We start from the raw sequence: 57,671 nt of genomic DNA on the forward strand, positions 1-57,671 counted from the left end.
GCATGATTGGTTCAGAGGTAGCTGCCGCTCTATTCTCTCCCATCTATCCACCAAAATAAAGTTGACAGCCTACTAGGCTATGTCTTCAGTTCTTCGCTAATCTTTAAGTTGCCGAATGGAGCAAATCGATCGCCCGATGTTGCCTGGATTTGCAAAGACCGCTGGGAAGCACTGTCTCCGGAGCAGCGACGCAAAATTCCACCCATCGCCCCCGATTTTGTGATTGAACTGCGTGCAACCGATAGCCTGACAGAACTACAAGCCAAAATGCAGGAATATTTAGAGAATGGCGTTCGCTTAGGTTGGCTGATCAATCCCCAGAATCAATGGGTTGAAATTTATCGGATTGGACACACCGTCGATATCCAAAAGATGCCAGCCAATTTGACTGGTGAAGCGGTTTTACTAAATTTTAGTCTGCGGCTTTAGCCCTCTGGCGATCGCATTTGGCGAATCTTGGCAAGCAGAGAAGTGGAGAGTTTATTGGCAACCTTTGCAGTCATCAATCCAGAAATGGTGGCAACGAAAACTGTGGCAAAGCAAGTGAGCTTGGCTGATTGTGGTCCACCGATCCCCAGCACCATTGCCATAGCGGTAAACGGGAGTCGATAGCCGCCAGCAATACCGGCTGCTGCACCTGCCGCACCTGCCAGATCCGGCGGCACCCCGAAAGTGTCTGCAAACACCCGACCACTCAGGTCGCCGATCGCCAGAAAAGGTACAAATACTCCGCCACAGCCACCTGCCACGACAGCCGCAACAGTAGAGGCGGCACAGAGTAAGGCTACGGCTAGCAGGTGATAGGGAGTCGTTTGAACGGTTTCAGCCCAGATGATAGCTGCTCCTCCCGGACCAAATGCCGCTGCGGGTGAAGCAACCACCGCTGTCACTGCCGCGAAAGCTAGCATAGCCAAGGCACCAACCAGAAGCCGAATGACGGGTCTAGCCTTCCAGCCCCGCGCCCAGTAGATCGCCTCACCGGAAAACGACGTAACAGCACCCGAGATCGCCCCGATGAACAGCGCCGCGCCCACCGCATCCCAAATGTCACTAGGGGGAACTTTCGGCACAACAAGCCGGATCAGATCGAGCCTAAAAGCAATGTTGAGTCCCCATCCAACCAGCCCACCCACCAACACCGCAGTGACCCGTTCTAGGGTAATCGGCACCTTTCGTCGTTGGCTTAGCTCAAGCATGAAGAAACTGCCCACTAGCGGGATTCCCATCAGGGCAGCTACCCCAGCGGCACCCCCTCCGATCGCAGCAGGTTGTACTAAGCGGCGTAACGCTGGATGCATGCTGCCCAGCCAAGATCCCGCCGCAACACCCAGATGGGCTGCTGGGGCTTCTGTGCCCATCGCCGCACCCAGCCCGACCGTAGACAAAATGGCAAGGGCACGCACCGGTGCCAGATGCCAGGGGAAGCGCTCTTCGGCTCCAGCCGTAGCCACTACGTCGGCGGTCAGGTCTGCGCGGGCAACGTCGCGGGGGAAGGAGTACCAAGTGGGTGGAGAAAGCGATCGCTTGGGGAGAGCGACTCTGCGGGGGACTAATGCCTGAACAGCTTTGCCATCGTCCAGTCCATGCAATATCAGCACAGCTAGCGTCACGCCAAGCAATGGCAGCAGCAGCAGCCAGACGGTGCTTAATCCCGAAACCGTAGCAAGGAGACTTTTAATCGACTCGGTCAACAGCACCGCAGCTAGAGAGCCAACCAACCCTCCGAGCAGTCCGCCCACCGCCCACACGCCTATGCTAGTCAACAGAGATAGTAGTTTGCCGTTTGCCATTGCAGCGAAATTTTATTGAAATTAAAACTGACGCCAGCAAAATACAGAAGGGTGTCTGAGTTGCTAAATCAGATAACTTGATCGCATCGGCTGCTTCACTTGCTTCACTCTATAAATCATTTGATGCGTTTAGTTAGCAAAGCGCTGGTTCGCTATGGAGTTAACCAGGTTGCTGAGCAAGTATTAATGGGGGTCTAACTGTATGAAACTCATGCGATCGCCTCTTGATTGCTTCTACCCATTGTCGCATGACACGGTGTTGCCTCTTATGCCCTTTTGGTGAGGCAAAGGCAAGCTAGAGCATAGATCGAATCGATCGCTAGGAGCCAACTGATACCGTTTTGAGTTTTGAGTTGTAGAAGCTTTACTCAGTCAGGGTCTTAACCTCAGATCTATCGCATCCTCTATGTTAAATTGACCATGAAATGTTGATTCCGCTCAACATCAAAGAGAATCGGTTGAGCGGAACAACTGAATACAGCTTTTATTTAATTTTAACGGTTTCTACGCCAATCACGCCTGGAAAGACTCGACTGGGTAAACCGACTACTACATAGCGAGTCTTGGTATTGCGATCCACAAAGATTGTCTCGCGATCGTCTTTAAATTCATTCTTATCATCTGAATTAGAATCAGATTCTCCTATCTTTGCGTCGTCATTTTGGTTAGAAGAATCAGGCTTACTACGGCTAGGACCATAAACCGAGTAGATACTGGTTACAGAATTGAAAGCCCCCACGGAAGTTGAAGAAACTACTGTAAAACTGCCATTACTACCATTATTGCTGGCGCTGCTTCCAGGAGGAGATGAATTGACTCCACCGAAAGAGTTGGCTAGAGGGGCACTGATTGTGCCGCTCGTAATCGTCGCCGCAATATCTGCTGGATAGTTAACTCCAGGAGTGACAGAAGCAATCCCAAAATTGACTAGGCTGGAGGACGGGATGTCACCAAACTCAACAAATACGACGGGTGTCGTTCTTTGGACTCCGCCAAAAGAGGACGCATTGACGGCTACGCCGGTTTCAGTGAGTAAAACTGGAAAGGATTCAAATCGATCAATCGCTGTCTCTATTCCAGTGGGAGCGAGTCCGGTAACGGTGAAATTTAGCTCGGCGGGAATGTTGGCAAATAAGGTCGGCTCACCCGCTGATGAGCGTCCAACGAAGGTGAGAGTCGTCAGCCAAGTTCCGGTATCGCTCACTTGAGGTGCTGAGCAGGGGCAGGTGTTAAGCGTTGGCAAGATACCGCCTCTGAGCAACACGGTGTTGTTGATTGAGGGAATGGCAGAGGTGCGGACGAGAACTCCTGCCGTGCCATTGTAGATAACAGCGCCAAGGTTGGAGTTAATATCGGGCACATAAATTTGGCTGCCCTTGAAAGAAATAGTGCCACCTGTTACTGCAATTTGAGCGTTCACCTTGGATGATGGCGCGATCGCTAAACCTCCAACAATTCCCACAAACAATGCAGATTGAACCAATCGTCTCAGCATAGTAATAATCCTCAATGGGTTAAGAATGGGGTAATTTAGACAGGCAATGCAGCCCTAAAACGTAAACGTGGTTCGGATAGCACCAATGACGATCGAGTCGCTCGTAGACGTATTCCGGGGATTGAGAATCACAATGACTCCCGGTGTAATCGCAATATTGTCAGAGACTCTAAAGAGGTAAAACCCCTCAATATGAGTCGTTGAACTAGGTTGCCCCCCAGCAGCACCGATGCCCCCGTTGAATAGATCCGGTATATTTGCCCCTGCTGGGAGGTTGCTATTAAAAATGCGGGGAGGTTGCCCCACATAGATACCGCCCAAATTTCCCCTGCCAAATAGATCGGGAAAATTCAGGAATGCCATCCAATTAATCGATTCGGCAGTGCCGGAAAACCCTGAAATCGACGTGCTGGTATAGCCCGCCCAACCCCCTAGCGTGAATTTGCGACTGATTCGCCAGGAAATCGTTCCTCCAACCGCATTCGTTTGAATGGGACCGCCTAGGCTAACTTGGTCATCTCCTACCCCGGTGCCCAAAAATCCTAGAAAACCGCCTGGTGAGTAGGAATGGAGATAATTTAAAGCAATATCAAGGGTTCTCGTTGGCGCAACTGTTAACTGGGCACCGACAGTATTCCGTCCATTAAATAAGCCTTGTTTCGCTTCAGGAGAATTGGGGTTGCCTCCGGCTGAATAGAGTGCTTGTAAGCTCACTCGTGAGGCAATTTGCCAGTCAAACCCAACACCAGCACGACCTGCCCCCAGGTTAATAATCGGGTTGCGTTGAGCAAAAGCGGATAAGGGACCAAATCCTGCGCTTTCGACTCGGTTGGCACCCCGAAAAACGTTGACGGCGTTAACTCCTTCGGCTCCAACAATCACAGCAAAGCGATCGCCAATAAGCTGACGGTAAGTCAAATCGCTAACTAACACAGAACTACCCGTATCCCCTTCAAAGCCCAACTGAATATTGTTGGTTAAGGAAGGACGGGTGCTGCCACTGCCTGCCTGAAGCCCGGTGAGCAAAATGCTGCGCGGGGTAAATTGGGTCAATAAACTGAGTTGAACGTTGGAAATGGTGTTGATTTGGGTGCCGGGGTCGCGTGCATCTTTAACGCCATCTCTCGGAAAAAGATCGGCTGTATTCGCCGTTCGCCCCTGCGCGCCAAACACGACCTGACCAAATAGTTTAGTTGTGGTCGAGAACTGTTGCTTTTCTAAGGTCGCCGTCCGAACTTCCAAGCCCTCGACCCGTCCTCGGAGGGCTGCCAGTTCTGCGGCAAATTCTTCTTGCAACTTTTTGACTATTTCCAAATCTTCTTTCTTGACAAAATCTGCTGTAGCCGCAGCAATCAATTCTTGGATTTTGTCTAAACAGGCATTCAAACCAGCGGCAAACTCGTAGCGGGTTAGCGCCCGATTGCCTCGGAAGGTTTTGTCAGGGTAGCCGACGATGCATCCGTAGCGCTCGACTAACGATTGCAGTGCCTGAAATGCCCAGTCCGTTGGCTTGACATCGGTTAATTGCGAGACAGAGGTGACTTGTTCTAAATCTGAGTTTTCTTCTAATAACGGATCTGCTAGAGGCAGCGATAAGTCGATCTCTCGGACGCTATCGATGGGCTGCTTCAGGTCTGCCTTGACTATTTCAGGAAAGACTATACTGCCGACGAAGCTAAGCGATGCTATCCCGATGGCGATCGCGGGTTTTATGGTTTTATGTCTCATTTGATCATGCCTCACTCCAAATCAACTGATTGATTGACATCAAGCTATTGACATTTTTTGGGAGCCATCCGCTCAGTACAAAAAGCGGATGGCTCCCGTTAAAACGCCTGTGATCATCTATCGCTGTTTATTTCATCAGTTATGCAAAAAGTATGCAAAAAGAATTATTTGATAGGATACCTATCAAATAATTCTCTATTGATCAAAAATTTTACTCAACGTAATTATGCGGATTTTGCGGATTTTAAGGGGAGCGATCGCCCTCACCTGCCAACCCTATGTTGTGTGATTGATTGCATTTTTGGGGCAAAACCTGACAATAGAGAAACGGGCTTTTTAAGAGAGCGATCGCGATGACAGAAATCCAGTCTGATGCTGTTCTAGAGTCGGTAAAAGCTGAACTAGCTCACACTCCTGCACAAGTGGTAGAGGAAATTGTTCGGCAGGCTGAGGCAACGGATCAACTTGAGAAAGCGCTTAAGGATGTGTACTTTGTCAGCGGATTAGGCACCGATGAGCGGGTGTTTCGACTGTTGAAATGTGAGGGCTATCGACCTATTCATATTCATTGGGTGCAACCACAACGAGGGGAGCCGATTCAAGCGTATGCGAAGCGCCTGACTGCCCAAATCCAGTGCGATCGCCCGATTATTGTGGGCTTATCCTTTGGTGGCATTATGGCGGTTGAAATTGCCAAACAGATTGAAACCGAAAAAGTAGTCTTAATTTCTAGCACTAAAACCTGCTGTGAAGTTCCTTTTTACTTCAAGATGTTTCGCTGGTTTCCTATCCATCGCGTCTTCCCTTTTAAAAGTTTGCTTTGGGCGGGATATTGGCTTGCCTATTGGTTTTTCAGCTTGAATACGGTGGATGAACGGCAGATGCTCAAAGCAATTTTGCTGGATATTGATCCCCATTTTCTGAAATGGTCATTCCATAAAGTGGTGACCTGGAAAAATGATGTGATTCCTGAAAATCTCCAGCATATTCATGGAGCGAGCGATCGCATTTTTTTACTGCGCTTTGTTAATCCGGATTACATCCTGGCAAAAGGCGGACATCTGATGGTGATGAATCACGCTGCCGAAGTTTCCAATTTGCTAGAAAAACTCTTGATCGATGATGCGCTCAATCTGCCTGCGGATCAGTAAGGGCGTGGCATTTGGTAGCAAGATTGGGAGGGGGTTCCATAGAAAATCACCCAGATGCCGCGCCCCTACTTTGCTTCAATAGGATTGAGGAACTTCGCTCCAGGTTCCATGGTGATTCGATTGATGGGTGAGATCCATCAGCAGTTGAGAATACACGCCTTCTTGCAATGACGGTGCTAGGGATTTGCCCTGATCGATGCCTTGCACCCAGCGATCGATAATGCGAACAAAGGGCGCAATCCGTCCATCGTCCCAGGTGCGCGGGAACGCGAGGCGATCGGGAATTTCAAGGGGTGTAAGCGGTTCTCCGGCTTGGCTGCCCAAAAGTTTGAAGCCGTGGACATAATCTTTTTGGTTGTCGCTACCCAGGATTAATGTGCCGCGATCGCCATACACCTCCAGCCAATGTCCCCGTCCCTGATAGGTTGCCGCACTCAGCGTGATTTGACAAGGTGTTCCATCAGTCAACTCCAGCATGATCTGACACACATCATCCGCATCGACGGGTTTCAGCACACCGCTGAGCGGATCGGGGCGCTGGGTTACTGCCACGCTTAATCGAGCATTCAGCCGCTGCACTGAGCCGAACAGCCAAGCAATATAATCAAACGTGTGGGAGCCGATCGCCCCCAAAGCGCCACCACCCAAATCTTTCTGGGCATACCAATTCCAAGGACGCGCAGCATCGGCTCGACCGGAAACCAGCCAATCTACTTTAATCAGTCGGGGTTGACCGACATAGCCTTCAGCCAATAATTCTTGCAAACGCTGCCACGCCGGAATGCAGCGAAACTCAAAATTCATTGTGGTGACGAGGTTCTTGGCGATCGCCATCTGATGCAATTCCTCTGCCTCTGCCAGATTCAGCGTCGTCGGTTTTTCCAGCAGCAAATGTTTTCCTGCATTCAACACCGTTTTTGCCATTTTGTAATGCAGAAACGGCGGGGTCGAAATGCTGACTGCCTCAACCTCTGGCAACGCTACGATCGCCTCCAAGTTTTGACAGGCATGAGGAATAGCGTGAGTTTGAGCGATCGCCTCAGCCTTTGCCAACTCTCGATGATAGACCGCCACAATCCGAGTCCGGTGGTGTGCCTGAAATCCAGGAATATGGACTTTTTGACCAAAGCCCGTGCCGACAATCGCAACGCCAATTTCAGACTGAGCCATAGGAACTGTTTTAACGGTGTGGATGCTCTTGCATCGTACCGTAAGAGTTTTGAGTTTTGAATTTTGAGTTTTAAGTTCAACCTTTGGCATTCGCCACTTGCCATTCGCCATTCCCTATTTCCTAACTAATCGCTTCTGAAATATAGTCGGCGGTGGCTTCTACTAGGGCGATCGCGTTTTCATACACCATGCGTGTGGGTCCCAACATGCCAACGCTGCCCACGGGGGTTTTGCCTTTGCAGTAGGTGGATGAAATCAGGGTGCAAGCGCGAATCGGTTCTAGAGAATTTTCCGATCCGATCCGAATTGAGACGCGCTTGCCAAAGGGAGAAGGTTCAAAAATCAGGGGAATGATTTGATCTTGCTCATCTTCTAGCAAATGCACAATGGTTTGAACTTGATGGACTTCAGAAAATTCGGGTTGCCGCATTACTTCCGATAATCCACTCATCATCAGTTGGGTGGGCGCGGGAGACTGAGAGCGGCGAGTGAGTTCGGTCAAAATATTTTTAAGAAAATCGCCGTAGCGTTGAAATTCGCGATCGAGTTCAGTCCAGTCCATTTGGGTTAGCTCCGCGATCGCCCGTCCGCGCAGGTGACTATTCAAAAAGTTGGATAAAATCTGCAATTCACGTTCCAAGAGTTCCGCTTCGGCTGGTGTATTGTCTTCACCCGTTGCTAGATCCAGTAGAGCCGACTGGGTTTCATAGGAATCGGTGACAAAGATCAGCATGACCCGATTTGGATCAACTAGCACCAGTTGAATGTGATGCAGCCGCGCTGTATAGGTTTGAGGCATGGTAATCAGGGCAATGTAGCCGCTGACGGTTGCCAAAATGTGGGCGGCTCCCCGCAGCATCGCTTCCAGGTTCCAATCTTCACGGGTGAGGCGATCGCTCAATAAATGCTCTATCTCAAGTGCAAAGTCACTAGAGGGAGTCAGCAACTTATCTACATAAATTCGATAGCCCGAATCGGAAGGAACTCGTCCCGCTGAAATGTGAGGTTGATACAGTAGTCCAACTTTTTCCAGCATCCCCATCGAGTTACGAATCGTCGCAGAACTGACGCTTAGGTTATATTCCTTGAGCAATGCTTCAGAACCGACGGGTTCGGCGGTGGCAATATAGTGGCGAACGGTTGCCCAAAGCACTTGCTGCTGACGATTTGTAAGTTTAATCGGTAAGGACATGAGGGTAAGCGCGAATTCTAAAGGGACGACATTCGGAGCGATCGCACGGCTTATCGCTTATGGATAAAAACTCAGTATTAGTCAAATGCTGAATGAAAGGCGTTCTCAGCGAACGATTGCGTAGATGACTGCTCTATTCACTATAAAGGGGAACGTTGTTGCACTGCCACTGCATTGATCCTAACAGCGACCTAATCCTAATATCGGGGAACGGCAGCATCAACCACACAGGAATACGCATCAATGCCGCCCGTCACGTTTTTGACGTTCTCAAAACCTTGAGTCATGAGCCACTGGCACATTTGGGCAGAGCGCATCCCGTGATGGCAAAGCACCAAGGTTTCCTTCGTGACATCTAAGCGGCTGTGAATATCGGTTGACCATTCGCCATGCTGACTCAGGGGCAAGTTGACAAAGCCCTCTAGCTGAGCCAATTCCAGTTCTTGAGGTTCGCGCACATCCACAAACTGGAGATCGCCCTTTGCCGCTAGCAAAGTCGCCAATTCCTCAACCGTAATTTCTGGCAGTGATGTAAACATAAAATTTCTGTTAGTAATGTAACCATCATAGTAATGTCCTCAAGAGGTAACGATACCTTCACACGGCGATCGCCCCTAAGATTTTGAGGTTTGCTTTTTATCCTTCATACTTAGAGCAACCGGGTAAAGCCTGCTTGGTCAAAATGCTTATCGGATGTGAAAGCTTGAGTAATTTGCTCGCGGGACATGACCACAAAACTGATGCAATCTGTTAAGCCCCAACCTTTGTCCAATCGCTGCTTATATAAATTCCAACCATCCAGCAGGAGAGTGCGCTCTACTGGGAGAATCTGTAGCGCTGGAGATGGTGGCAATTGCAGCAAACTATCTACAAAATCTATGGTTTGAGTACGAATCGGAGGATCAGAGAGAGCGTCCGCAACCTCAAGTAAGACAAAATCTGTTGTCACTAGAGTCGCCTTGTGTTGATAAAGATCTTGCATCACTTGTTTAGCCAAGGCATGTAACTGATCTCGACTATTGAGCAGTGCAATCCAAGCGGCTGTATCGACAAAAATTTTGGTCATGCATTACTCTTGCTGGGATTTGCCATAAAGGTAATGATCATGCTGATGTGCCAGATCATCAATGCCAGTATCCACCGTACAGCGGTCAACAATTTGCATCAACTTATTCCATCCTGAGTCATCTTGAGATGAAATTTTTTCCGCCTCTAAAAACGTAATAATTACAGGCTGACCATCATGCCCGGATACAGGTTCTAGAGGTTGAGCAACTCCGCCTTGAAATTTGCCTTTAATGGACAACATACGATTTCCCTTCATGTGAGTTAGCTTTTAGCGATGTAACCATAATTTTGCAGTAAAGACTCTCAGGATAGATTAACAGAGCGGCGGCTCATGGCGCTGTGGGGCAAAACGCGCAGCACTTCTTGAATCGTGGTGATACCATGAGTGACTTTGGCGATCGCAGCCATCCGAAACGACTCAAACCCCGACTCTGCCAGATAGCGATACATCTGAGTCATCGTGCCTTCATAAATAATCTGCCGCAGCGTATCATCCACATCCAGCAGTTCGATAATTGCTTCTCGCCCTGAATAGCCAGAGTGGAAACACCGAGCGCAGCCCTTGCCCACCCGCCATTCCTCTGGTTTTGCCTGGTCTGGATGAATGCCTAACAGCTTCAAATCAAACTCCGTAGGCGTGTAGGGTACAGCACAATGGGGGCACACTTTGCGAACGAGCCGCTGTGCCACAATGCCCAACAACGCATCGCTAATCAAACCGGGATCAGGACCAATATCTTTGAGCCGGGGAATCGCACTAGCCGCATCGTTGGTATGGAGCGTGGTTAGGACTAAATGCCCAGTCAGCGCGGCTCTGAAAGCGGTTTCAGCGGTTTCATGATCGCGAATTTCGCCGAGCATAATGATGTCGGGGTCTTGCCGTAAGATGGCACGCAGCCCTGCGGCAAAGGTCATTCCCGCCAGTTCATGTACTTGGGTTTGGGTAATGCGCGGCAAAATATATTCCACCGGGTCTTCCACAGTCACCACATTGACATATTCGGTGGCAACGGTTTGGAGGCTGGTGTATAGGGTGCTGGTTTTGCCGGAGCCAGTGGGTCCTGTGAAAATAATCATGCCTTGGGGTTGCTTCAGCCAGCCTTTATAAATGGTGAGAGTGCGATCGCTAAAGCCTAATTCATCCATGCCAGCAAAGGGATTTTCGCGGGGCAGCAGCCGAATCACCGCTTTCTCACCGCCAACACAGGGCAAGGTGCTAACCCGCATATCCAGCCCCAAATCTGATTCCGATCCGCTGGTATATTTGTCTCCAATTCGGGCATCTTGGGGGCGGCGACTTTCAGCAATATCCATATCTGCCATGACTTTGAGTGCCACGATCGCCCGTCGGCTAATCTCTGGCGGTAGCAGGGTAATGTCTCGCAAAATGCCGTCGATTCGATAGCGGATTCGCAAGCCGTCAGTCGTCGGTTCCAGGTGAATATCACTAGCACGGTTCCGCAATGCTCCCGAAATGATGGTTTTGATTCGCCCAATTTGATCGACGGCTTTTGCCAGTAGTTCACGGGTAATCTCGCTAATGTTTTCCTGCTCATGCTCCCCCGTCAGCGGATTGATGAACGGCTGAGAACTGAGGCGATTCGCATCAATGTTTTGAGTGCGATACCAAGTGGTGTAGCTTTTGTCGGTAACCGGAATGATTTTGATGTTAGTGAAGGTGCGATCGCTCAATCGCCGAATCGTATCCAACGAAACAGGCACCGGACAGCCGAGATAAAAGCAGTTTTGCCAAAGTAACAGCGGCAACAATGGCGGCAATGTCGAGCGATCGGGAAACTCCCGCAGAAATCGATAGCTAACCTCCACATCCAACAAGCTGAGGGTCACGGTTCCCTCTTCATCCACAAGCCATCGCAACGCTTCCTCACAAGTGATCTCGCGATTTTTAAGCTGTTGCCAAACGGAAAGAGTCGATGTAGAGTTCATTGCGAATTACGAGGGACGAATTACGAATTACGAGTTGTGAATGCCGAGTTACGAGGGACAAATGACAAGTGGCAAATGATGGGAGACAAAGCAAAAGTTCGATGTTTATCATCAGTTGCCCCCTTCGACATTCGACATTCATCATTCGTTACTCCCCTTTTTTCCTTCTCTTTTCTGTTGAATCACAAATTGTTTAAGCGCTGTTTGACGATTTTCCATAAAGCGGCTCCAAAACCCAGGAATTAGGTTGTCCATGGTGCGGGCGATCGACCAAACTTCGAGCGCCATTGAGTTATAAAGAGCGCGATCGCTGTGGCGCAGGCGTTCAAGCCATTGATCAATGTCCATATGGGGAGCCGATTCAAGCAAATACTTTTCAGAAACTAAATTTTCGGGCGGAAGATGTGACATGGAATATGGAATAGGGATTCCCCTATCTGCTTTCAGGATATTGAGCGACGATGCTACTTCCAGAGTAGCGATTCTGCATTCAAGATTCCCTAATTGCCGCCAAAAATGCTAGTGGGTTCGCTAAGAAATATTTTTTAACCTATACAGAAAAGAGGATTAAGTTTGGAAAGACTCAATCCTCTCGTTATATTACTTAGCACTCACAAATAGCACTCACAAATAGAGCGGTTGAAAAAACACTCTAGGCTGGTTCAAGATTTACCTTGACTACTTTTGGGCGATCGGCTTCTAGCTTAGGTAAAGTTAGAGTCAAAATGCCATCTTTGAATTCGGCTTGAACTTGATCATTTTGAACCGCATTGGGCAATGAAATCACTCGCTTGAAACTGCCGTAGCGAAACTCAGAACGAATCACTTGATGATCTTCTGTTTTGGTTTCAGATTTGTACTCACCAGAGATAGAAACGGTGTCGCGGCTGACTTGAACATCCAGATCTTTTGCTTCGATTCCGGGTAATTCAGCCCGAAGAACTACGTCTGTTTCTGTGCTTTTGAGTTCGATCGCGGGAGCCCAATTTGCTCCGTTTGTTCGTAAACTATTGCCACGATTCACAGGAGATAACTCATCAAAGAGTTGATCAAGTTGATGACGAAGGGTATCTACTTCTTGCCAGGGTTGCCAACGAATTAGGGTCATAATTTACTCACCTTAAGAAATTACAAGCGTCAATAAAACATCCTGTAGAATTCTTCAAAACTTGACTCATTGAAAGTGCAGCCAATGGGATTAAAGAACTCTAGATGGAGGCACAAAGGCAATCATTTTTGATGTCAACCAGTGCGTTTGTTGATCCATGTTTTTAATTTAAAGCGAGCTTGACTGAACGACATTGAGGGAAACCGTCATCTTGCAGTTGGGTTTGCCGAAAATTTTGATTAGAAAATCTTGGTTCATTGAAGGAATCCGCTAAAAGTTATTTAGAATACATTTTCTAGGTTGAGCGATCGCCTTAATTAGAACAAAACCCTTTGTGTTTTCCCAAAGTTGGCAGTACGCTACTTCCCGTTCTTTCTAGAATCTTCTACTCTGCTAATAAAACCTAACTATTCTCAGTTCTGAGTGTGAAAGTGAATGAAACCCAAAAAAATGAATTGTTTTAGCGTATTTTTTCCCCGCCTAGCTCCTTCAATACAGATTATTCAGCGCTTTTGGCACATTGCATCGCTAGCAGCCTTCTTAAGTGCGTGTAGTAGCCCCACGCCCACCACCCAAACTACTTCTCCCGCTCCCACCGCAAGCGCCCAAGATTTTACAGTGGGGCTGGTAATTGTGGGTCCTAAAAATGATGGCGGTTGGAACCAAGCGCACTATGAAGGCATGGAACAAGTTGCCAAAAATTTGAGGATTAAGCTGGAATATGTGGATAAGGTGAATCCGGGCGATCGCCCCAACGTTACAGGCGCTCAGGTGGCTGACGATTTGATTTCTAAAGGGGCAAAACTGATTATCTTCAGTTCCGATGACTTTAAAGACGATGCCCTCGCAACCGCAAAAAAATATGCTGACCTACCGATCATTCATGCTTCTGGAGACTATGCCTGGAAAGAAGGCAAAAACTTCAAAAATCAGCCCAACTTTGGCAACATCATGGGACGGATGGAATACGGCAAGATGATGGCAGGTTGCGCGGCTGCTTTGGGCAGTGAGACTGGCAAAATCGGCTATGTCGGACCCTTAATTAACGATGAAACCCGGCGCTATGTGTCGGCTGCCTACTTGGGAGCTAAACATTGCTGGGAAACCTATCGCAAAAAAGATGTCAAAGATTTGCAATTTAAAGTCACCTGGATTGGTTTCTGGTTCAACATTCCCGGTAAAACCCTTGACCCCACGAAGGTCGCCGATGATTTTTACAATGGCGGTTATGACGTAGTAATGTCGGGAATTGATACCCCTGAAGTGGCGGTGCAGGGCAAAAAAGCTGCGGCAGCAGGCAAAAGTGTAAAGTTTGTCCATTACGACTTGAAGACAGGGTGCAATCTTGCCCCGGACATTTGCCTGGGTGTGCCGTTCTACAATTGGGTGCCATCCTATACGACTGCGATTGAAACAGCGATCGCGGGGAAGATGCCCAATGAGTTTATTTGGCTCGGTCCCAACTTTAAAGACCTAAACGGTGCGGATTCTATGATCGGGTTTATGAATGGTAAAGCGCTAGGTGACCAAGCCCCGATAATGGCTGAGTTTATTAAAGGACTGGGCGACGGTAGTACTGACCTTTACAAAGGGGCGCTGAATTATCAAGATGGTACACCGTTTCTCAAAGCGGGAGAAAAAGCAACCGATCAGCAGATTTGGTACATGCCTCAACTGCTGGCTGGAATGCAGGGATCGAGTAAGTAAGAGAGGTGAGGGGTGAGGGGCGAGAGAATTGAAATGCTAACAACCCTCAACTCCGCACTTTTAACTTTGCACTCTCAACTTCGCACTTTTAACTTTGCACTCTCAACTTCGCACTTTTAACTTTGCACTCGCACCTCCGAACTCGCACCTCCGAACTCATGAACGTTGAATTGGTGAACATCTCAAAGCGGTTTGGCACCGTTCAGGCAAATGAAGACGTGTCTCTGCGGGTGGCGGCGGGCACGATTCATGGGCTTTTGGGAGAAAATGGAGCCGGAAAAAGTACGCTGGTGAAGGTGTTAAGCGGATTTATTGGGCGCGATCGCGGTCAGGTGTTGCTCAACGGCATCCCGGTTGAAATTCGCACGCCTGCCGACGCTATTCAGGTTGGGGTCGGCATGTTGCACCAAGACCCGCTGGATTTTCCGCCCCTGTCGGTTTTAGACAATTTCATGGCAGGTAACTCTGGTGGGTTGTTTCTCAATCGTCGTCAAGCTGCTAAAAATCTGACCGCTCTTGCGACCCAATTCAACTTTGATTTAAATATTCACCGCCAAGTTAGCGATTTGACGGTGGGCGAACGGCAGCAGCTAGAGATTTTGCGGTTACTCTCGTTGGGCGCGCAAACCCTGATTTTGGATGAACCCACAACGGGCATTTCGGCGGATCAAAAAACGGCTCTCTTTGCGGCAATGAAGCAACTCGTTGTGGAAGGAAAATCGGTGATTTTTGTTTCCCATAAGCTCGAAGATGTGGAGGCACTGTGCCATGAGGTGACGGTGTTGCGTCACGGAAAAGTGATGGGAAATCTGCCCATTCCGGCATCCGATCGCCAGTTGATCGACCTGATGTTTGGGCGAGAATTGGCACTGCCGCTGAAGCCTCAAACCCGACAAGCAGCGATTGCTTTACAGCTAAGCGATATTGACTTTGGGGACGATCGCCAAACCCTAGCGATCGCGGATTTAACAGTGCATCGCGGCGAAGTGATTGGGCTGGCAGGGCTGGAAGGGAGCGGACAACAGTTACTATTGTTGCTCTGTGCGGGGTTGCTCAAAGCGACTACAGGAACCTTGCAACTTGATAGCGTTAACCTGACCCAGCAGCCTTACCCAGCTTTTTTGAAAGCCGGAGTGGGCTATTCTCCTGCCGATCGCTTGCAGGATGGGCTAGTCCGAGGGCTGACTATTCATGAACATGTTGCCTTGAAAACGCCACCCAAAGGGCTGTTTGTCGATTGGCAAGGCACCCTTGAACAAACCCAGCAGGCGATCGCCCTATTTAATATTCGCGGCAAACCCAATTCAAAGGTCGAGCGGCTCTCCGGCGGCAACCAACAGCGCACTCAGTTAGCGCTCTTGCCCGTGCCGCTGAACCTGCTGTTGATGGAGCATCCGACACGCGGGTTAGATATTGAATCAACGCTATGGGTTTGGCAGCAGTTGATTGCTCGGTGTCAAGGCGGCACGGCGATTTTGTTTATGTCGTCCGACCTAGATGAAATCATGCAATATAGCGATCGCGTGATCGTCTTTTCTAGCGGCAAAGTGTCTCAGCCGATTGCAACCGCAACCCTGACCGTTGAAGCACTCGGTCAACTAATTGGCGGCAGATTTGAAGACTCCACTCTACCTATTTTAAGGGATGCCCCATAAACCAGGATGAAGTATGAATCAGACAGTGCAGCGGTTTGGCATGGGAATGATAGCTGGAGTGGTGCTGCTAACCGGGTTGTCATTCGTCAGTTATGGAGCTTGGAATTCTTACCTGGAACTGCTAACTCATTTTAAATTGCAGTATGCTCTGCTCAGTCTGGTACTTGCGATCGGATTGGTGCAAATCCGATGTCGAACCTGGATTTTAATCTCCCTGTTTTGCCTTGCGCTTCAAAGTGTTGACTTACTCGTTTGGTATATTCCTACTTCCCAAAATCCAGCCTCTCATTCATCTACATTGAAAGTTTTAGCGGTCAATGTAAACATCCGCAATCAAAATTATGATCGCGTGCTAGAGCTAGTCAAAATCGAGTCGCCCGATGTGGCAGTCTTTCTAGAAACGAATGATGATTGGGTTAAACATTTACAAGTTCTACGCAATACTTTTCCTTATTTTTATCGCTCAACCCCTCAAAATTTTGATATTTTGCTCTACAGCAGATCGCCCTTGACCTCGATTTCTACCAACTTCCTAGCCCCAACCGATCGCCCTCATCTCGCTGCAACTCTGACACTCAATGGACAAACTATCACCCTCATAGCAATTCATCCGCCTCCACCGTTACCCAGGCTATTTCGCGATCGTAATCAACAGCTTGAAACCGTTAGTCGCTATGTGCAAGATTTGAACACTCCTATGATTTTGTTAGGCGATTTCAATATCACCCCGTGGTCGCCTTACTATCGGCAATTCATTCACCAAACTGGGTTACACAATGTTCGTCAGGGTTTTGGTATTTTACCCACCTTTCCAGCCGCCATTCGCGGTGTAGAATTTCCAGCATGGTTAGTAGCGATTTTAGGAATCCCCATTGACCATTGTTTAGTCCGCTCTTTGCAACCCATCAGTGTTCGGGTTGGTGCAGCAATTGGCTCTGATCATCTGCCTATCCTCGTTGAGTTGCGTCTTCTAGCCCGTTAGTTTTTGTGCCTGTTGCCCAATTTCCATGTCTAAAACGCTGTCTTATCAACTTGGTTCTCTCACGATCGCCCTACTCCTGGTAGCAATTTTAATTACCCTAGCAGGCGGCTCTCCCGCACAGGTGATTGTCAACGTGGCAGTAGGGGCTTTTGGCACACCCGATCGCATCGCACGAGTAATCGCTACATTAGTGCCGTTGCTGCTGTGTACCAGCGGGCTATTGTTTACCTTCACGGCTGGGCTGTATAACTTGGGGATTGAAGGACAAATTACTTCGGGGGCGATCGCAGCAACAGCAATCATGCGTTTGACTCAAGATAGTTTACCGCCTGCCATTGTCATGATACTGGCGATTTTGGTAGGTGGTTTGGGTGGCGTGCTGTGGGGCATCTTGGCGGGTGTACTGAACGTCTATGGACGGGTCAACGAAATTTTTGCGGGATTGGGGCTAAACTTTGTGGCTGATGGGTTAGCGCTCTATCTCGTCTTTGGTCCCTGGAAAAAGGAAGGTGTGGCTTCCATGAGCGGCACAGAGCCATTTCCAGATTCGCTATCGCTACCGACGATCGCCAACACGGATGCCAGCCCTATCGCGCTACTGATTGCGATCGCGGCAGTCATTTTGACGTTGATCACCCTGCGCGGCACCTATTTTGGCTTGCAGTTGCGAGCCGTGGGGCAAAATCTCCGAGCCTCCTACGTGCTGGGCATTCCCTCGATTCGACAATTACTCAGTGCTTTTGCCATCTGCGGTGGCTTTGCAGGCATCGCTGGAGCTTTGCAAGTCCTTACCGTATACCATCGCCTGATTCCTAGCATTTCCAGCAATCTCGGTTTTTTATCACTGCTGATTGCCATGCTGATCGGTATGAATGGTTGGCTGATTTTCCCAGTGGCTTTGTTTTTCAGCGCCCTCAACGTAGGCAGTTTGCAATTGCCCCTCGCCCTCAATTTAGAATCGTCGTTGTCTGGAGTGATTCAAGGAATGCTGGTGCTGTTTATCCTATTGGGACGCGGCTTCAGCGAAACGAATCTGTTGACAAAATGGCGCGATCGCGTCTTCAAGTGAAGCGGCGATGCCAACTCATCACTTTACATAGTTTGGTTTTACGCTACCGTGAGTAGGTCGGCACAGTAAAATTCAACTACATTGAGTTGAGCAGTCGGCAGGATTTTGCCGAAGGATAGCAGATGGCGCTTTTGAAGCATAAAAATAATCCAAAATGGCTAAGAGTGTTTGGGCTGGGTGCGATCGCCCTTGCTGCACTGGTTGGGGTCATTTTGATGCAGCGATCGCAGCTTGATCAGCCATCTCAATGGGCAGAAAACCCCAAGAAAGCTGAAGAACAAGAAGCCCTAAAACTCAAGCTATTAAGCCGCGCTCCAACCTTTGGGTTTGATAATGTCGTGTCAGACTGGGTATTTCTTAACTTTTTGCAATACTATGGCGATGATGACGCACGCGAAAAAACCGGCTATTCCTTAAGCCCCAAGTATTTGGACATTGTGACCCGGCTTGATCCTCGGTTTGTTGATGTGTATATGTTTGTTTCTGGTGCCGTGTCTCACCAATTGGGCAAGCCCGATCTTGCCGTTGATTTGATGAAGCGAGGTACAGCAGCGCTCTCTCCAGCGGCGAACCCAAAAGCGTTTCAAGTTTGGCGGTTTATGGGGTTGGATCAATTATTGCTGCAAGGCGATATTCCTGGCTCGATTCTCTCCCACGAGATGGCGGCTAAGTGGGTAAAAGGAACGCCGGATGAGGATCTTGCACCGCTTTTTCAAGGGACGGCAAAATTTCTGCGGAATGATCCCAATAGCATTCCTGTGCGCGTTTTTTCGTGGGGATCAATTTATGAGCAAGCCCAAATGGTTGGAGATCAGCAAACTCAAAAGCGGGCAAAACGAGAGATCGAAAAGCTAGGCGGCAAGATTCTTGAAAAAGATGGAAAAACAGTGATTCAGCCGCCCGTGAGCAAGCCCCCGAAAAAAGCGCCCCGGTGAAGATCGTCGATGAGTGGATGGGTGGATGAGACATAATCCTAAGTCAGCACTCAGCACCTTCTAGTCCGGCAGGATCGCGACTTTAATCACCTTGCGATCGCGCATCTCTTCAAAGACTTGGGCAAGATTACTCAGGGGCTGTTCGCCGCTCAGCAGTAGTTCAAAGGGTACGGCTTGACTGGCTAAGAGGCGGAGGGCAGCGCGAACATATTCAGGCGTGTTGTGAAAAACGCCTTTGAGGGTGAGTTCACTGTAGTGCAATTGGTCTGTGTTGACCGTGATTGTAGTATCGCGGGGACAGCCGCCAAACAGGTTAACGGTGGCACCGGGACGGGCGCAGGCGATCGCCATCTCCCATACAGACGGAACCCCCGTTGCCTCAATCACCACATCGGCTCCCCAACCATCGGTCAGGTCTTTCACCAAAGCCGGGACATCTTCGACCTGTTTATAGTTGAAAGTCTTTGCTGCGCCTAGCTTTTCTCCGATTTGCAAGCGGGAGTCATTGCCGCCGAATAAGAAAACTTCAGTAAAGGGGTGAGGGAGTGCAGGGTGCGGAGTGGAAGTCCAGTCGCCTTTGCCGGATGACAGGGCAGCGACGAACATGAGACCGATCGCGCCATCCCCCAAAATCACCACGCGATCGCCGGGTTTCACATGGGATCTCGCGGCACCATGCAGCACACAGGCGAGCGGCTCGGTCATGGAAGCTAGATTGTACGGCAAATCTGCTGGGATGGGTAACAGGTTATGCTGCACGATCGCAGCGGGAATTTTGAGATATTCCGCAAAGGTGCCGTTGTTAAACAGCAAATTTTGACAGAGAGAATATTCGTGTTTTTGGCAAAAAAAGCAGGTCATGCAAGGTGCAGAGTTATTGGCAACCACGCGAGTTCCAATTTGGAACGCTTCGCGATCGCCTAAATGCCAGTCTTTTACGCCTGCACCCAATGCTACAATTTCTCCCGCTGCCTCATGCCCAAACGGAGTTGGCGGCTTCAGCATCTTGGCATGTCCGCCCCTACGCCACACTTTCAAATCGGTGCCGCAGGTGGTCGCCGCTTTCACGCGAATTACGACTTCTCCAGCAGCAGGAGTTGGATCTGCAACTTGCTCCAGTCGCAGATCTTCTTTGCCATACAGTAATGCAGCCAGCACAGGGCGATCGCTCCAATTCAACCACCCAACAATCTTACTAGCAGTCTGTCTGCTTTAATTTAAAGGGTGGGGAATGATTGAGGTTGTTTTTTGAGAGTTAAACCCTCAAAAAATTCTTGACAGAACACGGGTCTACAGTCCTGCAAACCACTCGTAGCCAAAATCTTCCCAATAGCCCAGTTTTGATGGCAACTGACTCATGAGCGTCACCCGCGTCACCCACTTAGATTGTTTGTAGCCCAGTTTGATTGGGGCTGCCAGTCTCAGCGGTGCGCCGTTTTCGACGGGCAACGGCTGACCATTTTTTTGATACGCCAAGATCGTTTGGGGATGCAGCGTGGAAGCCAGATCCCAGCTTTCATAGTAGCCGTCTGCCGATTCAAAGTAGGCATAGCGCGCTGTAGATTTAGGCTGAGCGCGACGAACCAATTCACGCAAGCTCACCCCGCCCCACTGCACGATCGCCGCCCAGCCTTCCACGCATACATGCCGAATCACCATTGAAGTCAGCGGCATGGACTCGATTTCCGCCAAACTCAAGCTCAACGGTTGCGCGACATCGCCATCCACAACTAGGCGAAAAGCAGCGCGATCGAGGTTCGGTGTACTGTCAAACGTATTGATCAACAAAGCTTCTGGCTCGATCGCGCTGATGGGAAACTCTGGCACCAATGCTTGCGGGTTGAGTAGCAATTCTTCTACTCGTTGATTCAGCGGATCAATCGTGGCTCCAACCTGCTCGGCGATCGAGGTGGAAGCGCAACTGCCCAACAGCAATCCCATGCCTGATAATCCAGACAACTGCAACAGCCGCCGACGGGTTAGTACTGGTTGAATAATCGACATCGCAATAGCCCCAGAGAATGGAAGACTTAACGAACAAAAATCGAGCGAATCAGTCGCATACTGCCAACTCGAAACGCCAGCAGAGAATGGATCAGAGTGAAGCCCAGCACAATCGGCACGGTGATAAAGTGAACGGTGCGGAGCATTTGCCAACTGCCAAACAAACTGGCTAACCAATGAAGTTGAGCAGGTTTGTACATTGCCAACCCGCTGGCGATCGCCAACAGCAGGATCGGAATAATCGCCGTATAGACCACCCGATGCCACGCATAGGTTTTACGCTTGGCGTTTTGCGACACTCGCAGCGCCTTCACATCACTGCCAGACACATAGCGCTGCTGCCAACGACGAGTGATCAGAATAAATAGCCCATACGCCAGCAGATTGAGCGAGTAGACCCACATAAAAGTGAAGTGCCAATCTCGCCCCCCTGCCAACCAGCCGCCCAGCAGCAACCCTTTAGGAAAATGCCACCCCGCTCGTCCGCCAAACACTGGATTGGCGTTGTAAATTTGCAAGCCGCTACTCATCATCAGCAACAGGCTAATAATATTGACCCAGTGAAAGGCTTTCGCCAAGATTGCCTGTTTGGGGACAGGTACTTTTTTGGGGGTGGCAGGTTGCGATGTGGTCATGGGTGATCTCTACTTGCCCAGGCTAGCGTAACCGAATGTTGCATTAAACTTGCGGCACCAAATCGCCACACTAGAGAAATTCCCTGGCTTTACCGACTGAGGCAGCGCATACCGTTGAGCGCCAGAAACTTTTTGCAGTTTTGCCACCGACACATAATCTTTTGCTTTAATGCCACCAATGGGTGGTTGACTGGTGCGATATAAGATTACGTACAGATCTGGACCAGCATCGGTTTTAAAGGTTTTGTCGAACGCTAAATAGGATTTGCCACCTTCGTTGACCAGCATGACAGATCCCTGAGTCGGATGCTCCGCTTTGACAAATTTACCCGATCGCATCGCCATCATTCCTTGCGGTTTCATCATGCTGCCTTCGGGTTTCATCATGCTGCCTTCGGGTTTCATCATGCTGTCCGCTGGTTTCATGGCAGGCGCATTTTGAGAATTGACTGATTGATACTGTGCAATTCCAATCGTTGTAGTAACTGCAATTAAAGAAATTAAGCTCAGTGAAAAGTTTTGCAATTTCATCATCAAACTCCTTGAGTAATTCGTGTGCTTGAACATCTAAAATCTACAACTGTGCAGCGGGAAATAGAGGTGCTAGCCAAAGCTGCACTTGCACATCCCAGCCCAGCAAAATGGCGATCGCGGTGCCTGCGACCAACCCGCCTCCAATCCGTTGAAGCGCCGCACTGTAGGGACGCAATTTAAGGATTGATCGCCCCACATATCGACCAGAGTAAGCGATCGCCAACAGTGGCAAACTCGCCCCCAATCCATACGCCAGCAGCAGCCCAAACACCTGGGTAACTTGCTGCTGCACCGCTGCCAACACAACAATGCTGCCTAAAACGGGACCTGCACAGGGAGTCCACAATAGCCCTAACTGAGTGCCCAGCCAAAATTCACTCCATAACCCCTTGCGCATAGGTTCCTTGAGCCTATGCAGCCGCAGCCGTTGGAATAGACGATAGCTTAAAGCTGGAAACATCGATAGCAACCCCATCAGCAACAACACTGCGATCGCCCCAGTTCTTAAGCCACTCGCAAATCCGGTAACCCATTGACTGGTGAATGCCAACAAGCTACCTGCCACGGCAAACCCGCCGACTAAACCTGCAACTAATGCCACAGCCCCATAGCGATGAGACTGGAGCGATCTCCCGACCAAAATTGGCAGAATCGGCAACACGCAGGGAGATAATACAGTCAGGATTCCAGCTACAAACGCCAGCCCAACCGAGAGTGAGGAAGTAGACATACTAACTCAACAGTTGCCGAATCATTTTGTCCGTTTTGTCGTAGGCACCTTCGCCAATGTGGTCATAGCGGATAATGCCTTGGCGATCGGCTAAAAACAAATGGGGCCAATACTCGTTTTTGTAGGCACTCCAGGTTTTGAACTGGTTGTCCATCGGCACGGGATAGGTAATGCCATTTTTTTGCAACGCCTGCTTAACGTTGTTTGGATCGCGCTCAAAGGCAAATTCAGGTGTGTGAATGCCAATGACTTTTAAGCCTTTGCCAGCGTATTGCTGATGCCAACGAGTCACCGAGGGTAGGGTGCGCTGACAGTTAATGCAGCTAAAAGTCCAGAACTGGATCAACGCCACATTTCCTTTGAGGTCAGCAACGGTCAGCGGTGGGGAATTAAGCCACTGGGAAATCCCCTGAAATTCTGGTAGGCGATTGGTGCTGGCGGCGGCAAAGTTGATCGTGCGATCGCCCTCTTCTACCGATGCTTCAGCTTCAGACATGGATGCTTCTTGCTTAAATCGAGCCGCTAGCGTCACTCCAGCAGCCCCCATAAGACCTAAGCCAAGATAGGTCAGCATTCGACGACGCTGTAAAAGAGAACTCATAGAAATACCTGCAAAAAGGTCTGCATTAGGCTGGGCTATTTTTTCATCGCGTCGCCTTCTTTTTTCATTGCATCCCCTTTCATCGCATCGCCTTCTTTTTTCATCGCATCGCCTTTCATTGCATCCCCTTTCATCGCATCCCCTTTCATCGCGTCGCCTTCTTTTTTCATTGCATCCCCTTTCATCGCATCGCCTTCTTTCATCGCATCCCCTTTCATCGCATCGCCTTTCATTGCGTCACCCGTTGTACTCATGGCAGGGGAGGCAGAAGGGTTACTGGGTGTGGACTGATTGGCATTACCGGAACAAGAAGCTAAACCAGCAGTAATCACTAAACTGGCTGCGAAACCCAAAACTTTCAAGTTCATCATCTTTCGTAAGCCTCTAAAACGTAGGTGGATTGGTGAGGAAAGCACCGTTTTTGGTCTTTCCTAGTGACATACGAATGGGCTATGCGATCGGATTAAAGTTTTTCGGCGGATTGCAAAATACCTGAATCATATTTTTAATAGACTTACATTCATTCACATCCAATTCCTTTTGGCAGCCGTACTTTAAATACGAAGAAACCGGGTTTCTAAACCAAATGGCAAGAATTTCACGCATTGATTTTCGTGAGAAATCCGGTTTCTCGGTTTCCGATTTTCGTGAGAAACCCGGTTTTTCGGTTGCTGCAAGATTATGGTTGATATAGGATCTGTTCAAAAAATGTGGCTCTATGGACTTTGAGGCTGATCATTCGCCCCCACTTCCTACAGATGCGGAGTTGTTTCAGGCGATGCAAGCAAAACAGCACTCTGCTCTAGCGGCGCTTTACGATCGCTACGCTAGCTTGGTGTATAGAGTGGCGCTAAGAATTCTGGTGAATCCACAGGAAGCCGAAGATTTGACTCAAGAAATTTTCTTAAAACTGTGGCGCAGCAGTACTTACGACGTAAATCGAGGGTCTTTGAGCAGTTTTTTGACCACATTAACGCGATCTCGGGCAATCGATCGCCTCCGCTCACGCAGTAGCACTCTTAAGTTTCTTCAGCGCTGGGGCAATACCATGACGACTCAACCTCCGCCTACTACGCCGTTTGAAGCTGCATCGATTCATCAGCGATCGGAGCATGTGCGCTCGGCGTTGGCTGACCTGCCCGAAAAATATCGCCAAATTTTGGAACTGGCTTATTACGAAGGGCTGAGCCAGTCAGAAATTGCCGCCCGGTTAGAGATTCCCTTGGGAACAGTGAAATCCTGGTCGCGCCAAGGATTGCTTACCCTCAGAAAAACCTTACAGACCTGGATTGAGTAATCGCGTTATGGCTGAACCCATTGATCCTGAATCGTCCTATCCCGACTATTGGCAAGAGCTAATGGCAGGCTATGTTTTGGGCAATCTTACGCCTGAAGAAGCCGAGGAGTTGAAAGAACTGCTGGCTCTCCATCCTGAATTGGGCGAGGAAATGCACAGCCTGCAAGATGTGCTGGCGGCAATGCCCTATGCCTTACCAGAAGTGGAGCCTGCCGCATCCGTGCGATCGCGCATTCTGACTGCGGCTCAACATCAACCCGATCAAATCGTGTCAATGCGCCGCCGAAATCGATCGCGGGCGCTGCTATGGGGCGGTAGCATTGCCGCCGTTCTTGCCATAGCGATCGGGTTCGACAATCTGAATTTGCGGCAACAGCTTGCCACGACTCAAGCCAAGATTGCCTCCCAAAAAGACTTGATTGCCATGCTGCAAGCGCCTCAAACCAAGTTGGTCACCTTGAAAGGGATGGATCAGATGTCGAAAGCGGCGGGAAATGTGGTGATTACGCCGGGAGAAGCAGGCGCGATCGTGGTGCTGCAAGATCTGCCCACCCTGCCAGCGGGACAAACCTACAATCTTTGGGCGGTGGCAAATGGTCAAAAAGTGTCAGCGGGAAATTTCATCGCCAATCCCCAGGGCAGAGTCTTTGTCAAGGTGCCTTTAACTTCGGCAACCAGCGATCGCGTTACCAATCTCGTCGTCACAATTGAAGCATCGCCCACACCCCTCTCGCCTCAAGGTCCCATGGTGATGACCAGCAATTTGTAGAGCGTGATCGCACTGGCAAAAGGGGCGATCGCTATTCCGTGACCAATTCTCCCAAACGCCTGAGAATACTCAGCACGGTATAGAGTTCATTACCTTGACGATTCAGCGAAAATTCGTCTGATAACAGGTATTGAGGCACGTTGTTTTTGAGTAATTTAATGAACGCAAAGTCACTTCCATTAGTGACAAATCCAAAAATTGGCTTGTCGATGGTTGGGCTACTCATCATGTAAAACAGAGCTTGAGGCATTGCCTTGAGCAAGCTAAAGTCTTTGTTTTTTGACTCAATCACGGTGACCCAAAGCTGCTGTCGAACGACCAACACATCCACTCTGCCATGAATCACTTTCCCCCCATCCTCAGCAGAAATTTTGACTTCTACTTCTGCCCGTGGATAAAACGGATAGTGGAAAAATTTGGCAAAAAATAACAGCGGTGAAAGAACCGCCATTTTAATAATTTCTTCATGGAGCGGATACTTCTCTAACGACAGAAAGTCGGCTTTGACTTGATCCAGCCATTGTTTCTCAGGCTCAGTTACAGACGGTAAATTTCCTTGCCACTCTAAGAAAAGGTCTGGATCGAAAACCCGCTGGAGTTTGAATTTTTCTTCTACCTCAAACAAACTAAGGCTACTAGCCTGGATGGTTTGTACCATGAGTCTTGGCAAAATGCGGTCGGGATGGTGTTACTGTAGCAAACTCAACGGGCGATCGCTCTCCTTAAAATCGGCGAAACCCACACAATAGTTTGACCAAAAATTTTGGCGTTGCTGAATGATGCCATGAACCAGCCCTGCCAGAGTATGCGGAGTTGCCCGTTACTAATCCGTGTAGGCAGGATTGTGAGCTTAGCTCCAGGCTTTGGTTTCAGCTTCTGTCAGAGGTCGCTCTAGTTTAATATACTCACTTTGAGCCGCTTGAAGAATATGCGACATTTGTACAGGCAGGTTTGCCTCTGCCGCCAAAAAAGCAGCGTTTAAGGCAATGTTGCGAATGTTGCCGCCCGGAATCGTTAGTTTTGCTAGCTTGTGAAAAGACAACCCCGCTGTGGGTGCAGATTTTGGAAACACTCGCTGCCAAATTTCTGCCCGTTGAGCCGCATCTGGAAACGGAAACTGAACCACAAAGCGCAAGCGACGCAGAAACGCTTGATCCAGTGAGTTTTTTAAGTTAGTCGTGAGGATTGCTAACCCGCGATAGGATTCCATGCGTTGCAGTAAATAGGCAACTTCCATATTGGCGTAGCGATCGTGGGAATCCTTGACCTCGCTCCGTTTACCAAATAGAGCATCGGCTTCATCAAACAACAGGATTGCCCCACCAATTTCAGCCGCATCAAAAATTCGCCGCAGATTTTTCTCAGTTTCGCCAATATATTTACTCACCACCGAACTGAGATCAACCCGATAAAGATCTAGCTGTAATTCATGGGCTAATACTTCAGCCGCGAGGGTTTTTCCGGTTCCACTCGCTCCAGAAAATAAAGCGCTAATGCCTAAGCCCCGCTCTCCTGTTTTGGCAAATCCCCACTCTTCATAAACTTTTGCTCGTTGGCGCACTTGGGCAATGACGGTTCGCAGCGTTTGCGCTTCTTTGTCAGGCAACACTAAATCCTCCCAACTGGCTTGAGTGCGGATGGGTTGTGCCAATTCTTCTATCTGTGGGCGGGAGTGGCTCAGGCAAGCACTCCAAAGGCGCTTTGGCAGGCTATCTGTCCCATTAGAGTGGTTACTATTAGAGCGGCTCTGAGCGCAGATAGTTTGAATGGATAGTGGAGAGAGGTTAAAGTGACTGACTAGCTTTTCAATCACAGGCTCGATCGCCCCTTTCTCTAATTCTTCTGCCAACTGTTGCCGCCAGAGTTGTCGTTGCTCAAGGGCAGTGAGTGAAGCCACCTCAAAACTGAAGACTGCCCGTTTGCGTACCGATCGCCGATCGCGACTGAACACCAGCATCGATCCATGGCAACTTTCTAAAAGATACGCGATCGCATTCAGCGGCGATGACGCAGCACTGGTGCCTTCATGCATGTCCGCAACACCATCACAATCCAGCAGCAGCAGGCTATTTCCCAACAGTGCCTCTCGTTCCCACAGGGTTTGCAGCAGGCTCAGTTGAGTAAAATCGGTGGGCAAGATGTTGGCAGCCAAACTGAGCAACCCAATTCCGAGTTGGGCACAGACCGCACTGGCGATCGCCTGTTTGGTGGCGCTGTCATAGCCGCAGATTTGCACGATGGATGGAGTAGACGCTTGTTGAAGGAGCGTGACAATTTCTGTGACAAGTTGCTGTTGCGACGGTGGCAAGCGGAGTAGATGATCGGTGGGTAGCCGCGTGACCATGCCTAGAAGTTGGGTATCTAAGGGGGCATTGCCCATAAGAAAGTGCAAAATCCGCTCGTTAATTCGGAAAGGGCTATAGATTAATGTGGACGCGCTACCGAGTTCGATCAACTGCCAGCGTCGCAGCGGAGACTCAGGGGTAAAAGCACTCCAGTGCATTTGGGGCAAATATTGAGTAGCCAAACTAAAGGTGGGACGAGCCACCGATGGTCCACCCGCGATCGCGGGGAGCAATGCCGCCAGACCACCATGCAATTCAACTGCCGCTCCCAAAAGTACGATCGCCCGCTCAAACTGAGATAGCTCAAACAGGTGACAAAGTTGCTCGATCGCGGCAGGCGGATTCAGCGGTTCTGGGTCAGGCACTTGCTCCGATTTAAGACAAGCTATCACCTGCTCGATCGCGATCATCAAATATCGATAGTTTAGGTCTGCCCACTGGGAATCACCCCGCTCCATGCCTGCACTACCCATGCTCTTGCTCCAGTTAAAAGGAAAGTTTGGGTTGCTGAATGTAAGTATGATTTGCCCTCAACCCCAACCCTTCTCCCCAAGGAGAAGGGAGTTAGAAGTCTTGTTCCCTCTCCTGCTGGGAGAGGGCTAGGGTGAGGGCGGATTTTGATATTCATATCTTGATTCAGCAACACCGGAAAATTAACGAATGATCACTTTGGGCGCAATGTACCAATCGTAGGTTGGACTATCGGGCTGATCATCCACTTGCAATTGGCTCTCTGCCCCATCGACCATCAGCCGCACGAGATATTCACCGAAGCGGATATCCTGAAAAGAAATGGTAATGACGCTGCTCTCTTCAGTGCGACTTGGTGCATCAAAAAGATAAGAAGCGGGGATATAGGCAGCGGGGCGATCGCGCCGCCATTCATTCAGCACCATGACAACTCGTTGTTTCACGCCGATGGGGAGATTGAGTTGCAGTTGCAGTTGTCCCGATCGCAGTTCCTCCTCTTCTCCAAGGGTTTCTATCAACACGACATCTAACAGCCGAGGACGCAGCACAAAGGGAAATGCATTCGATTCTTTGCCCCGCCGTCGAGCCTCGCGATCGCTGCCTGCTTGAGGCGGATGAATGACTTGCAAACTCTGCACTCCGGCTCTCAAAACAGTGGTTGGAACTTGAGCTAAGGACAGCAAAATCTGGGTGTCGCTTACTTCCGTTGGTGCCACTTCCACACCGCACAGACGCACTTGAGTTGACCAATCGCCCTTGAGTTGTTTCCCCGACAGCACCAGCAGACTGTCTGAGACAATCGGTTCAGTCACGCCGCCCTGAGCCATCACTTGCTCAATTTGAGGCTGGCTGAAATAGGGCGAAAGTCCATGGGTGCGGCGATCTCGAATGGGCAGCGATCGGGTGGGAGCTTCATCGCCTTCCAGCATCACCACCAGCACTTTGTAGCCAACTGACAGCAAGTAGGGCGTTTGAAAAAAGACTGACCACGCTTTCGAGAGATCTTCTAAATTCAAATTGAGTGGAACGATGCTAATCTGCTGGACTTGATCCGCCAGATCGGATTCTTCCAAGAACGCTAGCGTGGCATCGCGGCAAGACTCTCGAATCATCTCTTGGCTAACCACTCGCTTATCGTTCAGAGATCGCACCACACTACCCAGCAAACGTTGAGGTTCTAGCTCGACCTCATTGCCGTAGAAGCTAAACATATAGTACAAATCGAGGGCAGCCTGTCGCTTGGTTGGGTTTCCTCGCGATCGCGAAGGTGTGGCATCGATGTTGTTCAGAGCAGGATTCGTAATCACTTGATATAAAAATAGATTTACCCCCGTTTCCGGGGTGCCATTCCCAATATCAGACGGACGCACGGTCGTCACTCTTGCTCCTTCAATATCCCGTTGCACAACGCCCTGAAGGGTTCGCTGGAGGGTTGCCGTAATCATGGCGATCGCGAGATAGTTGCTCATAAGCAAGAGTGATAAGGGGTTTACAAACTGACGCGATGTGCAACTAATTTGCCCTCATCCCAACCCTTCTCCCCAAGGAGAAGGGCTTTCAGACTTTTCCGGTTCCCTCTCCCATTGGGAGAGGGCTAGGGTGAGGGCTAGTAGTCGAGGAAAGTCACACATGAGCGAACTTTTAAGTGGCAACGAGTCCAAGCTTAAGGGCTTGCAAGGCGGCTTGAGTGCGGCTAGTCACCTTTAACTTCTCAAAAATGATGGTTAAGTAGGCTTTGACAGTGCCTATAGTGATGCGAAGTTGTTGAGAAATTACCTCATTGGATGCTCCTTGCACTAACCAATACAACACTTCTCGCTCTCGCTCAGTTAAATGGATCGTCTGGTTTTTGGGCAGCGATCGCCCTGCCGAAAAGTGAAACAGTTGAAAGAACTGGGTGGCAACCTCTGGAGCCAGATAAATCTGATTTTGGAGTACCACTTGAATCGCGTCTAGCAATTGCGTTGAAAGATGATGTTTCAACACATACCCTTGCGCCCCTGCCTGCATTGCTTTAAATACCCATTCTGCTTCCTCGTGCCCAGACAGCACTAAAACATGGCTCTCTTGAGGATGCGATATCGTTTCCCGTGATGGAGTCATCCGTAACTGTTGGAGAACATCAATACCGCTGCCCTGCGCCAACTCCATATCTAGCAAAATCAAAGTGGGAGACTGTTGAATTGCTAACTCGATCGCCTGTTGATAGCTCGTCGCCTGTCCGACAATTTGAAACTGCATTAGACCCGTTGCACTATGAAAGTCGAGTAAGTTCTTCAATCCTTGACGAAAGGCAGAACAATCATCGACCAGGAGGGTAGAAATTGGCTGAGTAGAGGGGGGGGTGAGTAGGGGGGGATACATAGTGGATGGGGGGATAGAGCCGAAGTGTTAGATATTTTTAGGCAGCATAATGCAAAACTGCGCGCCTCCGGTGAGGAGGTTGACCGCCGATAAACTGCCTTGATGAGCCGAAATCACCTGCTTTGCGATCGATAGCCCTAACCCAGTCCCTCCAGTGCGGCGTGAATAAAACGGCGTGCCAATCAAGCGTAAATCTTCTGGAGATAGACCGGGTCCTTGGTCGCTGATTTTGATTAGCACTTCTGTTTGACAAGTCTGCCATTCCCAGCGGATTTGTCCCGCTTCAGGACTGAATGCGATCGCGTTGCTTAATAGATTCTGAAAGACTTGCTTGATTTTCCATTTATCGACCCACAGCCATAAAGGAGGAGAATTGCAAACCAGTTTTAGTCGCTTTTCGGCAATCCAGGGTTCCATCTCTTGATGGCACTGCGCGATCAAATCACCTAAGTTGCAATAGCTAAAAGATTGCTCAGTTTTGCCATGAAGGGTTGTCAAATGTTCCAAACTAATATTCATCGATTCAGCAGTATTGCTCAAGTGTTCTAACCACTCTTGCGATCGCGGATCGAGACAAGTTGTTTTTAACAAATTGACATACAAAAGAATCAGCGCCAAGGGAGTTCGCAGTTGATGACGAGTACATTGCAACGCTTTTTCTAGGCTTGGAGTTGCGGATGCAAGGGTTAACTCCGGCGATCGCACTGGCGGCAATTCTAAGCTTTTTGCATAAAGGCTCAGCCCGTATTTCTGATGGTCAGACAAGGGCGTAGAGTGCCAGCAGACTAAATAATCGCCAGACTTTTTGTTCGCCCTCAGCAAACAGCGATAAACCGGATAGGGCAACGTCTCTCCCTCAATCGGCAACACTTCAAATGCTGAATGAGTAGACTGCTGCCAGTCAGTGGTTAACTTTAGCTCCGCCAAAATAGACTCGCTTGCAGATTCAGCCCAATGATCAATGTGGAAGAGTTGCGATCGCTCACAACAGAAGTGAAAAAGTCCGCAGCCACTCACCAAAAATTGATCAATAAACTGCTTTAAAGAAGACTGAAGAGCCTTTGTATCAAAGTCATTTTCTAAAAAGAGTGGACTTAAAAACTCCAAAGTTTGAATAGGCACTTGCAATCTCCTTAAACAGAATTCTGCTGAAAGACGAAGCTAAGTCTAGGCAACGGTTAAATCTAATTTTCACCCTATTCTTTAAAGGCTTATCGCTCCATCTTTTTGCATTAACAAGTTTATCCTCACTATTTTTACAGCACCCTATGAAATTTTAGGTTTCTTAACTTAAACTCAGTAAATTCCACTCTTCGCCTCCATCAACTTGATACTCATTGAATCATCGCGACATAACTTAATCATTGTCAGCATTCGCAAACTGCCTCCAACTCAAGCTGTTAGCGCTTCAACTGAACTAGGTCTGAGTTTTTACAGCCGTTCGGCTTGATCAATTCCTAACTAAAGTCGGGTTCCGCAGATGGCTTCCCTTTTCTAAAGTATGGATGGACTCAAACTAGTCAATTCTTCGCTGAGTTTGTAGCCATCTTGAACGTGTAGCCATCTTGAACCATCACACACCCTAATCCTTTTATGGAGAGTTAACTATGGCATTGGATTACTTTGCTCCAGGGGTCTATGTTGAAGAGGTCGATCGCGGGAGTCGCCCGATCGAAGGCATCAGTATGAGTGTGGCGGGTTTCGTTGGCTTCACAGAGGATGTGCGAGGCGATGCCGATCTATTTAAGCCCCTGCTGATCACAAACTGGGGTCAATACCTGGAGAACTTTGGCAGACCCGGTTCCGATGGCTTCACCGACTTTGATGCCTATCTTCCTTTTGCCGTTCAGGGCTGGTTTCAAAATGGGGGCGGTCGCTGTTGGGTCGTGAGCATTGGCACAAAATTGCCCGGAACCCCCGCCCCCGAACCCCAGGAAACCGCCACTCACCTGCGGACTTCTGCCAAAAAGCCCTCCCTGAGCTTGAATCTGCAAATGCCTGCCCAAGAGGGCGATCGCCCTGTATTGCCTGGAAGCATCGATCGCGTCACCGTAACGATCGCCGAAAGTGAACCCAAGCCCCTAGAGACGGATGATCCCGATGCAGAACAGCCCTTTAATACCGGGGAATTTTTCAAGTTGATTGTTCAAAGCGGCGACGATGAACCCCAAGTATTTCCCCACTTGAGTATTAATCCTCAAATCGATCCTGCTCTGGGAGACTATGTGATCACTGCCTTGGCAGACAATCAGCTTTTGACCCTAACCGATATTTCAGGAGATCAAGGTCATCCCCTCACCCGCCGCCCTGCCAACGGTCGCTATGAAGTCGCACCGCCGCCCTACATTGCCCCGTTGGAGCGCTTATCAAGAGACATTCATGGAGTACGGGACGATCGCCAAGGTATTCAAGGCTTGTTTGAAATTGATGAAGTTGCCATGATTGCCTGCCCCGACTTGATGCGGGCGTATCAATCTGAACTGCTGGATCTCGATCAAATCCATGCTGTGATTGAAGGAATGCTAAGTTCCTGCGAAAACTCCTTTCCTGGACCCGCCTATCGCATGGCAGTAATCGATCCGCCCCCTGTCAAACTGCGGCGAGGAAATCAACCTGTCAAACCGGAAGAACAAAAACCTCAAGATGTTGCCCAGTGGTTGACCAGTTTCAATCGGCGATCGATGTTTGGCGCACTCTACTATCCGTGGATCAAAGTTGCCAATCCTCGCAAAAACAACCGCCCAATTATGGTGCCGCCCTGTGGTCACATGATGGGCATCTGGTGCCGCACCGATGAATCACGCGGCGTATACAAAGCCCCTGCCAACGAAACCCCGCGTGGCGTCTTGGGGCTTGCCTACGAACCCAACATGCGCGAACAAGAACTCCTCAATCCTTTAGGAATCAACTGTATCCGCAACTTTGCCAACTACAATCGCGGCTACAAAGTCTGGGGCGCACGTACCCTAGTCGAGCCAGACAACATCCAATGGCGCTACATCAGTGTTCGTCGACTGATCAGCTATATCGAGAAATCGATCGAACTCGGAACGCAGTGGGTCGTCTTTGAACCGAACGACGAAGACCTGTGGGCGCGGGTGACTCGCACCGTTGAAGGATTCTTAACGCGGCTATGGCGAGATGGCGCACTGTTTGGGGCAAGTCCGGCAGAGGCATTTTATGTGAAGTGCGATGGTGAACTGAATACCCCCGACACCATGATGCTGGGTCGCCTCTATGTGGAAGTTGGCGTATCTCCAGTTCGTCCCGCAGAATTTGTCATCTTCCGAATTAGCCAATGGTCGCCCAATCAATAATTGAAATCGATTTCAGGATAAGGACGTAATTATGACCGACACCTCCGTTAAACCCATCACTACTAGCCGCTTTTATGTAGAGTTTGACGGCATGACCGACAAGCTGATTAAAAGCGTTCAAGAGATTGCTTTTCAAGGACAGGTCAAGGGCTACGAAAAAGCGCTTGCTTCAACCAAGAAAGGGCAAACCCTGCGTCAAAGCACCTCGGCAGGATTTGAAGAAAATCCGAACTTTACGATCGAGGTTTACCTGCGGGAGGGCGATATGGATTTCTACAATTGGATGCTGAATACGATGCCCACCAGCTACTCTGCGGGGAGTACTCCCGGAGCCGCTGGGAAAGGGCAGTGGGCGCAAAATCGCAAAGATGGCTCCATCACTGCTTATGATCCGGGCGATAACCCCATTTTGCGGTGGGATATTAAAAAAGCCTGGATTAAAAGCTACAAGGTGTCAGATTTTTCTGCGGATGGAGCAGATCTTGCCTTTGAGACGTTTGAAATTGTTTGCGAAGATATTCGCCGGGTTTCGCCGCAAAGTGGTGGACCTTTGGGATAAGGGGCAGGGGCGTAGGGGCGTAGCATTTGGGCAAAACCTCTTGCTAACGACCAAAGATCTTCTACCAAATGCTACGCCCTTACAGTGGAGGATCTAGTTTTTTCTTTAAGCGAAGGGGGTTGATGTATGGCTGAGGGTGGTGAAATTCTAGCGACTTCTAAGTTTTATCTAGAGTTTGAAGGGATTACTGAACTGATTGTCAAAAAAATCAGCGGTTTATCAATCAAATTGGAAGCAGCGGGAGATATGAAGTCTTTTGGGGTGCGGAAAGAGGCAGTCAGCTTTATGCAGGCAACGGTCAGTGGTGTGACGAGCGGTGTGGTGACGGTTGAATTTGTCGCAACGGTTGAAGATCACTCGATGCACAACTGGTATCGAGATTCTCACTCGATCGGGGGAGCAACGGCAGGCAAGGGATCAACGGGTGGCGGCGCACGCAAAAGCGGCTCACTTACGGTTTTTAATCAGGCAGGGAACCCGGCGGCGCGCTGGAATTTTTCGGGCGTTTTTCCCAAGTCTTACAAGACTTCAAAAATGGAGCCGGGGGGGACTGAGTTGTTCACTGAGAAAGTTGAGTTTGTATATGAAACGTGCCATCGCGTCAAATAATTCCACCTGTAAAATTTTTGTTGACTTACAGATAACTGTAGGAGCGCAGCATTGGGGCGATCGCTTGACGACTCAATCAGAGATAGACTACCAAATGCCACGCCCTTAGATATATGCCAGCCTATCACCAGAAAATTTATAGCAAGAAGTAATTTGGGGAGGTGAATTTCATTGAGCGCAGATAACTACGAGCTATTAACCAACTCACGCTATTACCTGGAAATCACGTTGGAAGGTTCTCAGGAAAAAATTGACGGATATTTCATGGAGTGCCAGGGGTTTAAGCGATCGCAAGAAGTAATTACTGCCTGTGAAGTGGTTCATCAAAAATGGGGGATTGGTGGGGCAAAATTTGGGCGGATTCTGCGAACAAAACTACCCGGCAACTCTAAGGCTGAAAATATTATTCTCAAGAGAGGATTAGGCATTTCGGTCACCCTGTGGGATTGGTTTAAGGCAGTGGAGGAGGGGAAATGGGGGACGCAGCGGCGCGATGGTGATTTGACGATTTATGACCAAGCATCGAACCAGCAGGCTCGGTTTCGCTTTGGGGGCGCGTGGCCCGTCAGCTACAAAATTACTGATTTGAAAGCATCCGGGACAGATTTTGAGGTGGAAGAAGTGGAGTTGGCAGTAGAAACGTTTGTACGAGTCACTCCTGGTGGTAATGAGGTTCAACGATAATGACGATCTCACACTCTCTTTTAACTCAGCTTAGTTTTACGTTACCGCGCGGTTTAGTCGATCGCAGTGGCGTAGTCCATCGGCAGGGCATTATGCGATTGGCAACAGCACGAGATGAACTGGTTGCCCACAAACATCGACATGTTCAGGCTTATCCAGAGTATTTAATGTTGGTGCTGCTGTCTCAAGTGATTATCCAACTGGGCACGTTGGAAAGCGTATCGCCGGATGATTTAGAAAATTTATTGACTCAAGATTTAGCCTATTTGCGTGAACTGTATAACCGAATTAATCAAACGGGTAGCGCTCAGTTATCGGTTCAGTGTCCGCAGTGTAACCATCCGTTTCAAACAGAGTTGGTGTTGTCGGGGGAGTTGTGAGCTACCCTCTGGATCGGCTCCACCAGGAGGTAGCTTTCATCGCATTACATTTTCACTGGACTTTGGAGGACATTTTGAATTTGGAACACCGCGATCGCCGACGTTGGGTTCAAGAAATTCAAGCGGCAACTTCTCACTAATTTTTGCAAAAGACACATTCACCTATGGCAACTTCCCTAAAATCGCTGTTCAAAACCGTTTTGCTCACCAGTTTGGCAGTGACAGTGCCGCTTGTGGGCATTCGGTTTTGGGGTGGATTTGAGGGAGCCGAGTTAGCGGCTTATGACGAGTTTATCCGTCGTCGCCCCGCAGAAAAACCTGACGATCGCATCGTGATTGTGACAATTAGCGATGACGATATTGAACAACTTCAGCAATATCCAATTCACGATGGCACTCTGGCAGAGGCATTGAAGACGCTAGATAGCAAACAACCGCGCGCGATTGGGGTAGATATTTCGCGGGATGTGCCCCACGGTTTGCCTGCGGGACGCGATCGCCTGACCCAAGTGATCCAGAAAAGCGAGACGATCATCACCGGTTGTCTGCTCAGCACCGCCAATCATCCGGGGTCGCCTCCGGCTCCCGGCACTCCTCCCGGCGGGGCAGCCTTTGCTGATTTTCCCCAGGATATTGACAAAATTGTGCGCCGCACCAAGCTGATTTCGACCCCAGCCCAATCGAATAGACGGAGCCGCACAAATCACGACTGCAACGATGTTAGAGCCGATAATGAACTTCCCTCCTTAAGTTTCCAGTTAGCGTTAATGTATCTCGACGGTGCTGACATCAAGCCCGACTCCACGGCAACGAATCAGATTCAGTTTCGCCAAACGGTGTTGCGACGGATTGATCCTCAGTTTGGGGGCTATGTTCGCGCCGATGCACCCGATTATCAATTGATGTTGAATTACCGAGGAGCCGATCGCATCTTTCGGGAAATTTCTATCCTAGATGTACTGCGCCAGAAAGTTGACCCGCAGTTGATCCGCGATCGCGTGGTGCTAATTGGCTACACCTCCGAAGTCTCAAAGGATGAACTCAACACGCCCTTCAGTGAAACCCGGAGCGGTTCTCGCACGATGCCGGGTGTGGTGGTTCATGCCCACGCAGTCAGCCAAATCCTCAGTGCTGTACTGGATAACCGCCCCCTGATTCGCAGTGGGTCAAACCTGGGGGAAGTGCTGTGGATCTTTGTCTGGTCGTTTGGCAGTGGGCTAATTGCCTTTTATAACCGACGGCTGGGCTTGTTTCTGCTTGGCTTGGTTGGCACAGGGTTCGCGCTCTGGGGCATTTGCTATGGCGTGTTTCTGGCTCAAGGATTGTGGCTGCCGTTTGTCCCAACGTTGACGGCTGCCATTCTCACTGCCGTGGCGGTACGAGTGCTGGATTTGGCAAGTCGCAGTGGCTATACCCAGGCAATTTATGAGCAGATCAAAGATCAGATTCAAGGACAGGGAGCCAGCCGCGATCGCCGAGGAGATTACCTGGAAAACTTAGTTCAACGTGCCCGCATCGCCCGCCAAGGGCAAACCGCCGCAGATTTATTATCTTTAGGCACAAAGCCAGAACCGCTGGCAACTGCAACCCCAGAAATGCAGGCGCTCTATCAACAAATTGCTGCTCAAGTGAAAGCAGATGTGGCAAAGGAGCAAGCGACCCGACAGAACGCGATTCCGCAAAGCGGCTCCCCTACCGGAATTGCCCAGCCTCGGAGCAGCAAAACTAGCCGGATTCAAAACTTATTGAGTCGGGCACAACAAACGCGCAGCGCCCATTCGCTCCCTGCCGAGGGTGGGGCAAGCCTTGAAAGTAGTAGTGCATCTAACGAACCCCATGACTAACTCTGCTCCCCTAACTCCTCTCGGTTCAGAAGCCGCCCGCAATCGCTCGATTCCTGCGATCGCCGTTTGTCCAGCGGGATACGCTGCCCCGGCTCGGTTTTTAGAGTTGACTCACCCGGAAGATTTAGCACTGTTATCTCAACTGGCGGAGCAGCTATTGCAAGATCCTCTAGCCGTGAAGCGATTGAGCGATCGCGTTGTGGAATTATTGCATCAAGATTTGAGGCAACAACAGGAGCGGAGTCGGGGCTATGGGAGGCGCAGATAATGCCTAAACTCAATGTACTGAATTACGTCACCACCAATCGGTTCTACGTCGAAATGGACAACCAGTTAGCGGCGGCATTTAGTGAATGCTCTGGTTTGGATGTACAGATTGAAAAAGATGTTTATCAAGAAGGCGGCGTGAATGAACAACAGCGGATTTTCTTGAAACATGCCAAGTTTGGCGATTTAACCTTGAAGCGCGGCATCACCGATGATCCCGCTTTTTGGGATTGGATCAGCCAAAGCTTGACGGCAGATGACCTGCGGCGACGTAACATCAACATTTTGGTCTTTAATCAAGCGGGAGAAACGATTCAGGCTTGGCGGCTGGTGGGCGTGGTGCCAGTCGGCTGGAAAACTCCATCGCTCAAGGCAGATTCCAACGCGATCGCCCTAGAAGAATTGGTTCTATCCTACGAAGGACTAACCGTTGTGCATCGCTCAGGCGAAAACAAAATACGGGTGAAAGGGGGCGGCGCGATCGGCGACACTAAATCAAGCCGCGTGGCGCGGGGCGATCAAGGCTATTTTTCAGATTAGGGATTCTTAGCAATGACCGATGATGCAGCGATCGCACCACAACCTCCAGTAGAGACACCGCTGGGCATTCAACAACCGCTTTTGCCGTCTGTGCCGCTGGGTCAGGCAATGCTGCAACCCAAGTTTTTTACCCCGTTGGGGGCGCAGTCGTTGCGAGTCCTTGATCCCTCCATCTTCTTAGCCGTTCCCGACCTCGCTGTGCCCAGTGAAGAATTGCCCTTTCAAGACTCACCCTTTTTCGATGCCCCAAAGTCTACGCCGCCTGAATCCAGGCTATCTCAATCCACGCCATCTCAATCTACAGTCTCAGCAGTTCAGACGAAGCCCCAACCTCAATTCCCCAATCCTGCGTCGCCTGAGATCAATAGACTCATTCCTGTTGAACAGATCGCTGAAACGCCAATCGCTGCCCCTCTTGCGGATGAAACATCTACACAAGAAACATCTACACAAGAAACGCCGATAGCTACAACATCTATATCCCCAGATGAAACGTTAGATGAAACATCGGCAGATTCAACATTCGATCAAGCTCTTGTAGTTGAAACGCCAATCGCTGAAAATCTGACGATCGCAGAACCAGTGATATCGCGATCGCTACTCGACGAGCCAGATACCGCGATCGCATACTCCGCTCAAACCGAACCCATCAACTTGGTAGAATCCCGCGCCTCATCCATTTCAAGCCCTTCTACCGAAACTCCGACGGAACAGTCAAATGAACCTTTGCTCCCAATGGCTGCCCCCTCAGACTCCGACCCCCTGCTTGAAACAGCCATCCAACAGCCAGAAGCGCCACCCCTTGAGCGATCGCCAGACTTTTCCTTAGACCGCAACGAGATTCCCCCAACTCCCATCTCGCAGCCAACCGAAGTAGACACTAGCCGATCTCCTGCCTCGCCTTCAGACCCCAAAAGTGCTTCGCCGCCTGTTGATAATCCAGAGGCGATCGCATCCTCAATCGATTGGGCGATCGCTCAACCAAGCTTGAATACACCAGACACCGAGATCGTGCGTTCAACATCGCCTGCCGAGCCTGCCATTTCAGCATCAGCACTGTCTGATCGGGAAGAGGGTAGATCGGTTGATGCGATCGCATCTCAGCCAGAAGATAGTCCGATCAGTATCACTGAAATCATTCAGCCTAAAACGGATGATTTTGAGACGACTGATTTAATCAACGAGCAACTAGAAGATCCAAGAGAAATCAGCCTTGAACTATCTAGTTCGGAGCCTACGAGCGATCGCGCTGAAATTACTTCTATAGAAAATCAAACACCTGTCCAGCTTCAGAGTCAATTCAATTCATTAGCCCCTTTCAGTATTCCCCATCCATCAGAACCCTCACAAGAGACAGGAACCAGTCCCGATGACTCGAATGTGTTGAGTAGCTCGGAAGAGCCAGCAATAGAGTCTCAGCCAAGCTTGCAACCCTCGTTTGGATCGGTTGAAGAAACACAGAATTTCCAGGACTTAGAGACTGAAAGTTTTTCTCAACCCATGGCTCTAGAGACTTCAGGGCAATCAACTCATCCTGAAACTCATCCTCAAGTTGATTCTGTGACTCAACTGAATGCTGGGCTAAATAGTCAACGACAAGCTGATTCTGTGACGCAACTGTCTATTGAGCCAACGATTCAACCACAAACAGAGGCACCCGCGATTCGTGAAACGTTAGCGAAGCTTTCCGCAGGACTCCCTGCGGGAATCGCCGCCGACCTTTCAGCTTCTGTCATTCCAAAAGAAATCACGACTCAAACTTCATCCATTCAGCCTATTTCTGATATCGCTCAACCCGTTCAAAGGACAGTTACCGAGACTGAAACTCTCATTTCCGAAGCAGAAGCAACGGCTGAAAATGAAAGATTTATTGAAACAGATCAGACTAGCCTTCTACCGCAAAATCTACAAGACTTAGAGACTGAAAGCCTTTCTCAGCCCATGACTCTAGAGGCTTCAGGACAACTCGTTCACCCTGAAATCAATCCTCTAATTGAGTCTGTCACTCAACCGAATGCTGAGCCGATGATTCAACGATCCATTCAGTCTGTGACTCAACCCGATATTGAGCCGACGATTCAACCAAAAATAGAAACATCCCCGATTCGTGAAACGTTAGCGAAGCTTTCCGCAGGACTTCCTGCGGGAATCGCAGCCGATCTTTCAACGTCCGTCATCCCAACAGATATTACAACTCAAACTTCATCGACTCAAACTCCATCCGTTCAGCCCCTTTCTGAGATCGCTCAACCCGTTCAAAGGAAAGTTGTTGAGACTGAGGCTGGCGATCGCGGCATGATCAACACCGAACAATCTGATAAAGGAGCTAATCTAATTCCCCGTTCATTAGAACAAGAGTCAGAAAATGAGAGCTTCACCAAAGTAGATCAAGAAGCAGACCAAACCAGTTCTTTACCAGAATTGTCCAGTGTTCTTCAGCGGTTATCGATTTTAGAGCCGATCGCCACAACTCCACAGCCACTCTATACCGACCCGCTGCCAGCAGCACAGTCTGTTCCATCGCCTCAATCATCGGTTATTCCAGAAATTCAAACAAAACCGTTTGAGTCGTTGTTCGATGTGCCCTTTGAGGCTCCTAGCATCAGACCACAACGTGATATTGGAGCAAGCAACTACATCACGCACAACGATATCGCTTCTATCCCAACAGCCTCGACTCCAGATACACTGACTCCAAACTCACCCGTGACATCGGAATGGGGCACTATCGCCGATCTCTTCAACACGTCTGAAACCAATCATTCCACATTAGAGCCTGAAACCGCGTTTGTCGAGGATAGCTATCCTGACTTGATGCATTCCGATCGCGCAACTCCCAATGAGATGATTCAAACCAGTCCTACACCTGCTGTTGAGGCAGCCGCGCCCGTCCCGACAGAGACGAACAGCGATCGTGAATCTTCTACACAGACTCCCGCACAGTCTGCAAGTTCAGGATCGCCCGAACATCTTGAACGCCTTGCCCAAGAGGTTTATCAACTGATTCGGCAACGGCTAGCTCTAGAACGAGAGCGGGTCGGCAAGTCCGGTTCAGGGCGCTTACTGTAATTAGAAACTATTGAGGAAATGAACAATGACAGGCTTAGGAACCTTGAAAAAAGCAGAACTTCGACCCGCTACTGGAGAAAAAGCAGATCCAATTCAGTTCATGTTTAATCCAACGGAGCTAAAATTTAGCCGCAGTGTTGCCATTGAGCAAGCACCCGGATCAACAACGACAAGAGGACAAAATCAAACCAGCTTCAAACATCCCAATCCTTATCAACTCACGATTAGCAACATCATTCTCGACACCTATGAAAAACAAGGGGAAGAGCGAAATGTCTTAAAGCCGCTCAAGCCCTTTACTGATGCAGTTGCCTATATCAAAGAGGCTGGAACTGCTTCAGCAAGGGGAACTGCTCAATCTCAAAGACCAAAAGCAAAACGACCGCCAATTTATCTATTTACTTGGGGTGATCATTCCTATCTGCGATGTTTTATTAAAAGCTGCAACTTCCGCCTGACTATGTTTTTGCCCGATGGCACACCCGTCCGAGCAATTATTGATCTGACGCTTGAACAGGTTGACAATCCACAATCACAGCCATCTCAAAGTCCACCAAGCGTGGGGCAATCTCAGCGACAAAGCGGCGGCAGAACGCTGCCCGGTGAAGAACCCACTATTCTCCAATAACCTTTTGAGATCATGCTATGCCACCGCAACCAACCTATACCGCTGAACCGCACTTAGAAATTGAGGGTGAACCTGCTTCGGAAAAACTGATGGGCGATATCCTGCAAATCTCGATCGAGGAGAGTTTGCACCTACCCAGCATGTTTACGATCGTCTTCAACAATCCGGCATTTCCAGGGCGGGAAGAGCAGCAGTCGAAGGCGTTTCCTGAGCGAGACGATCAACAAACTTGGGAACATGAAAAGCTATTGTCGATTGGCAAGTCGATTCGGATTGGGTTTACCAATAGCACCACTGAATCTCCTGAGTTTCAAGATCAAAAAACGGACTGGATTTTGTGGGGAGAGATTACCGCGATCGAAACTCATTTCACTTCTGGTTCCCAAGCGCCCATGATTATTCGCGGCTACGATCGCTCCCATCGGCTACATCGGGGCTGTCATAACCGTTCTTTTCAAAAAATGAGCGACACAGAAATTGTTCGGAAGATTATTCAGGAAGTGGGCATCCAGGAAGGCAAAAACACCCTAGACAACAGCGGCATGATTCACGACTATGTTTTTCAGGAAAACCAAACCAATCTAGAATTTTTGCGGGAACGGGCAGCCCGGAATGGATTTGAGCTTTTTATGCAAAATGGTGAACTGCATTTTCGCCAACCGAAAAAGGATGGTTCCCTGGAAATGATCTGGCAAAAGGATTTGACCAGTTTTCAGGTGCGGGTCACTAGCGCGGAACAGGTGAATGAGGTGGAAGTACGGGGTTGGGATTATAAACAGAAGCGGGCGATCGTGGCTAATCGTAGCAAAGAAAAGATTTGGACTGAAACGAACTATGGCAAAGGTCAAACCACAAGTTCTGCCTTTCAGGGCAAACCCAATTCGCCCAAGCTGATTGTGGTGGATCAACCGATCGCCACCCAAAAAGAAGCCGACAATATCGCTCAGGCACTATTCAACGAGATGTGCGATGAGTTTGTTCACGCGGATGCTCAAGCTCAAGGGCATCCCTCCATTCGTCCGGGGCGGGTGGTGACGCTGAAAGGCATGGGAAAATATAGCGGCAAATACTACATTACTGAAACCCACCATACCTTCAGTGAGCGGGTTTATAAAACGGCTTTTAGTGTACGCGGCTTGCGGGGTGGTGATTTGCTGTCTCTACTCTCGCCGCCCACCCAATTGCACCCTGGACAAACCTTGTTGATTGGCAAAGTGACGAATATTGAAGATCCTGATGGGCTGGGGCGGGTGCGGGTGCAGTTTCCCACTTTGACGGAAGATCATGAAAGCCACTGGGCGAGGGTGGTGGCGATCGGTGCAGGGAAAGGGCGCGGCTTTGATTGTTTGCCCGAAATTGATGATGAAGTGCTGGTGGGGTTTGAGCATGGCGATATCCATCGTCCGTTTATTATTGGCGGCTTGTGGAATGGCTCGGATAGCCCACCGGAGAGCGTTGGAGACTCGGTAGGCGGGGGGAAGGTGCGATTACGAACCATCAAAACTCGCACTGGACATCAACTGCAATTTATTGAAGAAGCCAAGGCTGGAAGTCAAGCTGGAGTCACGATCAAAACCGCTGGTGGACACAAACTCACCTTTAACGACACGATTAAAACAATCGATATCGAAACGGCGGCAGGGCACAAGCTCACTTTCAGCGATCCCACGGGCACGATTAGTTTGAACTCGATCGCCAATGTAACTGTGGATGCCAAAGGACTCATTAGCACCACGGCGATCGGCGCAGTTAGTACGAATGCTTCCGCGATTAGTGAAACCGCAACGGGAGCCATCAATATGCAATCAGGTGGGGTAACTAATCTGACCGCAGGCGGAGCCGCCAATATTGTCGCAGGAGCCGCGATCGCTATTACCGCAGGTGGAGCGATCGCTATTACCGCAGGCGGCACGGTAGCCCTGACTGGCGTAAACGTCAACATTACTGGCATTGTCACCATTAATGGCAAACCCTTGCCTTACTGACGGATTTTGTTGACTTCGGATCTGTCTGTGCCCCTGACTTTAGTCCAGTTGCCAAAACTGAGACAACCGATCCACGATCGCAACATCCTTTTTCCCAAACCCCGCTCGTTTGGTGAATCGATCATGCAAACTCGCTTATCTCTCCAGCGTCACGCTAACATCGAGTCTTCTGATCGCGTGGTTGCCAGCATTCAGCCGCGAACGACTTCGTCGCGCGAAGCGCTATCGTGGGGCGATGAGATCCATCAACAACCCGAATCGGTGCCGCCACAAACCGGCGGATTCGACTTCAGAAATGTTGATTGGTTTTCCCATGATCCAGGTCCGCGCCCAACGCCCAATGTCCTAAGAAACATTCAGGCAAAGCTGACGGTGGGTGCGCCGAATGATGTCTATGAGCAAGAAGCAGACCGGGTTGCCGAACAGGTGATAAGTACGCCCGACTCTGCTGTTCAGCAGTCTATCCAACGGGAAGCAATGCCCGAAGAAGAGGAAAAGATTCAAGCGAAGCGATCGCCCGATTCAGGTTTTCAAGCGGGGAGCAATCTTGAGAATCGGCTAAGTAACAGTCAGGGTGGGGGAAGCCCATTGTCGGAGGAGGTGCGCGCCTTCATGGAACCGCGCTTTGGTGCCGACTTTAGCCAGGTGCGAGTCCATACTAGCAACGAATCGGTTCAGATGAACCAGGATTTGAATGCCCAAGCCTTCACTCATGGACAAGACATTTACTTTGGCTCCGGTAAATCTCCTGGAAACGATGCCCTGACTGCCCATGAGTTGACCCACGTCGTGCAACAAACGGGTGCCATTCAAACAAAACACGCATCCGAACAGACAACCGTTCAGCTAAAGTGTTCAGCTTGCGAAAATGAGGAAGCTGAAGTGCAGCGCAAGAAGGAAGAAACCCCAATCTCGCGCCATATCTCGGTAATTCCTGATGCCATGCTGCCTGATCGAGTATCTCGATGGGGAGAAGAAGGGGTATCAGTTTCTGAAACTGGACCTAATCCCGAACGTTTGACTCGGCTGGAAGATTTGGCTGCCCAAATCACAGTTCATACTGAGGAGAACCTAAAATTAGCGCAGGAACTCAACTCAGCGTCATTCCTTGAAGATAGTCGTTCCCAACTGATCGATTTTCTTGAAGATAGCCGTTCCCAACTGATCGATCTATTAGAAGAACGAATTACCCTTTTGGATGTGGAAATTTTTGCGTTGCAGGAACGTATTGGTTCCAATCCCTCCAGTTCTCCCGATCATCCTGAAACCGATGAACTTGGGAATGAATTGATCAGGCGTGAGCAAGAACATCGGCAACATCAACAGCAGTTACGCCCCCTGAAGCGTTGGCAAATGCGGCATGAAGTAGGCTCTATTGATGATGAACTGGCTCAGCTTGAGGCTCAACGATCGTCCTTGAATTCAAAGAATGATCCAGGGAATCTCATTGCAACCCTGTTACAGTTTCGTCAAGATGAGTTAGAACAGCGCAAGCAAAAACTAGCCACTACATTAACTTCATCGGCGGTGGAATATGAACAAGGGGATAAGCAATGGGGAGGAATTCGCTATGGTGACAATGAAGCCTGTAGCACTATTAAAGAAGGTGGCTGTGGACCAACCTCACTGGCGATCGTGTTGAACTTTCTTTACCAGGAAGATCCAGAAAGCTTGGCTGCATCAGGAAAATTTGAAATTGTTACACCACCCGAAACAGCTAAGTATGCTGAAACCCATGGTCGGATTTGCGGTCATGGTACTGCTGGAGATCCCATGGTTACTAATGTTGAAACAGAATGGCCTGGTTTTCAGGGGCACAGAATTGATTTGGCTAAAGCCAAAGCTCAACTTCGCAGTGGCAATCTTGTAATCTTTCTCTGTAAGAGTTGTACAGGGCAGAAACGAAATGGAACACCAAAAAGCTACGAGGGCCATTATATGGTGCTTAGTGGGATTGATGAAATGGGCACGACTTATAACGTCCTTGATCCTGGTAATCGTGAATCAGCCGATATTGAAACCATTTCCCACACTGAGTTAGAAAAACATGCGAAGGGCTTCTGGGTGATTGAACGCAAATAGCTGAAAAGCCGACTAAACCCATGCATCAAGTTGTGGAAATTCAGGTCATCTCAGTTTAGGGTGATCGCCCCCAATGCGATCACCGTCTTGATTGGACAATAGAGATCCTTACGACTTTAGTCAAGTTGTTAAGATTGGCAAAATGCTCCACGATCGCAGTATCCCTCATTTTTCGGTGTTGCTGAATGCAAGCATGATTTGCCCTCATCCCCAACCCTTCTCCCAGCGGGAGAAGGGAGCTAGAAGTCTTGTTCCCTCTCCAGCGGGAGAGGGCTAGGGTGAGGGCGAATTTTGATATTCATACCTCAATTCAGCAACGCCCATTTTTCCCACCCCTGCCCCGTTTGGTGAATGCTCATGCAAACTCGCTCTTCCCTCCAACGCCGCAGCAATACTGAGTCATCTGATCGCGTAGTTGCTACCATCAAGCCGCGACCATGGGGCGATGAGATTCATCAACAACCCGAATCGGTGCCGCCACAAACCAGCGGATTCGACTTCAAAAATGTCGATTGGTTCTCCCATGATCCCGGAACGCGCCCAACGCCCAGTGTTCTCAGAAACATTCAGGCAAAGCTAAAGGTGGGTGCGCCGAATGATGTCTATGAGCAGGAAGCCGATCGTGTCGCCGAACAGGTGATGAGTACCCCCGACTCTGCCATTCAGCAGCCCATCCAGCGTGAGGCAATCCCAGAAGAGGAACTGCAAACGAAACCATTAGCTGCGACGATTACGCCCCTCGTACAGCGGGAGATGATACCAGAAGAAGAGAAAGAATCTGAACCCGTTCAAGCCAAACAAATTCAACGAGAGATGGCACCCGAAGAAGAGGAAGAACCTGAACCCGTTCAAGCCAAACTTGTTCAACGGGAGATGGCACTGGAAGAAGAATCTGAACCCGTTCAAGCCAAACAAATTCAACGAGAAATGGCACTGGAAGAAGAATCTGAACCCGTTCAAGCCAAACTTGTTCAACGGGAGATGGCACTGGAAGAAGAATCTGAACCCGTTCAAGCCAAAGTTGTTCAACGGGAGATGGCACTGGAAGAAGAAGACGAAACTAACCCTGTGCAAACGAAGCGATCGCCTGATGCAGGTTTTCAAGCAGGGAGCAATCTTGAAAATCGGCTAAGTAATAGTCAGGGTGGGGGAAGCCCATTACCGGATGAGGTGCGATCGTTCATGGAACCCCGTTTCGGTGCCGACTTTAGCCAGGTGAAGGTTCATACAGGTAGTGACGCTGTACAGATGAACCAAGACTTGAATGCCCAAGCCTTTACCCACGGTTCCCACATCTATTACGGTGCAGGCAAAGCTCCCGCCAAGGATGAGTTAACAGGACATGAACTCACCCATGTGGTGCAACAAAAGGGGTTGCAAAGAAAGCCAGCCTCGGACTCAAGCGAATCGGCTGGAATTATACCGAACCCGATTCTTCAGCGGCAAGTTGCTCCACCAGTTGCTCCACCAGTCCCTGCGACTCCTCCTGCAACTCCATCTAGCTACCACAATGCAGCGGCAATCTATGCCATGACTCTAAACGACTTTGACAGCTACGCCAGAAATCAGGCGGACTGGAGCAATAGTCCTGCTCCTAATGCTTTAAGTGTGGCTGACAAAAGAAGCCTGAGAACAATTTTAGAATTTGGTCGATCGCCCAACATTTTGAATGGGTGCGGCACCATGACAGTTCAATCTCTCAAGGACAAGGGCATTGTCCCGACGGTGACATCCCCCCTGCGGACTTATAGTCGAGCCGTAGCTAAAGCGGTTCCCACCGTTGAGTTGCACCAAACGGATGACATTAACAAGGGGATGGATTGGGGTAAAGCTCTACAAAAACTAGAACCCGGACTGGGAGGCGCAGTCATTCAAACCATCATCAAAGAGGATGGTAGCCAAACCCAACTCCAGGATCTGATCAGCGCCAATAAAGTCGATGCCCTGGTTAACTACAATCGAGTTTGTCATCCCGTTTTGCACGCCAACAATGGCAGCGAAATTGATTCCTTCTTAAGCTTGCATGGTGAAGGGGCTAACCCCATCAGTTATCAGGGACGCTTGCATCAGGTTCGCAACTTTCATCGATTTGAAAAAGCTGCCCTCGATCGGCTGGTGCAAAACCAGGGCAATACCAGTAAGGCTAAGCCTCTGGCATTGATTTTGCATTCCACCTTTGACCACAATGGCGCGTTTCACCGCGATCCTAACTTGACGGCAGCGATTACTGACAGTCACAACCTAACGCTGATGCTTGAAGGGAGGAGTTCCCTGGCAGAAATTCAAGGAGAGTTGCGCCCCTTGGCTCGGCGCTATGGTAGGAATAATCGCATTAGCCAGGTAATGATTGCCGGACATGGCAATGCTCGAGTGATGGAATTGGCTGGGAGGCTTGATCGTAGAACCGTCAACGATCCCGATACTCATGGACAGCGAGATGATGCGATCGATCTGGATGGCAATGCTAGGCGCACCCAGTCATTTTTCCAGGCATTGCTGCAAAATATGGAATCGGGTCCCAATGCCCGCATTGTCCTCAATGCCTGTCTAACCGCTTCCAATACCGTACCCGGCTCCCTCGATCCCGATCCCGCTAGGGCACAGCAGCAAATTAACCAAGCGATCGCCACCAATCCCAGTCTGGCTACCCATCTACAAAATATGGCAACTGCCCAAGGCGTAAATGTGGGGGTAAGGGGATCTAATGCCTCCTTTGGACAGGTAGGGATGATTGACCCAGTCACTGGGCTACTCGATATCATTCCGGCGGGGGGATCTGACCCAGCGATGACGGCTGACAAATTCACCTATGTGCGTGAGGGGCGGGAGCCAGAAGGTGCCATGCGGGCTGTGGTGGAATGTTGGGCGCAGGATCAAGCGCGCTGTTTGCAGGCGGTACGCGATCGCCAAAGCGCTCCCTATGGTTCTAGTTGGGATGAAAAAATTATCCAGGCTGCCTATGGCATTGTCCTCAGCAATTCCACTAATGCCAACTTAATGAATCAACTGGCGCAAACTGTCGGCGGACTTTCTGAGCTTAAGCACCGCGATGAATGTCGCGTTGGGACGATTAATCGCATTTTGCCAGCCGCCCATCTCCACACCTTATTTACCAGTCTGGCAAGTACCAGTGAGTGGGCAGCGCAGCACCATATTCCTCTGGTCGTCTATCAAGTGTGGCAAAAAACTGACCCTAGCAAGCGCACTGATCTATTGAATCAACTGCAACATTTCAACTGTCTACAAGCCTCTACCTTTGTCGATACGGCTTTTCTAGGCGCTGACTTGGCTCAAATTCTGCTGCTGCCCCCAGCTAGCCCTCCGCCAGCCAATCATCTGAAGCTGGCGTTAATTCACGTCACACAAGGGGGGATAAACGCTGGAGATACTGGTCGAGAATACCTGAGATCAGTAGCAGGAGGTGGTCGCACTTTCCCCGCAGGTCTCAACATTAATGGGTTGCTGGCAGGGCTTTCTACCGAACAAGGTATTTTGCAAGATATTGGCTTAGGTGCAGCCGCCGCTGCCAGTGGTGGTAGTAGTGCGCCACTCGCTCCTGCCCCCAACGTCGATCTTGATGGCGATGGCACTAATGACTTTTACATCGAGTCAATGACTCGCCGGGGTGGAGTAACGGTACGATCGCTGCGAATCCGGGCAAGACCGAATACAACATCGGCAATTTTGGGTGGTTTGTCCAGCGGTCACCAGATATTTATCATCGGTGAAGTGAGTAACTGGTATGGAATCGAATTTGGTAATCGCACCGCCTTTGTTTACAAGCCAGCAGTGCAGCTTCTTCGCACGCCCTAACCGTTTGATAAAGTTAATCGGATGTCTCCTGCACCTGCACCTGATACACTCTCACGCTGAATTGAGGTTCTCCAAGAGCGATCGCCAACTGATCGCCCTTGGGGTTAAACGCTAAACCTTCCACTATCCCTTGGACAGCCTCAGCTTTTATCAGTTTTCCTTCCAAGGACCAAAATTTAATCTGTTGATCGTCGCCGCCCGTTACCAGCAGTGGGTAATGGGGGTGAAACGCCAAAGCCTTCACATCCCCCCGGTGCGCCTGCCAACGGTGTAGGGATTTCCAGGTTGACGTATCCCACAGAATCACTTGCTGGTCAGCCCCGCCACTCGCTAACAGAGTGCCTGTCGCATTCCACTGCAAATCTCGAATCACTAGGGTATGCTCACCCAGATCAGCTACTGCCTGTTGGGTTTGTCGATCCCAAACACGCAAGTGAATGGCAGCAGCAGCAATAAACCGTTCACTCAGAGCGATTGTCCGGTAGGCTTCGCTACCATTGCCTTCCCACAGAATGCTTTTGAGTTGACGAGTTTGCCCGTCTAGTAGGAGTAACCGCTTGCTCGGACCATTCCAATGGTCGCGATCGCCCAATCGTCGCGAGGGACGATATTCGCCGTAAACTACTAAGTCTCGTCCATCTAGGCTCCAGGCAGAGGCATAGGCAGCAAAGCCGCCCGGAGGGTCTCCTTCTGCTAAATCTGCGGTAAACGCTTTGACCACTGAAGGGAATGGCAACCATTGCTCGGTGTTGATCTGAAACACCTGAGGAGCAGCGAATATCCGATCGCCCATAGCTGAAAATATGCTGCGATCAAGCAACTCACCAGGGCGACTTTGGGTCTGCCAGGGAGTTAGATCACGCCATACATAGAGGGCACCCGCTGAGTTGACTACTGTCAGCAAATGTCCGTCAGGGCTAAAAGCCAAACGGCTACCGTAGCCATTTGTATTGTCCACGATTTTTTTGAGAGATATGGATGGGAGTGCCATAGAGTTTATTGCTAGTTTTGCCACAGATTTTGAGTCATCATACTGGGCAGGATTGGCGTAGGCTTTAGATGTAGTCTGAGTTATAGGAAATATAGTCTGAGTTATAGGTAATGCAAGTTTGTGAACACTATAGTGACATAACAAGCAACTTGGTATTCCTACTGAAAGAATGACTGTTGCCTGAAAAATCCTGTAAAACACTGAAGCTGAAAGTATTATCATCAATTCATACAGAAGCTTTAGTTTCTCTACATTGAGCTAGTAGCGGTTGTCTTGGAAGCAACGAAACCCAACATCATAAATGGGCTACGCTGCCACTGACCCACTCTACAATTCTACTGCTGCTACTGACTATTGATCTGCGTTGTCCTAGGTAAGAGGTACGATTTTGCTTTGTAGACGCTGCGCGATCAGTTAGTGAGAAATGGGAGGAGCGATCTACTATGGCTGCTGAATGAGATCAGCATCGAGAGGGCAATCGTTGCTGAAAGGAGAAGGAAGCGATCGCGGAAATGTTGCTTGAAGGAGGTGCGATCGCTTGTGAGAAAAAATGCAATTTAGATAGAGGTGGTTGAAACTAGAGGAGCGATCGCTGTTTGGGGTTTTGAAATGAGGGCGATCGCGGGTGGTTTTGGGTGAAGGCGCGCTCGTATGTTGTGTTGAAGAGGCGAGATCGCCGACTAAGCAGAAACTGGTTGCATCGTTTGTTGCATTTGCAAATATTCCAACGTGAGTAACCGTAAATAATCCAGCATTTGTAGATAGGACTGCACTTTTGGATAGTGCCCTCTTGTTTCAGAATAGAACTGAGCGATCGTCGAATTAGCAAAGACTTGAAGCTGTTGAAGATGGGCGATCGCAGAATCTAAATGCTTAACGCTTCCTATTGCCTGAATTTGGTTAGCATATCCACAAATACTCACAATTAACAACTCAAACTCTTCCAAAACCGCAAACTCATCATCCGAACCAGGATACTGCCCAGAAATTTGATTCATCTCTGGTTTTAGGATCGCGTATTCATCCGTCAACTGATGCAAAAGCTGAATGGCATATTCCCGCTGAACCTTTAACTTGTCTTGAACCTGTGCCATACCCTTTATTCCTCATTGATACCATAGGTTACAATTTTCTCAACGCCGTACTGATCCGGTCGCACAATCAAAAAACCGTCTTCTTTCCGATACACGGCTGAACCATCCAACCGATAGCCAGACTTGGGCACTCTCTTAGCACCTTTTTTGCTAAAATTATGCGCCTTACGAAGGTATTTGAGTGGGTCAAATTGCTTTCTCTCCGCATGGTGAATTACACTGTGCGCCACGCTATCATAGGTTCCCGCTTCCCACTCTAAAAGGTATTGCTGTAGCTCAGCAATTTCGGCATCTCCATAACCCTTAAACAGTTTATTGAGATAGGGATCGGTAGATGGATCATCTGGTATTCTCACTCTCCTCTCACTTAGCAGATTATATTCATAATACTTTTCAGCGCGGTCGCCCACTTTGAAGATTAAACACGATCGCAATTGGAAGAAAAGCAGGGCGATCGCGTTTGAGAAAGAATGCAATTTAGATAGAGGTGGTTGAAACTAGAGGAGCGATCGCGTTTGGGAGTTTGGAGGGAGGGCGATCGCGGGTGGTTTTGGGTGAAGGCGCGATCGTATTATCACTGCTGAATGCGATTGCCTGCTGTGTTGAAAAGGCGCGATCGCCCGTCAAACTGTCAAACTTTAAATAAAACCCAACGCTTAAACTTGCAATCCCTAACTTTTGTCAAATACCCAGAGTGGCAGTTGTTCAATACATTGGGGGTACTTCTGCAAAAGACTGGAGCGCTCCATGGCATCTCATATTGGCAAAGGGATTAGCTTTCCGCTCAAAACCAACGTGCAAGGCAGCCTCCAACTCAGTGCCGAAGAGCAAAACCTGGAAGAGTGCATCCATTTGATTTTGCGTACCAGCTTAGGAGAGCGGGTCTACCGTCCTAATTTTGGGTCGCGGCTATCGGAGTTGGTGTTTGCCCCGTTGAATACCAACACTTTGCTGCTGCTGCGGCTGTATGTAGAAGAAGCGCTAGAGGCGTGGGAACCTCGAATTGACTTAGAAGCCGTGTTGACCGATCCTGATCCCATTCGGGGGCGGGTCGATATCACCATTCGCTATTGTCCCAAGGAGAGCCACGATACCCGCAGTTTGGTCTATCCCTTTTATCTAGTCCCCGCAGAGTTATCTGAGTAGTCGATCGCATTATTTGTGTGAAGGGAGAGGTTGTGGATTTTGATTTTCTCACTCAGCTACCCAAATCGGATCTAGACGATCGCACCTTTAAGGATTTGGTGGATGAATGCCTGTTGCGCTTACCGCGCTATTGCCCAGAGTGGACGAACCATAATCCCTCTGATCCCGGCGTGACGATCATTGAGCTTTTTGCCTGGTTAACCGATCAGATGTTGCTCAGGTTTAACCAGGTGCCGCGCCGGAATTATGTGGCGTTTTTAGAGATTTTGGGAATTCAACTCCAGCCTCCTGCCCCGGCGCATACCGTGTTGACCTTTTATCTTACCCGTCCCCAGGATGCGCTGCGATCGGTGCCAGTGGTGCCCATGGGAATCGAAGTGTCAACAGAACACTCAGAAAATGAGCCTGCCATTATCTTTAGTACCGATCAGGAATTGCGGATTGGGCTACCGTGGATTCGGCATTTTCTGACGGAAGAACGGGCAGGGGCACTGCCGGAGCAGGTGCAAAATCGGCTGACCAATCAGTGGACGCGGGACGAATTGGGGCGCTGGACTGGACGGCAGCAGTCGGTGTTTCAAATGATGCCCCAGGCAGGCGATTGTTTTTATCTGGTGTTTGACGCGATCGAACCCTTAGACGGCAATGTGATTTCCCTGACAATTGAGGGCGAACCCGCAGGCTCCACGGGCATCAATCCCAACCGACCACCGCGCCAGTGGGAAGCGTGGAATGGTGCAGAATGGCAGCCTGTCTTGCTACGAGAAGAAGATGACGGCACCCGGGGCTTTAGCTTTGATGATGTGGAACGCCGAGGACTGTCGGGGTTGCGAGAGGCGGAGGTGTTGCTCCACTTGCCCTTAACCTGGGTGTCTACTACCTTTGCAGGCTACTATGGACGCTGGCTCCGGTGCCGCTGTCAGCAATCGGAGAGCGATCGCTTCAGTCGATCGCCCCAGTTAACCACGCTGGTGGCTCAGTCTGTGGGTGGGCGCACTCAGGCAAGTGAATGTTCGCGGGTGTTGAATGAACTGGTGGGTGAAAGCAACGGCACGCCGGGACAAAGCTTTTTCTTGCAATCGCAAGGAATTTTAGCGCGCCACGAGGGGGAATATTTACAGGTCACGCCAACCGGAGAACTGCCGCAGCGCTGGCAAGAGGTCGAAAATTTTGCCAATTCCGGTGCCAGCGATCGCCATTACACCCTCGATTCCCGCACGGGACGAGTTCAGTTTGGTCCGCTGATTCGAGAGCCAAAGCATCTGCAAGAAGAGGTGCAACTCCGGCGGCAAGTTCAGTGGCAGGGACATTCGTTTAATCAGGCTCAACTGGAACGGGTGGAAACGCTAGAACGACACTATGGTGCAGTGCCGCCCCAAAATGCCCTATTGCATATGGTGTCCTACCGCACAGGCGGAGGCGATCGCGGCAATGTGCCCCGTCATGCCCTGCGGGTGTTAAAAACAGCGTTGCCTTATGTGCAACAGGTGACAAACTTGGAACCGGGGCGCGAGGGTGCCGATGCGGAAAGCCTGGAAGAGGCGGTGCTGCGAGTTCCCCGAATGCTGCGGACGCGCAATCGAGCCGTCACCCCAGAGGATTACGAAACCTTGACGCTGCAAGCCAGCCGCGCCGTGGGGCGGGTCTACTGTCCCCGCCAGCAGCCTGAAAATCACCTGCCCGGAGTGGTGACAGTCTATGTGGTGCCACGGGTGAATCTGCCGGACTTGGAGCAAGGCATTGCACCGGAGCAGTTTCGCTTGAGTGTGCCGTTGCGAAACGAGATTGAGCTATTTTTGGGCGATCGCTGCATGTTGGGCACCCAATCATTTCTGCAAGAGCCTGACTATGTGGGCGTTTCCGTGCAGGCGGTGTTGGGAGTTGACGCAGACTTTCAACAGGGAGCCGCCAGGCTGGAGCTACGACGGCAGTTAACCCAGGCGCTCTATCAATTGCTCAATCCGCTGACGGGCGGACGGCAGGGCACGGGTTGGGGAATGGGGGTGCCGTTGTATCAATCTGACCTCGTGCGCCTGATCCAAAATACCCTGGGGGTACAGTATCTAGAAACGCTGCAACTGTTTGAATTGCGTCAGGAAACGGGCTGGCAGCGCCAATTAGTCACGGGCGGGGTGATTGATCCAGGGCTAACGGGCGTTATTTGTTCCTGGGCAGATGTCCAGCGTCAGTCGGCGCACCGCATCCAGTTTTTGGGTGAGGAATTGGAGCCATGAGCCAGACCGATCGCCGCACGTTGAGTGTACAACTATTGCCCATGTCTGTACCCAATCCGCCGCCTGTGGGGGGTGCCGCGCCATCTTTGGCAACTTGGGGCGCACTGGCAAACACGGAAACTTCAATGCTGCCTAGCCTCTGTTTGTGTCCTGGCGAGGTGGGAGAGTTGCTGGTGCGGCTGGTGCATCAGGGCGATCGCCCACTTCGCTATAGCCTACAAATCAATGGCAGCATCCCTCCAAGTTGGTATCGCTTCTATACCGAGGGCTTGGAACTCCAACCTAATCAAGCGGCTGAAGCGGTGGTGCGATTTCAGCCAGAGGCGAATTTTTTTGAGGCGCGGCAAGTCCTTCAACCCGACCAAACCCTCACCTTGGACTATCAAGCCGAACTGCGAGTTCAGGCACTTGCAGCCGCAGACTCGTCCTTAGAGTCGTTTACTGCATCGGACGATCCATCCGAGTTATTGGCAAGCAAACCGTTTTATCTGTTTCTGAGACCGCGTAGCCTGTACCCCGAATTTTTGCCAGCGGTCTATCAAGAAGTCGATTTTATCGGGCGACTGCTGAAGGTATTTGAACAATCCTTTGAGCCGGCGGTGAATACCTGGCAGACCCTTTGGGCATATCTTGATCCGTTAACCGCGCCAGAATCGCTCCTACCATTTTTGGCGCAGTGGGTGGGCTGGCAAAACGAAGTCACTTGGAGCGTGGAACAGCAGCGATCGCTGATTCGACGGGCAATGGAAATCTATCGGTGGCGGGGCACCAAGCGAGGATTGCAGCTTTATCTGCATCTGTATACGGGATTGCCCCAGCACGACCCAACGCGATCGCCCGAACAGCAGCCGATTCAGATTGTCTCTTCCATTCAAAACGGGCTGGTATTAGGCAAGAGTGATTTTGGTCCCAACGCGATTTTAGGCGGCGGCAGACCCTTTCATTTCAACGTCACACTACGCCCCAACCAGGGACAATTTTTGGATGAACTGCTGGTGCGATCGATCATTGACCAGGAAAAACCCGCAGTCTGCACCTATGACCTAGCCATCGCTCCCATTGAGGATCTTGTTCATGTCTGAATCCCGCGACTATCCTCGGTTGGAACTATTTGAGCGCTGGCAAATTAGGGATGGAATGCCGATCAATGCGGAGTGCTGGCAACACGCCCATACCTACCATCGTCATCGCCAAAACTTTCACTACCAATCCCTCTATGAACCTGGAATTGTCTATGGATTAGGCGTGGCGATCGTGCCCGATCAACCCGATGGACGCTTGCTGCAAGTTCAACCCGGCGTGGCGATCGACATTGCGGGAAACCCAATTATTGTGCGATCGCCGGAAGAGTTTCGCCTCACGTCCACTCCCAACGAGGGACAAGCTCTTGTGGTGTATCTCGTGGTCAATTATGTTGACCCCGATGACCTGCGGCGCAATCCCACGGCGAAGACTCAAGTTGAAAGCTTTCGGATTGTGGAAAAACTCCATCTTGATTCCCAGGATGTGGAACTGTGCCGGATCGATTTGCAGGCAGGCGTAACCCACCTTCAGGCACCCCCCAATGTGTTTGCCCCCAGTTGGAACCAGCTTGATTTTCGCGATCGCCGTTTGCCTCAACCCCAACCCCAGTTTCGAGTCCGAGTTGGGCTGATCACCAGCGACCCCACAGAAACGCTGAC

At 49.9% G+C, this 57,671-nt stretch carries 54 protein-coding genes (1 of these 54 running past the window's edge); 28 read left to right on the forward strand and 26 right to left on the reverse strand.

Translation table 11 applies throughout. The features are described 5' to 3' along the window. Positions 1 to 45: 45 nt before the first annotated feature. Positions 46 to 429 (forward strand): Uma2 family endonuclease, encoded by a 384-nt coding sequence (locus AB3R30_RS18310; RefSeq protein WP_458650703.1) that lies wholly within the window; start codon positions 46 to 48, stop codon positions 427 to 429. Here the strand turns inward: AB3R30_RS18310 and AB3R30_RS18315 are convergent. From AB3R30_RS18315 to AB3R30_RS18325, 3 genes are all read right to left on the reverse strand, one after another. Next, on the reverse strand, positions 426 to 1,790 hold the full coding sequence (locus AB3R30_RS18315; protein ID WP_458650650.1) for a chloride channel protein: 1,365 nt from the start codon (positions 1,788 to 1,790) through the stop codon (positions 426 to 428). The two genes, AB3R30_RS18310 and AB3R30_RS18315, sit on opposite strands and share 4 nt — an antisense overlap. Positions 1,791 to 2,274: 484 nt before the next feature. Next, a complete protein-coding gene (locus tag AB3R30_RS18320; protein ID WP_458650651.1) occupies positions 2,275 to 3,285 on the reverse strand; it encodes a hypothetical protein in 1,011 nt (336 codons plus the stop codon). A 54-nt stretch (positions 3,286 to 3,339) separates the two neighbouring features. Continuing rightward, positions 3,340 to 5,013 carry an iron uptake porin gene (locus tag AB3R30_RS18325; RefSeq protein WP_458650652.1) on the reverse strand — a complete coding sequence of 558 codons (1,674 nt, stop codon included), beginning with the start codon at positions 5,011 to 5,013 and terminating at the stop codon, positions 3,340 to 3,342. Positions 5,014 to 5,366: 353 nt separating this feature from the next. Here AB3R30_RS18325 and AB3R30_RS18330 point away from each other — a divergent pair, with 353 nt between their 5' ends. Further along, complete coding sequence (locus tag AB3R30_RS18330) at positions 5,367 to 6,164, forward strand: alpha/beta fold hydrolase (protein WP_458650653.1); 798 nt, start codon at positions 5,367 to 5,369, stop codon at positions 6,162 to 6,164. A 75-nt stretch (positions 6,165 to 6,239) separates the two neighbouring features. On the opposite strand, the gene AB3R30_RS18335 is transcribed toward AB3R30_RS18330, so the two are convergent. The 8 genes from AB3R30_RS18335 to AB3R30_RS18370 all read right to left on the reverse strand — a co-directional run bounded on the left by AB3R30_RS18335 (position 6,240) and on the right by AB3R30_RS18370 (position 12,649). Further along, entirely contained in the window at positions 6,240 to 7,334 is a 1,095-nt protein-coding gene (locus tag AB3R30_RS18335) for a Gfo/Idh/MocA family protein (protein ID WP_458650654.1), read from the reverse strand. A 121-nt stretch (positions 7,335 to 7,455) separates the two neighbouring features. Then, entirely contained in the window at positions 7,456 to 8,526 is a 1,071-nt protein-coding gene (gene hrcA, locus AB3R30_RS18340) for a heat-inducible transcriptional repressor HrcA (RefSeq protein ID WP_458650655.1), read from the reverse strand. Positions 8,527 to 8,723: 197 nt separating this feature from the next. Continuing rightward, a complete protein-coding gene (locus AB3R30_RS18345) occupies positions 8,724 to 9,065 on the reverse strand; it encodes a rhodanese-like domain-containing protein (RefSeq protein ID WP_458650656.1) in 342 nt (113 codons plus the stop codon). Positions 9,066 to 9,175: 110 nt separating this feature from the next. Beyond that, positions 9,176 to 9,592: a type II toxin-antitoxin system VapC family toxin gene (locus tag AB3R30_RS18350; protein ID WP_458650657.1), complete on the reverse strand. Its 417-nt coding sequence runs from the start codon at positions 9,590 to 9,592 to the stop codon at positions 9,176 to 9,178. 3 nt (positions 9,593 to 9,595) lie between these two features. After that, positions 9,596 to 9,835: a hypothetical protein gene (locus tag AB3R30_RS18355; RefSeq protein ID WP_458650658.1), complete on the reverse strand. Its 240-nt coding sequence runs from the start codon at positions 9,833 to 9,835 to the stop codon at positions 9,596 to 9,598. Between the two features lie 62 nt (positions 9,836 to 9,897). After that, entirely contained in the window at positions 9,898 to 11,541 is a 1,644-nt protein-coding gene (locus AB3R30_RS18360) for a GspE/PulE family protein (RefSeq protein WP_458650659.1), read from the reverse strand. 141 nt (positions 11,542 to 11,682) lie between these two features. After that, positions 11,683 to 11,952 (reverse strand): hypothetical protein, encoded by a 270-nt coding sequence (locus tag AB3R30_RS18365; RefSeq protein WP_458650660.1) that lies wholly within the window; start codon positions 11,950 to 11,952, stop codon positions 11,683 to 11,685. 241 nt (positions 11,953 to 12,193) lie between these two features. Continuing rightward, positions 12,194 to 12,649, reverse strand: coding sequence for an Hsp20/alpha crystallin family protein (locus AB3R30_RS18370; protein ID WP_458650661.1), 456 nt, complete (start codon positions 12,647 to 12,649; stop codon positions 12,194 to 12,196). Positions 12,650 to 13,084: 435 nt separating this feature from the next. Between AB3R30_RS18370 and AB3R30_RS18375 the strand changes: the two genes are divergently transcribed. From AB3R30_RS18375 to AB3R30_RS18395, 5 genes are all read left to right on the forward strand, one after another. Beyond that, positions 13,085 to 14,356 (forward strand): BMP family lipoprotein, encoded by a 1,272-nt coding sequence (locus AB3R30_RS18375; protein WP_458650662.1) that lies wholly within the window; start codon positions 13,085 to 13,087, stop codon positions 14,354 to 14,356. Between the two features lie 158 nt (positions 14,357 to 14,514). After that, a complete protein-coding gene (locus tag AB3R30_RS18380; RefSeq protein WP_458650663.1) occupies positions 14,515 to 16,011 on the forward strand; it encodes an ABC transporter ATP-binding protein in 1,497 nt (498 codons plus the stop codon). 13 nt (positions 16,012 to 16,024) lie between these two features. After that, positions 16,025 to 16,993 carry an endonuclease/exonuclease/phosphatase family protein gene (locus tag AB3R30_RS18385; RefSeq protein ID WP_458650664.1) on the forward strand — a complete coding sequence of 323 codons (969 nt, stop codon included), beginning with the start codon at positions 16,025 to 16,027 and terminating at the stop codon, positions 16,991 to 16,993. Positions 16,994 to 17,018: 25 nt separating this feature from the next. Next, complete coding sequence (locus AB3R30_RS18390) at positions 17,019 to 18,062, forward strand: ABC transporter permease (protein ID WP_458650665.1); 1,044 nt, start codon at positions 17,019 to 17,021, stop codon at positions 18,060 to 18,062. A gap of 122 nt (positions 18,063 to 18,184) precedes the next feature. Continuing rightward, a complete protein-coding gene (locus AB3R30_RS18395; RefSeq protein WP_458650666.1) occupies positions 18,185 to 18,997 on the forward strand; it encodes a hypothetical protein in 813 nt (270 codons plus the stop codon). A 60-nt stretch (positions 18,998 to 19,057) separates the two neighbouring features. On the opposite strand, the gene AB3R30_RS18400 is transcribed toward AB3R30_RS18395, so the two are convergent. From AB3R30_RS18400 to AB3R30_RS18430, 7 genes are all read right to left on the reverse strand, one after another. Further along, positions 19,058 to 20,155, reverse strand: a complete 1,098-nt coding sequence (locus AB3R30_RS18400) for a zinc-dependent alcohol dehydrogenase (protein WP_458650667.1) — start codon at positions 20,153 to 20,155, stop codon at positions 19,058 to 19,060. Positions 20,156 to 20,287: 132 nt separating this feature from the next. Continuing rightward, complete coding sequence (locus AB3R30_RS18405; protein ID WP_458650668.1) at positions 20,288 to 21,001, reverse strand: molybdopterin-dependent oxidoreductase; 714 nt, start codon at positions 20,999 to 21,001, stop codon at positions 20,288 to 20,290. A gap of 26 nt (positions 21,002 to 21,027) precedes the next feature. After that, positions 21,028 to 21,636 (reverse strand): cytochrome b/b6 domain-containing protein, encoded by a 609-nt coding sequence (locus AB3R30_RS18410; RefSeq protein ID WP_458650669.1) that lies wholly within the window; start codon positions 21,634 to 21,636, stop codon positions 21,028 to 21,030. Between the two features lie 9 nt (positions 21,637 to 21,645). After that, positions 21,646 to 22,170 carry a DM13 domain-containing protein gene (locus AB3R30_RS18415; protein ID WP_458650670.1) on the reverse strand — a complete coding sequence of 175 codons (525 nt, stop codon included), beginning with the start codon at positions 22,168 to 22,170 and terminating at the stop codon, positions 21,646 to 21,648. A 40-nt stretch (positions 22,171 to 22,210) separates the two neighbouring features. After that, positions 22,211 to 22,900, reverse strand: coding sequence for a cytochrome c biogenesis CcdA family protein (locus AB3R30_RS18420; RefSeq protein WP_458650671.1), 690 nt, complete (start codon positions 22,898 to 22,900; stop codon positions 22,211 to 22,213). 1 nt (position 22,901) lies between these two features. Continuing rightward, positions 22,902 to 23,501 (reverse strand): thioredoxin family protein, encoded by a 600-nt coding sequence (locus AB3R30_RS18425; protein WP_458650672.1) that lies wholly within the window; start codon positions 23,499 to 23,501, stop codon positions 22,902 to 22,904. Positions 23,502 to 23,536: 35 nt separating this feature from the next. Beyond that, on the reverse strand, positions 23,537 to 23,872 hold the full coding sequence (locus AB3R30_RS18430) for a hypothetical protein (RefSeq protein WP_458650673.1): 336 nt from the start codon (positions 23,870 to 23,872) through the stop codon (positions 23,537 to 23,539). 347 nt (positions 23,873 to 24,219) lie between these two features. On the opposite strand from AB3R30_RS18430, the gene AB3R30_RS18435 reads away from it, so the two are divergent. Next, complete coding sequence (locus AB3R30_RS18435) at positions 24,220 to 24,798, forward strand: sigma-70 family RNA polymerase sigma factor (RefSeq protein WP_458650674.1); 579 nt, start codon at positions 24,220 to 24,222, stop codon at positions 24,796 to 24,798. A gap of 7 nt (positions 24,799 to 24,805) precedes the next feature. Then, on the forward strand, positions 24,806 to 25,567 hold the full coding sequence (locus tag AB3R30_RS18440; protein ID WP_458650675.1) for an anti-sigma factor: 762 nt from the start codon (positions 24,806 to 24,808) through the stop codon (positions 25,565 to 25,567). 31 nt (positions 25,568 to 25,598) lie between these two features. On the opposite strand, the gene AB3R30_RS18445 is transcribed toward AB3R30_RS18440, so the two are convergent. The 5 genes from AB3R30_RS18445 to AB3R30_RS18465 form a co-directional block, all read right to left on the reverse strand. Continuing rightward, positions 25,599 to 26,225 (reverse strand): nuclear transport factor 2 family protein, encoded by a 627-nt coding sequence (locus AB3R30_RS18445; protein ID WP_458650676.1) that lies wholly within the window; start codon positions 26,223 to 26,225, stop codon positions 25,599 to 25,601. A gap of 192 nt (positions 26,226 to 26,417) precedes the next feature. Beyond that, positions 26,418 to 28,385 carry an ATP-binding protein gene (locus AB3R30_RS18450; protein WP_458650677.1) on the reverse strand — a complete coding sequence of 656 codons (1,968 nt, stop codon included), beginning with the start codon at positions 28,383 to 28,385 and terminating at the stop codon, positions 26,418 to 26,420. A gap of 180 nt (positions 28,386 to 28,565) precedes the next feature. After that, complete coding sequence (locus AB3R30_RS18455; protein WP_458650678.1) at positions 28,566 to 29,852, reverse strand: DUF4255 domain-containing protein; 1,287 nt, start codon at positions 29,850 to 29,852, stop codon at positions 28,566 to 28,568. 172 nt (positions 29,853 to 30,024) lie between these two features. Beyond that, positions 30,025 to 30,747 (reverse strand): LuxR C-terminal-related transcriptional regulator, encoded by a 723-nt coding sequence (locus AB3R30_RS18460; RefSeq protein WP_458650679.1) that lies wholly within the window; start codon positions 30,745 to 30,747, stop codon positions 30,025 to 30,027. 27 nt (positions 30,748 to 30,774) lie between these two features. Continuing rightward, positions 30,775 to 31,869 carry a sensor histidine kinase gene (locus tag AB3R30_RS18465; RefSeq protein ID WP_458650680.1) on the reverse strand — a complete coding sequence of 365 codons (1,095 nt, stop codon included), beginning with the start codon at positions 31,867 to 31,869 and terminating at the stop codon, positions 30,775 to 30,777. Positions 31,870 to 32,354: 485 nt separating this feature from the next. Between AB3R30_RS18465 and AB3R30_RS18470 the strand changes: the two genes are divergently transcribed. From AB3R30_RS18470 to AB3R30_RS18535, 14 genes are all read left to right on the forward strand, one after another. Next, the gene (locus AB3R30_RS18470; RefSeq protein ID WP_458650681.1) at positions 32,355 to 34,064 is read left to right on the forward strand and encodes a phage tail sheath family protein; all 1,710 of its coding nucleotides are present in this window, start codon (positions 32,355 to 32,357) and stop codon (positions 34,062 to 34,064) included. Between the two features lie 31 nt (positions 34,065 to 34,095). Then, positions 34,096 to 34,623, forward strand: coding sequence for a phage tail protein (locus AB3R30_RS18475; protein WP_458650682.1), 528 nt, complete (start codon positions 34,096 to 34,098; stop codon positions 34,621 to 34,623). 126 nt (positions 34,624 to 34,749) lie between these two features. After that, complete coding sequence (locus AB3R30_RS18480) at positions 34,750 to 35,232, forward strand: phage tail protein (RefSeq protein WP_458650683.1); 483 nt, start codon at positions 34,750 to 34,752, stop codon at positions 35,230 to 35,232. Between the two features lie 171 nt (positions 35,233 to 35,403). After that, positions 35,404 to 35,916, forward strand: a complete 513-nt coding sequence (locus AB3R30_RS18485) for a phage tail protein (RefSeq protein ID WP_458650684.1) — start codon at positions 35,404 to 35,406, stop codon at positions 35,914 to 35,916. Continuing rightward, a complete protein-coding gene (locus AB3R30_RS18490) occupies positions 35,916 to 36,296 on the forward strand; it encodes a phage tail assembly protein (RefSeq protein ID WP_458650685.1) in 381 nt (126 codons plus the stop codon). Before AB3R30_RS18485 ends, AB3R30_RS18490 begins: the two co-directional genes overlap by 1 nt. Continuing rightward, positions 36,293 to 36,436 carry a DUF6760 family protein gene (locus tag AB3R30_RS18495; protein WP_458650686.1) on the forward strand — a complete coding sequence of 48 codons (144 nt, stop codon included), beginning with the start codon at positions 36,293 to 36,295 and terminating at the stop codon, positions 36,434 to 36,436. The genes AB3R30_RS18490 and AB3R30_RS18495 overlap by 4 nt, the downstream gene beginning before the upstream one ends. 24 nt (positions 36,437 to 36,460) lie before the next feature. Further along, positions 36,461 to 38,140 carry a CHASE2 domain-containing protein gene (locus tag AB3R30_RS18500; protein WP_458650687.1) on the forward strand — a complete coding sequence of 560 codons (1,680 nt, stop codon included), beginning with the start codon at positions 36,461 to 36,463 and terminating at the stop codon, positions 38,138 to 38,140. Beyond that, entirely contained in the window at positions 38,133 to 38,408 is a 276-nt protein-coding gene (locus AB3R30_RS18505; protein WP_458650688.1) for a hypothetical protein, read from the forward strand. The genes AB3R30_RS18500 and AB3R30_RS18505 overlap by 8 nt, the downstream gene beginning before the upstream one ends. After that, positions 38,408 to 38,947, forward strand: coding sequence for a phage tail protein (locus AB3R30_RS18510; protein WP_458650689.1), 540 nt, complete (start codon positions 38,408 to 38,410; stop codon positions 38,945 to 38,947). The genes AB3R30_RS18505 and AB3R30_RS18510 overlap by 1 nt, the downstream gene beginning before the upstream one ends. Positions 38,948 to 38,959: 12 nt before the next feature. Continuing rightward, positions 38,960 to 42,016 (forward strand): hypothetical protein, encoded by a 3,057-nt coding sequence (locus tag AB3R30_RS18515; RefSeq protein ID WP_458650690.1) that lies wholly within the window; start codon positions 38,960 to 38,962, stop codon positions 42,014 to 42,016. Positions 42,017 to 42,041: 25 nt separating this feature from the next. Then, on the forward strand, positions 42,042 to 42,644 hold the full coding sequence (locus AB3R30_RS18520; RefSeq protein WP_458650691.1) for a CIS tube protein: 603 nt from the start codon (positions 42,042 to 42,044) through the stop codon (positions 42,642 to 42,644). 17 nt (positions 42,645 to 42,661) lie between these two features. Continuing rightward, a complete protein-coding gene (locus AB3R30_RS18525; RefSeq protein WP_458650692.1) occupies positions 42,662 to 44,629 on the forward strand; it encodes a VgrG-related protein in 1,968 nt (655 codons plus the stop codon). Positions 44,630 to 44,635: 6 nt separating this feature from the next. Beyond that, positions 44,636 to 46,711: an eCIS core domain-containing protein gene (locus AB3R30_RS18530; RefSeq protein WP_458650693.1), complete on the forward strand. Its 2,076-nt coding sequence runs from the start codon at positions 44,636 to 44,638 to the stop codon at positions 46,709 to 46,711. Positions 46,712 to 47,068: 357 nt separating this feature from the next. After that, positions 47,069 to 50,524, forward strand: coding sequence for an eCIS core domain-containing protein (locus AB3R30_RS18535; protein WP_458650694.1), 3,456 nt, complete (start codon positions 47,069 to 47,071; stop codon positions 50,522 to 50,524). Positions 50,525 to 50,537: 13 nt separating this feature from the next. Here AB3R30_RS18535 and AB3R30_RS18540 read toward each other — a convergent pair whose 3' ends face one another. The 3 genes from AB3R30_RS18540 to AB3R30_RS18550 all read right to left on the reverse strand — a co-directional run bounded on the left by AB3R30_RS18540 (position 50,538) and on the right by AB3R30_RS18550 (position 53,085). Next, entirely contained in the window at positions 50,538 to 51,515 is a 978-nt protein-coding gene (locus AB3R30_RS18540; RefSeq protein WP_458650695.1) for a WD40 repeat domain-containing protein, read from the reverse strand. Between the two features lie 680 nt (positions 51,516 to 52,195). After that, on the reverse strand, positions 52,196 to 52,609 hold the full coding sequence (locus tag AB3R30_RS18545; protein ID WP_458650696.1) for a hypothetical protein: 414 nt from the start codon (positions 52,607 to 52,609) through the stop codon (positions 52,196 to 52,198). A 5-nt stretch (positions 52,610 to 52,614) separates the two neighbouring features. Next, positions 52,615 to 53,085, reverse strand: coding sequence for a hypothetical protein (locus AB3R30_RS18550; protein WP_458650697.1), 471 nt, complete (start codon positions 53,083 to 53,085; stop codon positions 52,615 to 52,617). Positions 53,086 to 53,096: 11 nt separating this feature from the next. On the opposite strand from AB3R30_RS18550, the gene AB3R30_RS18555 reads away from it, so the two are divergent. From AB3R30_RS18555 to AB3R30_RS18575, 5 genes are all read left to right on the forward strand, one after another. Then, positions 53,097 to 53,255 (forward strand): hypothetical protein, encoded by a 159-nt coding sequence (locus tag AB3R30_RS18555; protein WP_458650698.1) that lies wholly within the window; start codon positions 53,097 to 53,099, stop codon positions 53,253 to 53,255. 101 nt (positions 53,256 to 53,356) lie between these two features. Next, positions 53,357 to 53,755, forward strand: coding sequence for a GPW/gp25 family protein (locus tag AB3R30_RS18560; RefSeq protein ID WP_458650699.1), 399 nt, complete (start codon positions 53,357 to 53,359; stop codon positions 53,753 to 53,755). A 32-nt stretch (positions 53,756 to 53,787) separates the two neighbouring features. Next, positions 53,788 to 55,989, forward strand: coding sequence for a putative baseplate assembly protein (locus AB3R30_RS18565; RefSeq protein ID WP_458650700.1), 2,202 nt, complete (start codon positions 53,788 to 53,790; stop codon positions 55,987 to 55,989). Further along, on the forward strand, positions 55,986 to 57,071 hold the full coding sequence (locus AB3R30_RS18570; RefSeq protein WP_458650701.1) for a phage tail protein: 1,086 nt from the start codon (positions 55,986 to 55,988) through the stop codon (positions 57,069 to 57,071). Before AB3R30_RS18565 ends, AB3R30_RS18570 begins: the two co-directional genes overlap by 4 nt. Further along, a protein-coding gene (locus AB3R30_RS18575; RefSeq protein WP_458650702.1) for a hypothetical protein crosses the window boundary here: on the forward strand, positions 57,064 to 57,671 show its 5' portion. The gene runs 760 nt beyond the window's last position; the window shows 608 of its 1,368 coding nt (coding positions 1–608); the start codon lies at positions 57,064 to 57,066; the stop codon falls past the right edge of the window. The genes AB3R30_RS18570 and AB3R30_RS18575 overlap by 8 nt, the downstream gene beginning before the upstream one ends.

Source organism: Sivoneniella epilithica UHCC 1019, from assembly GCF_040830845.1.
Lineage (GTDB): Bacteria > Cyanobacteriota > Cyanobacteriia > Leptolyngbyales > Leptolyngbyaceae > ULC077BIN1.

Excerpts from the sequence above, each read along its gene's own strand:
- AB3R30_RS18520 (WP_458650691.1), top strand. The coding sequence starts at position 42,042 with ATGACAGGCTTAGGAACCTTGAAAAAAGCAGAACTTCGACCCGCTACT.
- AB3R30_RS18455 (WP_458650678.1), bottom strand. The coding sequence starts at position 29,852 with ATGAGCAACTATCTCGCGATCGCCATGATTACGGCAACCCTCCAGCGA.
- AB3R30_RS18320 (WP_458650651.1), bottom strand. The coding sequence starts at position 3,285 with ATGCTGAGACGATTGGTTCAATCTGCATTGTTTGTGGGAATTGTTGGA.
- AB3R30_RS18450 (WP_458650677.1), bottom strand. The coding sequence starts at position 28,385 with ATGGGTAGTGCAGGCATGGAGCGGGGTGATTCCCAGTGGGCAGACCTA.
- AB3R30_RS18415 (WP_458650670.1), bottom strand. The coding sequence starts at position 22,170 with ATGATGAAATTGCAAAACTTTTCACTGAGCTTAATTTCTTTAATTGCA.
- AB3R30_RS18545 (WP_458650696.1), bottom strand. The coding sequence starts at position 52,609 with ATGGCACAGGTTCAAGACAAGTTAAAGGTTCAGCGGGAATATGCCATT.
- AB3R30_RS18560 (WP_458650699.1), top strand. The coding sequence starts at position 53,357 with ATGGCATCTCATATTGGCAAAGGGATTAGCTTTCCGCTCAAAACCAAC.
- AB3R30_RS18335 (WP_458650654.1), bottom strand. The coding sequence starts at position 7,334 with ATGGCTCAGTCTGAAATTGGCGTTGCGATTGTCGGCACGGGCTTTGGT.
- AB3R30_RS18435 (WP_458650674.1), top strand. The coding sequence starts at position 24,220 with ATGGACTTTGAGGCTGATCATTCGCCCCCACTTCCTACAGATGCGGAG.
- AB3R30_RS18540 (WP_458650695.1), bottom strand. The coding sequence starts at position 51,515 with ATGGCACTCCCATCCATATCTCTCAAAAAAATCGTGGACAATACAAAT.
- AB3R30_RS18405 (WP_458650668.1), bottom strand. The coding sequence starts at position 21,001 with ATGTCGATTATTCAACCAGTACTAACCCGTCGGCGGCTGTTGCAGTTG.
- AB3R30_RS18490 (WP_458650685.1), top strand. The coding sequence starts at position 35,916 with ATGACGATCTCACACTCTCTTTTAACTCAGCTTAGTTTTACGTTACCG.
- AB3R30_RS18395 (WP_458650666.1), top strand. The coding sequence starts at position 18,185 with ATGGCGCTTTTGAAGCATAAAAATAATCCAAAATGGCTAAGAGTGTTT.
- AB3R30_RS18345 (WP_458650656.1), bottom strand. The coding sequence starts at position 9,065 with ATGTTTACATCACTGCCAGAAATTACGGTTGAGGAATTGGCGACTTTG.
- AB3R30_RS18480 (WP_458650683.1), top strand. The coding sequence starts at position 34,750 with ATGGCTGAGGGTGGTGAAATTCTAGCGACTTCTAAGTTTTATCTAGAG.
- AB3R30_RS18500 (WP_458650687.1), top strand. The coding sequence starts at position 36,461 with ATGGCAACTTCCCTAAAATCGCTGTTCAAAACCGTTTTGCTCACCAGT.
- AB3R30_RS18475 (WP_458650682.1), top strand. The coding sequence starts at position 34,096 with ATGACCGACACCTCCGTTAAACCCATCACTACTAGCCGCTTTTATGTA.
- AB3R30_RS18410 (WP_458650669.1), bottom strand. The coding sequence starts at position 21,636 with ATGACCACATCGCAACCTGCCACCCCCAAAAAAGTACCTGTCCCCAAA.
- AB3R30_RS18505 (WP_458650688.1), top strand. The coding sequence starts at position 38,133 with ATGACTAACTCTGCTCCCCTAACTCCTCTCGGTTCAGAAGCCGCCCGC.
- AB3R30_RS18375 (WP_458650662.1), top strand. The coding sequence starts at position 13,085 with ATGAAACCCAAAAAAATGAATTGTTTTAGCGTATTTTTTCCCCGCCTA.
- AB3R30_RS18570 (WP_458650701.1), top strand. The coding sequence starts at position 55,986 with ATGAGCCAGACCGATCGCCGCACGTTGAGTGTACAACTATTGCCCATG.
- AB3R30_RS18535 (WP_458650694.1), top strand. The coding sequence starts at position 47,069 with ATGCAAACTCGCTCTTCCCTCCAACGCCGCAGCAATACTGAGTCATCT.
- AB3R30_RS18425 (WP_458650672.1), bottom strand. The coding sequence starts at position 23,501 with ATGAGTTCTCTTTTACAGCGTCGTCGAATGCTGACCTATCTTGGCTTA.
- AB3R30_RS18460 (WP_458650679.1), bottom strand. The coding sequence starts at position 30,747 with ATGTATCCCCCCCTACTCACCCCCCCCTCTACTCAGCCAATTTCTACC.
- AB3R30_RS18390 (WP_458650665.1), top strand. The coding sequence starts at position 17,019 with ATGTCTAAAACGCTGTCTTATCAACTTGGTTCTCTCACGATCGCCCTA.
- AB3R30_RS18380 (WP_458650663.1), top strand. The coding sequence starts at position 14,515 with ATGAACGTTGAATTGGTGAACATCTCAAAGCGGTTTGGCACCGTTCAG.
- AB3R30_RS18370 (WP_458650661.1), bottom strand. The coding sequence starts at position 12,649 with ATGACCCTAATTCGTTGGCAACCCTGGCAAGAAGTAGATACCCTTCGT.
- AB3R30_RS18445 (WP_458650676.1), bottom strand. The coding sequence starts at position 26,225 with ATGGTACAAACCATCCAGGCTAGTAGCCTTAGTTTGTTTGAGGTAGAA.
- AB3R30_RS18330 (WP_458650653.1), top strand. The coding sequence starts at position 5,367 with ATGACAGAAATCCAGTCTGATGCTGTTCTAGAGTCGGTAAAAGCTGAA.
- AB3R30_RS18365 (WP_458650660.1), bottom strand. The coding sequence starts at position 11,952 with ATGTCACATCTTCCGCCCGAAAATTTAGTTTCTGAAAAGTATTTGCTT.
- AB3R30_RS18325 (WP_458650652.1), bottom strand. The coding sequence starts at position 5,013 with ATGAGACATAAAACCATAAAACCCGCGATCGCCATCGGGATAGCATCG.
- AB3R30_RS18355 (WP_458650658.1), bottom strand. The coding sequence starts at position 9,835 with ATGTTGTCCATTAAAGGCAAATTTCAAGGCGGAGTTGCTCAACCTCTA.
- AB3R30_RS18350 (WP_458650657.1), bottom strand. The coding sequence starts at position 9,592 with ATGACCAAAATTTTTGTCGATACAGCCGCTTGGATTGCACTGCTCAAT.
- AB3R30_RS18315 (WP_458650650.1), bottom strand. The coding sequence starts at position 1,790 with ATGGCAAACGGCAAACTACTATCTCTGTTGACTAGCATAGGCGTGTGG.
- AB3R30_RS18440 (WP_458650675.1), top strand. The coding sequence starts at position 24,806 with ATGGCTGAACCCATTGATCCTGAATCGTCCTATCCCGACTATTGGCAA.
- AB3R30_RS18420 (WP_458650671.1), bottom strand. The coding sequence starts at position 22,900 with ATGTCTACTTCCTCACTCTCGGTTGGGCTGGCGTTTGTAGCTGGAATC.
- AB3R30_RS18515 (WP_458650690.1), top strand. The coding sequence starts at position 38,960 with ATGACCGATGATGCAGCGATCGCACCACAACCTCCAGTAGAGACACCG.
- AB3R30_RS18470 (WP_458650681.1), top strand. The coding sequence starts at position 32,355 with ATGGCATTGGATTACTTTGCTCCAGGGGTCTATGTTGAAGAGGTCGAT.
- AB3R30_RS18430 (WP_458650673.1), bottom strand. The coding sequence starts at position 23,872 with ATGATGAACTTGAAAGTTTTGGGTTTCGCAGCCAGTTTAGTGATTACT.
- AB3R30_RS18525 (WP_458650692.1), top strand. The coding sequence starts at position 42,662 with ATGCCACCGCAACCAACCTATACCGCTGAACCGCACTTAGAAATTGAG.
- hrcA (WP_458650655.1), bottom strand. The coding sequence starts at position 8,526 with ATGTCCTTACCGATTAAACTTACAAATCGTCAGCAGCAAGTGCTTTGG.
- AB3R30_RS18510 (WP_458650689.1), top strand. The coding sequence starts at position 38,408 with ATGCCTAAACTCAATGTACTGAATTACGTCACCACCAATCGGTTCTAC.
- AB3R30_RS18385 (WP_458650664.1), top strand. The coding sequence starts at position 16,025 with ATGAATCAGACAGTGCAGCGGTTTGGCATGGGAATGATAGCTGGAGTG.
- AB3R30_RS18360 (WP_458650659.1), bottom strand. The coding sequence starts at position 11,541 with ATGAACTCTACATCGACTCTTTCCGTTTGGCAACAGCTTAAAAATCGC.